Annotated in this window: 56 protein-coding genes and 1 tRNA gene (1 of these 57 running past the window's edge); 50 read left to right on the top strand and 7 right to left on the bottom strand. The window is 45.3% G+C overall.

Annotated elements, in window-relative coordinates; all coding sequences use genetic code 11:
• The 16 genes from GPK60_RS14995 to GPK60_RS14920 form a co-directional block, all read left to right on the top strand.
• A protein-coding gene (locus GPK60_RS14995; RefSeq protein WP_252191422.1) for an adenosylcobinamide-GDP ribazoletransferase crosses the window boundary here: on the top strand, positions 1 to 456 show its 3' portion. It extends 273 nt beyond the left edge of the window; only the last 456 of its 729 coding nucleotides appear in the window; its start codon lies off the left edge, out of view; the stop codon is at positions 454 to 456.
• A gap of 84 nt (positions 457 to 540) precedes the next feature.
• A complete protein-coding gene (locus GPK60_RS14990) occupies positions 541 to 921 on the top strand; it encodes a bifunctional adenosylcobinamide kinase/adenosylcobinamide-phosphate guanylyltransferase (RefSeq protein ID WP_215660967.1) in 381 nt (126 codons plus the stop codon).
• Positions 918 to 1631 carry a histidine phosphatase family protein gene (locus GPK60_RS14985; RefSeq protein WP_252191421.1) on the top strand — a complete coding sequence of 238 codons (714 nt, stop codon included), beginning with the start codon at positions 918 to 920 and terminating at the stop codon, positions 1629 to 1631. The genes GPK60_RS14990 and GPK60_RS14985 overlap by 4 nt, the downstream gene beginning before the upstream one ends.
• Entirely contained in the window at positions 1586 to 2272 is a 687-nt protein-coding gene (ruvA, locus tag GPK60_RS14980; RefSeq protein ID WP_346727804.1) for a Holliday junction branch migration protein RuvA, read from the top strand. The genes GPK60_RS14985 and ruvA overlap by 46 nt, the downstream gene beginning before the upstream one ends.
• A gap of 92 nt (positions 2273 to 2364) precedes the next feature.
• A complete protein-coding gene (gene ruvB / locus GPK60_RS14975) occupies positions 2365 to 3369 on the top strand; it encodes a Holliday junction branch migration DNA helicase RuvB (protein WP_022119209.1) in 1005 nt (334 codons plus the stop codon).
• A 100-nt stretch (positions 3370 to 3469) separates the two neighbouring features.
• The gene (gene zapA / locus GPK60_RS14970) at positions 3470 to 3868 is read left to right on the top strand and encodes a cell division protein ZapA (protein WP_022119208.1); all 399 of its coding nucleotides are present in this window, start codon (positions 3470 to 3472) and stop codon (positions 3866 to 3868) included.
• 125 nt (positions 3869 to 3993) lie between these two features.
• Positions 3994 to 6384, top strand: coding sequence for a U32 family peptidase (locus tag GPK60_RS14965; protein WP_346727803.1), 2391 nt, complete (start codon positions 3994 to 3996; stop codon positions 6382 to 6384).
• Positions 6385 to 6392: 8 nt separating this feature from the next.
• Complete coding sequence (locus tag GPK60_RS14960) at positions 6393 to 7745, top strand: FtsW/RodA/SpoVE family cell cycle protein (protein ID WP_022119206.1); 1353 nt, start codon at positions 6393 to 6395, stop codon at positions 7743 to 7745.
• The gene (locus GPK60_RS14955) at positions 7708 to 9273 is read left to right on the top strand and encodes a penicillin-binding transpeptidase domain-containing protein (protein ID WP_226911788.1); all 1566 of its coding nucleotides are present in this window, start codon (positions 7708 to 7710) and stop codon (positions 9271 to 9273) included. The genes GPK60_RS14960 and GPK60_RS14955 overlap by 38 nt, the downstream gene beginning before the upstream one ends.
• Before the next feature lie 93 nt (positions 9274 to 9366).
• Positions 9367 to 9819, top strand: coding sequence for an NUDIX domain-containing protein (locus GPK60_RS14950; protein ID WP_022119204.1), 453 nt, complete (start codon positions 9367 to 9369; stop codon positions 9817 to 9819).
• A gap of 155 nt (positions 9820 to 9974) precedes the next feature.
• On the top strand, positions 9975 to 11984 hold the full coding sequence (locus tag GPK60_RS14945) for a M28 family peptidase (protein WP_022119203.1): 2010 nt from the start codon (positions 9975 to 9977) through the stop codon (positions 11982 to 11984).
• A 30-nt stretch (positions 11985 to 12014) separates the two neighbouring features.
• Positions 12015 to 12650, top strand: a complete 636-nt coding sequence (locus tag GPK60_RS14940) for a GNAT family N-acetyltransferase (protein WP_215660963.1) — start codon at positions 12015 to 12017, stop codon at positions 12648 to 12650.
• 68 nt (positions 12651 to 12718) lie between these two features.
• Positions 12719 to 13057 (top strand): hypothetical protein, encoded by a 339-nt coding sequence (locus GPK60_RS14935; RefSeq protein WP_173897309.1) that lies wholly within the window; start codon positions 12719 to 12721, stop codon positions 13055 to 13057.
• 56 nt (positions 13058 to 13113) lie between these two features.
• Positions 13114 to 14118, top strand: coding sequence for a DUF2953 domain-containing protein (locus tag GPK60_RS14930; protein ID WP_215660961.1), 1005 nt, complete (start codon positions 13114 to 13116; stop codon positions 14116 to 14118).
• A 1-nt stretch (position 14119) separates the two neighbouring features.
• Positions 14120 to 14518 carry a GerW family sporulation protein gene (locus GPK60_RS14925; RefSeq protein ID WP_173897307.1) on the top strand — a complete coding sequence of 133 codons (399 nt, stop codon included), beginning with the start codon at positions 14120 to 14122 and terminating at the stop codon, positions 14516 to 14518.
• Positions 14519 to 14539: 21 nt separating this feature from the next.
• Positions 14540 to 14773 (top strand): hypothetical protein, encoded by a 234-nt coding sequence (locus GPK60_RS14920; RefSeq protein ID WP_022119198.1) that lies wholly within the window; start codon positions 14540 to 14542, stop codon positions 14771 to 14773.
• 12 nt (positions 14774 to 14785) lie between these two features.
• Here the strand turns inward: GPK60_RS14920 and GPK60_RS14915 are convergent, their stop codons facing one another.
• Positions 14786 to 15502: a LytTR family DNA-binding domain-containing protein gene (locus GPK60_RS14915; protein WP_173897306.1), complete on the bottom strand. Its 717-nt coding sequence runs from the start codon at positions 15500 to 15502 to the stop codon at positions 14786 to 14788.
• A gap of 272 nt (positions 15503 to 15774) precedes the next feature.
• Here GPK60_RS14915 and GPK60_RS14910 point away from each other — a divergent pair, with 272 nt between their 5' ends.
• The 8 genes from GPK60_RS14910 to GPK60_RS14875 all read left to right on the top strand — a co-directional run bounded on the left by GPK60_RS14910 (position 15775) and on the right by GPK60_RS14875 (position 25819).
• On the top strand, positions 15775 to 16650 hold the full coding sequence (locus GPK60_RS14910) for an undecaprenyl-diphosphate phosphatase (protein ID WP_022119196.1): 876 nt from the start codon (positions 15775 to 15777) through the stop codon (positions 16648 to 16650).
• 185 nt (positions 16651 to 16835) lie between these two features.
• Positions 16836 to 19526 carry a DNA translocase FtsK gene (locus tag GPK60_RS14905; RefSeq protein WP_215660958.1) on the top strand — a complete coding sequence of 897 codons (2691 nt, stop codon included), beginning with the start codon at positions 16836 to 16838 and terminating at the stop codon, positions 19524 to 19526.
• Between the two features lie 121 nt (positions 19527 to 19647).
• Positions 19648 to 20538 carry a sulfide/dihydroorotate dehydrogenase-like FAD/NAD-binding protein gene (locus GPK60_RS14900; protein WP_022119193.1) on the top strand — a complete coding sequence of 297 codons (891 nt, stop codon included), beginning with the start codon at positions 19648 to 19650 and terminating at the stop codon, positions 20536 to 20538.
• The gene (gltA, locus tag GPK60_RS14895; RefSeq protein WP_173865792.1) at positions 20538 to 21926 is read left to right on the top strand and encodes an NADPH-dependent glutamate synthase; all 1389 of its coding nucleotides are present in this window, start codon (positions 20538 to 20540) and stop codon (positions 21924 to 21926) included. The genes GPK60_RS14900 and gltA overlap by 1 nt, the downstream gene beginning before the upstream one ends.
• A gap of 269 nt (positions 21927 to 22195) precedes the next feature.
• Positions 22196 to 23464, top strand: coding sequence for a 3-isopropylmalate dehydratase large subunit (gene leuC, locus GPK60_RS14890; protein ID WP_022119191.1), 1269 nt, complete (start codon positions 22196 to 22198; stop codon positions 23462 to 23464).
• 13 nt (positions 23465 to 23477) lie between these two features.
• Positions 23478 to 23966: a 3-isopropylmalate dehydratase small subunit gene (gene leuD / locus GPK60_RS14885; RefSeq protein ID WP_173865793.1), complete on the top strand. Its 489-nt coding sequence runs from the start codon at positions 23478 to 23480 to the stop codon at positions 23964 to 23966.
• A gap of 631 nt (positions 23967 to 24597) precedes the next feature.
• Complete coding sequence (locus GPK60_RS14880; RefSeq protein ID WP_173865812.1) at positions 24598 to 25614, top strand: SPFH domain-containing protein; 1017 nt, start codon at positions 24598 to 24600, stop codon at positions 25612 to 25614.
• 1 nt (position 25615) lies between these two features.
• On the top strand, positions 25616 to 25819 hold the full coding sequence (locus GPK60_RS14875; RefSeq protein ID WP_215660956.1) for a PTS ascorbate transporter subunit IIC: 204 nt from the start codon (positions 25616 to 25618) through the stop codon (positions 25817 to 25819).
• A gap of 85 nt (positions 25820 to 25904) precedes the next feature.
• Here GPK60_RS14875 and GPK60_RS14870 read toward each other — a convergent pair whose 3' ends face one another.
• Positions 25905 to 27263 (bottom strand): citrate/2-methylcitrate synthase, encoded by a 1359-nt coding sequence (locus GPK60_RS14870; protein WP_022118710.1) that lies wholly within the window; start codon positions 27261 to 27263, stop codon positions 25905 to 25907.
• Between the two features lie 544 nt (positions 27264 to 27807).
• Between GPK60_RS14870 and GPK60_RS14865 the strand changes: the two genes are divergently transcribed.
• The 4 genes from GPK60_RS14865 to GPK60_RS14850 all read left to right on the top strand — a co-directional run bounded on the left by GPK60_RS14865 (position 27808) and on the right by GPK60_RS14850 (position 29834).
• Positions 27808 to 27880, top strand: a tRNA-Gly gene (locus GPK60_RS14865).
• A gap of 146 nt (positions 27881 to 28026) precedes the next feature.
• Positions 28027 to 28407, top strand: a complete 381-nt coding sequence (locus GPK60_RS14860; RefSeq protein ID WP_173865795.1) for a CidA/LrgA family protein — start codon at positions 28027 to 28029, stop codon at positions 28405 to 28407.
• 26 nt (positions 28408 to 28433) lie between these two features.
• Complete coding sequence (locus GPK60_RS14855; RefSeq protein WP_215660954.1) at positions 28434 to 29126, top strand: LrgB family protein; 693 nt, start codon at positions 28434 to 28436, stop codon at positions 29124 to 29126.
• Between the two features lie 327 nt (positions 29127 to 29453).
• Positions 29454 to 29834, top strand: coding sequence for a 4Fe-4S binding protein (locus GPK60_RS14850; protein WP_022118707.1), 381 nt, complete (start codon positions 29454 to 29456; stop codon positions 29832 to 29834).
• A 211-nt stretch (positions 29835 to 30045) separates the two neighbouring features.
• On the opposite strand, the gene gdhA is transcribed toward GPK60_RS14850, so the two are convergent.
• The gene (gene gdhA, locus GPK60_RS14845; protein WP_022118706.1) at positions 30046 to 31380 is read right to left on the bottom strand and encodes an NADP-specific glutamate dehydrogenase; all 1335 of its coding nucleotides are present in this window, start codon (positions 31378 to 31380) and stop codon (positions 30046 to 30048) included.
• 334 nt (positions 31381 to 31714) lie between these two features.
• Between gdhA and GPK60_RS14840 the strand changes: the two genes are divergently transcribed.
• The 5 genes from GPK60_RS14840 to rpsA are packed head-to-tail and all read left to right on the top strand — an operon-like array spanning position 31715 to position 37975.
• On the top strand, positions 31715 to 34105 hold the full coding sequence (locus tag GPK60_RS14840) for an HAD-IC family P-type ATPase (protein ID WP_215660952.1): 2391 nt from the start codon (positions 31715 to 31717) through the stop codon (positions 34103 to 34105).
• 15 nt (positions 34106 to 34120) lie between these two features.
• The gene (locus tag GPK60_RS14835; RefSeq protein WP_022118704.1) at positions 34121 to 35362 is read left to right on the top strand and encodes an NAD(P)/FAD-dependent oxidoreductase; all 1242 of its coding nucleotides are present in this window, start codon (positions 34121 to 34123) and stop codon (positions 35360 to 35362) included.
• A 20-nt stretch (positions 35363 to 35382) separates the two neighbouring features.
• Entirely contained in the window at positions 35383 to 36054 is a 672-nt protein-coding gene (gene cmk, locus GPK60_RS14830) for a (d)CMP kinase (RefSeq protein ID WP_022118703.1), read from the top strand.
• Positions 36051 to 36896, top strand: a complete 846-nt coding sequence (ispH, locus tag GPK60_RS14825; protein WP_022118702.1) for a 4-hydroxy-3-methylbut-2-enyl diphosphate reductase — start codon at positions 36051 to 36053, stop codon at positions 36894 to 36896. Before cmk ends, ispH begins: the two co-directional genes overlap by 4 nt.
• Positions 36884 to 37975, top strand: coding sequence for a 30S ribosomal protein S1 (gene rpsA, locus GPK60_RS14820; protein WP_022118701.1), 1092 nt, complete (start codon positions 36884 to 36886; stop codon positions 37973 to 37975). Before ispH ends, rpsA begins: the two co-directional genes overlap by 13 nt.
• 82 nt (positions 37976 to 38057) lie before the next feature.
• Here rpsA and GPK60_RS14815 read toward each other — a convergent pair whose 3' ends face one another.
• Complete coding sequence (locus tag GPK60_RS14815) at positions 38058 to 39143, bottom strand: ribonuclease H-like domain-containing protein (RefSeq protein WP_022118700.1); 1086 nt, start codon at positions 39141 to 39143, stop codon at positions 38058 to 38060.
• A 191-nt stretch (positions 39144 to 39334) separates the two neighbouring features.
• Between GPK60_RS14815 and GPK60_RS14810 the strand changes: the two genes are divergently transcribed.
• The 13 genes from GPK60_RS14810 to GPK60_RS14750 all read left to right on the top strand — a co-directional run bounded on the left by GPK60_RS14810 (position 39335) and on the right by GPK60_RS14750 (position 53058).
• Entirely contained in the window at positions 39335 to 40228 is an 894-nt protein-coding gene (locus GPK60_RS14810; protein WP_215660950.1) for a hypothetical protein, read from the top strand.
• Positions 40229 to 40301: 73 nt separating this feature from the next.
• Positions 40302 to 41645 (top strand): electron transport complex subunit RsxC, encoded by a 1344-nt coding sequence (rsxC, locus tag GPK60_RS14805; protein WP_215660948.1) that lies wholly within the window; start codon positions 40302 to 40304, stop codon positions 41643 to 41645.
• Complete coding sequence (locus GPK60_RS14800) at positions 41642 to 42577, top strand: RnfABCDGE type electron transport complex subunit D (protein ID WP_215660946.1); 936 nt, start codon at positions 41642 to 41644, stop codon at positions 42575 to 42577. The genes rsxC and GPK60_RS14800 overlap by 4 nt, the downstream gene beginning before the upstream one ends.
• Positions 42570 to 43190, top strand: coding sequence for an RnfABCDGE type electron transport complex subunit G (locus GPK60_RS14795; protein WP_022118696.1), 621 nt, complete (start codon positions 42570 to 42572; stop codon positions 43188 to 43190). Before GPK60_RS14800 ends, GPK60_RS14795 begins: the two co-directional genes overlap by 8 nt.
• A complete protein-coding gene (locus GPK60_RS14790; RefSeq protein WP_022118695.1) occupies positions 43187 to 43870 on the top strand; it encodes an electron transport complex subunit RsxE in 684 nt (227 codons plus the stop codon). Before GPK60_RS14795 ends, GPK60_RS14790 begins: the two co-directional genes overlap by 4 nt.
• Positions 43867 to 44442: an electron transport complex subunit RsxA gene (gene rsxA, locus GPK60_RS14785; protein WP_022118694.1), complete on the top strand. Its 576-nt coding sequence runs from the start codon at positions 43867 to 43869 to the stop codon at positions 44440 to 44442. The genes GPK60_RS14790 and rsxA overlap by 4 nt, the downstream gene beginning before the upstream one ends.
• Positions 44443 to 44458: 16 nt before the next feature.
• Positions 44459 to 45271 carry an RnfABCDGE type electron transport complex subunit B gene (locus tag GPK60_RS14780; protein ID WP_022118693.1) on the top strand — a complete coding sequence of 271 codons (813 nt, stop codon included), beginning with the start codon at positions 44459 to 44461 and terminating at the stop codon, positions 45269 to 45271.
• A gap of 33 nt (positions 45272 to 45304) precedes the next feature.
• Positions 45305 to 46288: a glucan-binding domain-containing protein gene (locus GPK60_RS14775; RefSeq protein WP_022118692.1), complete on the top strand. Its 984-nt coding sequence runs from the start codon at positions 45305 to 45307 to the stop codon at positions 46286 to 46288.
• Positions 46289 to 46450: 162 nt separating this feature from the next.
• On the top strand, positions 46451 to 47233 hold the full coding sequence (locus GPK60_RS14770) for an N-acetylmuramoyl-L-alanine amidase (protein WP_022118691.1): 783 nt from the start codon (positions 46451 to 46453) through the stop codon (positions 47231 to 47233).
• Positions 47234 to 47667: 434 nt separating this feature from the next.
• A complete protein-coding gene (locus tag GPK60_RS14765; protein WP_022118690.1) occupies positions 47668 to 49083 on the top strand; it encodes a L,D-transpeptidase family protein in 1416 nt (471 codons plus the stop codon).
• A gap of 95 nt (positions 49084 to 49178) precedes the next feature.
• Positions 49179 to 50255 (top strand): A/G-specific adenine glycosylase, encoded by a 1077-nt coding sequence (gene mutY, locus GPK60_RS14760; protein WP_173865799.1) that lies wholly within the window; start codon positions 49179 to 49181, stop codon positions 50253 to 50255.
• A 27-nt stretch (positions 50256 to 50282) separates the two neighbouring features.
• Positions 50283 to 51299, top strand: a complete 1017-nt coding sequence (locus tag GPK60_RS14755) for a glycosyltransferase family 2 protein (protein WP_022118688.1) — start codon at positions 50283 to 50285, stop codon at positions 51297 to 51299.
• 91 nt (positions 51300 to 51390) lie between these two features.
• On the top strand, positions 51391 to 53058 hold the full coding sequence (locus tag GPK60_RS14750) for a glutamine--tRNA ligase/YqeY domain fusion protein (protein ID WP_173865800.1): 1668 nt from the start codon (positions 51391 to 51393) through the stop codon (positions 53056 to 53058).
• A gap of 318 nt (positions 53059 to 53376) precedes the next feature.
• On the opposite strand, the gene GPK60_RS14745 is transcribed toward GPK60_RS14750, so the two are convergent.
• The 3 genes from GPK60_RS14745 to GPK60_RS14735 form a co-directional block, all read right to left on the bottom strand.
• Positions 53377 to 53817, bottom strand: coding sequence for a hypothetical protein (locus GPK60_RS14745; protein ID WP_173865801.1), 441 nt, complete (start codon positions 53815 to 53817; stop codon positions 53377 to 53379).
• Between the two features lie 226 nt (positions 53818 to 54043).
• Entirely contained in the window at positions 54044 to 54382 is a 339-nt protein-coding gene (locus tag GPK60_RS14740; RefSeq protein WP_173865802.1) for an AzlD domain-containing protein, read from the bottom strand.
• Positions 54375 to 55097 (bottom strand): AzlC family ABC transporter permease, encoded by a 723-nt coding sequence (locus GPK60_RS14735; RefSeq protein ID WP_320056708.1) that lies wholly within the window; start codon positions 55095 to 55097, stop codon positions 54375 to 54377. Before GPK60_RS14735 ends, GPK60_RS14740 begins: the two co-directional genes overlap by 8 nt.
• A gap of 79 nt (positions 55098 to 55176) precedes the next feature.
• On the opposite strand from GPK60_RS14735, the gene GPK60_RS14730 reads away from it, so the two are divergent.
• From GPK60_RS14730 to GPK60_RS14715, 4 genes are all read left to right on the top strand, one after another.
• Complete coding sequence (locus GPK60_RS14730; protein ID WP_178089168.1) at positions 55177 to 55776, top strand: YdcF family protein; 600 nt, start codon at positions 55177 to 55179, stop codon at positions 55774 to 55776.
• A gap of 114 nt (positions 55777 to 55890) precedes the next feature.
• Positions 55891 to 56568 carry an HAD family hydrolase gene (locus tag GPK60_RS14725; protein ID WP_022118682.1) on the top strand — a complete coding sequence of 226 codons (678 nt, stop codon included), beginning with the start codon at positions 55891 to 55893 and terminating at the stop codon, positions 56566 to 56568.
• The gene (locus GPK60_RS14720) at positions 56565 to 57365 is read left to right on the top strand and encodes an HAD family hydrolase (RefSeq protein WP_147631354.1); all 801 of its coding nucleotides are present in this window, start codon (positions 56565 to 56567) and stop codon (positions 57363 to 57365) included. Before GPK60_RS14725 ends, GPK60_RS14720 begins: the two co-directional genes overlap by 4 nt.
• Before the next feature lie 169 nt (positions 57366 to 57534).
• Positions 57535 to 57671, top strand: a 137-nt coding sequence (locus tag GPK60_RS14715; protein ID WP_215661004.1) for a helix-turn-helix domain-containing protein, incomplete at its 3' end; no start/stop codon positions are given.

The raw sequence follows: 57671 nt of genomic DNA, 5'->3' as shown, positions 1-57671 counted from the left end.
TTGAAAGATTCGCATGCCGGAGCATTTGCGATTATCATAGGGATCTGCTGGTTTGTTCTGGATTTCGGGATTTATTCCGAGGCAGATGCCCATACAATAGGACTTCTGGCAATCGGTTTTGTCATTTCCAGGGCATTGAGCGGACTTTCACTGGTATCTTTCCGTATGGCGAAAAATACAGGGCTTGCAGCGACGTTTTCAGACATGGCATTAAAGAGCAGAGTGCGGATCGTGATGATCTGTTATCTGATCGTATGTGCCGGACTTTTGCTGTATCTGGATCCACTGTGCGGAACGGCAGAGCTGATCGGGGCATTGCTGGTATTTTTCTGGTACCGCCATTTATCTTATGAAAAATTTGGCGGGATCACCGGCGATCTGGCAGGATTCTTCCTTCAGAACTGCGAACTGTTTATGGCAGTCTGCGTGATCGGACTTCGTATTGTTTTACGTTAAGAGCTTGTCATACAAGGTCGACTGTGTATCTTGCGATAAGGATGTCAAAAGATAAAAATCATATGAGAAATGGAGATATCATATATGATATTGATCGTAGGAGGAACGTTTCAGGGGAAAAAGGCGTTTGCAGAGAAACTTCTGAACGAGAAAAGAGAAGATTTTACGGATGGCACAAGCTGTGCTTTTTCGGATATTTACCATGCAAAAGTGCTGTTTCATTTCCATGAGTATATCCGAAGAATGTTGGAGCAGGAAATGAGTGTGCAGGATCTGGCAGAACAGCTGCGGATGAAGAATTCGGATCTTGTCCTGATCAGCAACGAACTCGGATACGGCGTGGTTCCGATGGATGTGTTTGACCGGAACTACCGGGAGACAACCGGGCGTGTCTGCACGGAGATTGCTTCTGAGGCAGATGCAGTGTATCGTGTAGTCTGCGGTATCGGAACAAAAATCAAATGATGCAGCATCCTGGCGGATGGCAGAGGTGCACAGAAGAACCGGGCATTGCGATGCATGGTGTGCATCACTGTGAGCAGTGGAACGCAAACAGAAAAAGGGAACGATATAATATGGATGTTTATCTGATACGACACGGAAAAACAAAAGGAAATCTGGAAGGGCGATATATCGGGACAACGGACGAACCGCTCTGCGAAGAAGGAAAGCAAAGTCTTATGCAGATGGCAGATGCGAAAAAGTATCCGGCAGTGGAGGCACTTTTTGTAAGTCCGATGCTGCGGTGCAGGGAAAGTGCGAAGATCCTGTTTCCAAAGCAGTCTATTTCTGTGGTTTCAGATCTGCGGGAATGCGATTTCGGCAGATATGAAAACAAAAATTTTCAGGAATTATCCGGTGATGCGGATTATCAAAGATGGCTTGACAGCAACGGGACACTGCCGTTTCCGGCGGGCGAAGAGCAGAGCCATTTCCGGAAACGCTGTGTGAAAGCTTTTAAAACGATTGTGGCGGAACTTTTGGAGCAAAAGAAATATTCTGCGGCGATCGTCGTCCATGGCGGAACAATTATGAGTATTCTGGAAGCACTGGCGGAAGAAAAAAAGGCATTTTATGACTGGCAGGTTGGAAATGCGATGGGATATCATCTGTATATATCAGATGAGACATGGAAAAAAAGACAGAGACTAACCGTTCTGGAAAAAATCACGTAACGGTTTGGAATATAAAACAGAACAACAGAGGGGAAAATATGATCGCGTATATCAAAGGGGAACTTGTGGAGACACTTCCGGGAAGTGTGATTTTGGATGTCCATGGAATCGGATATCGTATTTATATATCGGGAAGAGAGTCGGAGCAGCTGACGAAAATGGGCAGTCAGGTGAAGCTTCACACTTATTTTCACGTAAAAGAGGATGCGATGCAGCTCTATGGATTTCAGCACAAGGATGATCTGGAAGTTTTTTCACTGCTGCTTGGTGTCAGCGGGATCGGACCGAAGGCGGCACTTGGGATCCTGACTGCATTTTCAGCAGATGATTTGAGATTTGCCGTTTTGTCGGAAGATGCAAAAACCATCGCCAAAGCACCGGGGATCGGTGTGAAGACGGCGAAAAAAATGATCCTGGAACTGAAAGACAAGCTGGATCTGGAGGATGCATTTGAGAAGAAGCTTCTGCATGAACAGGAAGCAGAAGAGACGCTTCCGGATGCAAGAGGAGAAGCAGTGGAAGCCCTGACAGCTCTCGGCTACAGTCCGGCGGATGCTCTGCGTGCCGTGCAGAAGGTGGAGCCGGGAGATGATATGGACACCGAGGCAATACTGAAAGCAGCACTGAAAAGAATGATCTGATCTGAAATTGGAATGATGCCGGGGTTAAAAGTCTGAAATCGCAGGGCATCTTCTGACTTTAAGATCTTAGAATAAATAAAAAGAGGAAAAAAATGGCAAAGCGAATTATCACAACGGATATTCTGGAGGAAGATGTATCTTCTGAAAAAAATCTGCGACCGCAGACATTAGAACAGTATATTGGACAGGAAAAAGCAAAAGAAAATTTAAAAGTTTATATCGAAGCGGCGAAGCAGAGAGGCGATACGCTGGATCATGTCCTTTTCTATGGACCTCCGGGACTTGGAAAGACGACGCTTGCCGGTATCATTGCCAATGAGATGGGGGTAAATATCAAGATCACCTCGGGACCGGCGATCGAAAAACCGGGGGAGATGGCGGCAATCCTTAATAATCTGCAGGAGGGCGATGTGCTTTTTGTAGATGAGATCCACCGTCTGAACCGTCAGGTGGAGGAGGTACTCTATCCGGCCATGGAAGACTATGCGATCGACATTGTGATCGGAAAAGGAGCTTCCGCCAGATCGATCCGCCTGGATCTGCCGAAATTTACACTGGTCGGGGCAACGACAAGGGCAGGCCTTCTGACGGCACCTTTGCGGGATCGTTTCGGAGTGGTACATCACCTGGAATTTTATACAGAAAAAGAGCTGCAGACGATCATCATGCGGTCGGCGGATGTACTGAATGTGGAGATCGATCCGCAGGGAGCCGCCGAGCTTGCCAAACGTTCCAGGGGAACGCCAAGGCTTGCAAACCGTCTTTTGAAACGTGTCCGCGATTTTGCACAGGTGCGTTACGATGGAAAGATCACAGGAGAAGTGGCATCCTTCGCCCTGGATCTTCTGGAGGTGGATTCCTGTGGACTTGATCAGACGGACCGCCGGATCCTCTATACGATGACAGAGAAATTTATGGGCCGTCCGGTCGGGCTGGATACCCTGGCAGCGGCGATCGGTGAGGATGCCGGAACGATCGAAGAAGTTTATGAGCCGTTTCTGATCAAAAACGGGTTTATCATGCGTACACCGAGGGGAAGAGTGGTCACAGATCTTACGTATCAGCACCTTGGAATTGAAAAAGAAGAAACGAAATGAAAAAGATTTGTAATATTCTCTTGTAAATAATTGCGATATGAGGTTATAATAGGGAAAGATCATGCGTCAAGTAATTACCGAAAGAGAGGAAGTACACAGGATGTCATCCAAAAACAAAACGGAAGTACTCATTGATGGGAAGATTTATACCCTGAGTGGATATGAGAGTGAAGAGTATCTGCAGCGGGTTGCCACATATATCAATAACAAACTGGCAGAATTAAAAAAACTGGATGGTTACGCAAGACTGTCCCAGGAGTTGAAAAGCATCCTGCTGGAGTTGAATGTTGCAGATGATTATTTTAAAGCCAAGAATCAGGTGGAGATGGTCGAAGAAGAGCTGGCACAGAAAGATCAGGAACTGTACGATTTGAAACATGAACTGATCTCCACTCAGATCAAGCTGGAAGATGCAGCAAAAGAGCTGGAAGCTTTAAAAGAACAGGCAACAGAGTACCAGAAGCAGATTGTAAAACTGGAGACAGAGTTGGGCAAGTAATACAGACAGAGGTTGGAACGACACAAAGAGCCGGAGAAAAGGCAGTTCGGCATTGCGTCTGCCAACCTTTTTAAGTTTACATGAAAACAGGTGGCTTTTGCCATGACAAGTACAGGAGGGATTTTGTGGAAACAGAAGTTCTGGCACCGGCAGGTTCGATCGAAGGATTAAAAGCTGCATTGTATGCAGGTGCAGATGCAGTCTATACAGGAGGCAGAATGTTTGGTGCGAGGGCGTATGCAAACAATCTGTCTGATGAGGAGTTGTCAGAATGCATCGATTACTGTCATCTGCACAATAAAAAATTATATCTGACAACCAATACGCTAATGAAACAGTCGGAGATTTATCAACTGGCAGACTGGCTGGTGCCGTTTTATGAGCAGGGTCTGGATGCCGTGATCGTGCAGGATTTCGGGGCATTTGCTTTTTTGAAAAGAGAATTTCCCAATCTGGATCTTCATGCCAGCACACAGATGTCGGTCCATTCCGTGCAAAGTGCAGCTTTATTGGAAAAACTGGGAGCATCCAGAGTTGTTCCGGCAAGAGAGATCAGCCTGGAGGAGATCGCAGCGATCCGGCAGAATACTTCTCTGGAAATCGAATGTTTTGTGCACGGGGCACTTTGTTACTGTTATTCCGGTCAGTGTCTGATGAGCAGTATGATCGGAGGACGCAGCGGGAACCGTGGACGCTGTGCACAGCCGTGCAGACTTCCTTATGTATATGAAGGAAAAGAGCAGTTCTGGCTAAGTCCGAAAGACATCTGTACTTTGCAGATTTTGCCTGAGGTTCTGGAAGCGGGTGTGGATTCTCTGAAGATCGAAGGCAGGATGAAGCGAACGGAGTATGCGGCAGGTGTGGCAGCCATGTACCGCAAATATGTGGATCTTTACCGTAAAAACGGAAAAGAAGGATATCATGTGGAGAAAAAAGATATCCAGGATTTGATGGATCTGTATAACCGGGGCGGTTTTTCCACAGGATATTATCAGAGATACCATGGTGTGTCAATGATGTCCATGAAGCGGCAGAATCACTACGGGACAGAAGGTGCCATGCTTCTGGAACAGAGAAAAGGCGGACAGCTTACTTTTAAAGCACTGGAAAATCTGCAAAAAGGTGATATGCTGGAGTCCGCAACGGTGGCGGAAGATGTGAAAAAAGGCAGGATCTTTTCCATGAAAGTCCGCGATGCGGGCAGACTGCAGAAGGGAGGCATCTGGAATCGCACGTACAATGCAAAACTGATGGAAGGACTGAAAGAGAAGTATATCGGGAAGATCCTCTATGAAAAAATTAAGGGCAAGTTAATGATTTTTAAAGGGAAACCTGCTATACTGACGGTGACATATGACGGGCCGGAAGGCAGGATCACTGCCTCCCAGAGCGGAGCGATTGTACAGGCGGCACAGAAACAGCCGATTGCGGAGGAACGTGTAAGAAAACAGATGATGCGTACCGGAAATTCGCCGTATCTGTTTGAACATCTTCAGGTTGTGATGGATGAGGAGTGTTTTCTTCCGATGCAGAGTTTCAATGAACTTCGACGGGGGGCTCTGGAAGCATTACAGGAAAAACAGTTGCAGGATTATCAGAGAAAATCTGACAAATCCGGGAAAACAGGAGAAAACAGCCCGGAGATGGAAAAAGTGGAAGCAGAAAAATCTGCCAATGACGGGAAACAAGAAAAGAAAGCAAAGCTTTCTGTATCGATCGAACGGGCAGACCTGTTTGAAGAAATGCTGCAAATAGAAGGCGTCAAAAGGATTTATCTTGACAGCAAATGCTTTCTGGATTTTCGGATGTGTGAACAGATTCCGTCGATGGCACAGAGATGCCAGGGGCAGAAAAAGGAGCTCTGGTACATTTTTCCGTCTCTGTTCCGGACAAAAGATCAGGAACTGTGGGATCAGCAGATGAAGCAGTATATGACCTGTTTTGACGGAATGATGGTCAAAAATCTGGAGCAGATCGCATATCTGGAGCAGATCGGATATGACGGAACCTGGGCAGCAGATTACAATGTTTATGCTTATAATAAAGAAGCGAAAGCGTTTTTAAGAAATCTAGGTTGCAGTTTTTTTGTCTGCCCTGCAGAGCTTACGTTCAAAGAATTGAAAGAGCGTGACTGCGATGGCGATGAAATGCTGGTCTACGGAAGGATTCCGGTCATGACAAGCACACAGTGTCTGAAAAAAAGTGCAGGACACTGTCAGAAAACGCCGGAGCTTTTTAAGGTACGTGATCGCAAGGGAAAAGAATTTCCGGTGAAAAACTGCTGCAGTTACTGTTATAATGTGATTTACAATTCTGTTCCGGTTTCGCTGCACGGATGGAGCGAAGAGGTGCGAAAATGCAGCCCGGCATCTGTACGGCTGGCGTTTACGACAGAAAGCAACAAAGAAGCGGCGGCAGTCGCAAAGCGATTTGTGAAAGAATATCTTTGGGGAGAAGAACTGGGAGAGCCGGGATATGAATTTACAAGAGGACACTACAAACGAGGAGTGGAGTAGGTGAAACGGTGGATAAACTGATCATAGAATTTTCAAAATATGTTCTGATCACTTTGATGGTGATCTATACGCTGCAAAGTATTCTGATCTTTGCTAAGCGGAGCGAGGAAGCGAGAGAATTCCTCTTTATCAGACAGAATGTGGTGATGTTCTGTCTCCATTTTGTGGCTTTTATGGTACTGTACCTTCAGATGAACCAGTCCCAGATCCTGTTTTTTTACGGGGAACAGGCATTGTATCTGGCAGCGACACTGATCTTTTTCAGGCATCTGTATCCGAAAGCTTCCAAACTTGCGATCAATAACATGTGTATGCTGATCACGATCGGTTTTATTATGGTTACAAGACTGTCTTATGATCAGTCGGTCAAACAGTTTCAGATCTGTGTGATCGGAACGGTGATCGCTCTGATCGTGCCGTGGCTGATCAGCAAGCTGAAATTTATCACGAAATTTGCTGTGGTCTATGCTATCCTTGGCATCGGACTTCTGGTAGCGGTTGCGGTCATGGCAACGGTGACAAATGGTGCAAAGCTGTCACTGACGATTGCCGGCATTACCCTACAGCCATCGGAGTTTGTCAAGATTATTTATGTATTCTGCATTGCCGGAATGTTATCAAAATCGACCGAATTTTCGCAGATTGTCAAAACTACCATTCTGGCGGCTGTCCATGTGCTGATCCTTGTGATCTCCACAGATCTTGGAAGTGCACTGATCTATTTTATGACCTATCTGATCATGCTTTATGTGGCAACGCGTGACTGGAAATGGCTGGCTCTTGGATTCGGAGCGTTTGTGGTGGCAGCCGTGGCAGCGTATTTCCTGTTTGCCCATGTCCGTGTCCGCGTGGAGATCTGGAAAGATCCATTCAGTGTTTACGAAGGAAGCGGCTATCAGGTGGCACAGGCACTGTTTGCGATCGCGGCCGGCGGTTGGTTCGGTACCGGTCTGTATCAGGGATCACCGACCGAGATCCCTTATGTGGATCAGGACTTTATGTTTGCGGCGATCGCCGAAGAGATGGGAAGTATTTTCTGCATTTGCACGATTCTGATCTGCATGAGCTGCTTTATCATGTTTGTCAATATCGCAATGAAAATGACGAAGAATTTTTACCGTTATGTGGCACTTGGACTTGCCTGCACGTATGCGATCCAGGTATTTTTAACGATCGGCGGTTCCATGAAGATGATCCCGATGACCGGTGTCACGCTTCCGTTTGTCAGCTCCGGAGGAAGTTCCATGCTCAGTACACTGATCATGTTCTCTGTGATCCAGGGACTCTATATACTAAGAAAAGACGAGGATGATTCATTTGAAGATGAAGAATATTATGAAGAGCCGCAAAACTACCGATAGTACTAGGCGAAAAGGAAGAGATGCACAGGCTGATCCGGATGAGGATTATCTGGATCAGGATTATGATGACTATGATAACGAGGAAGAAGAACGCATCCGCCGTATCAAGAACAAGGTGCTGGTTCGTGTCAGTTATCTGATGGTGGCGTTGTTTCTCTCAATGGCAGGTTATCTGATCTATTTTAATGTGGTGCTGCGGGATGATATTAATAATAACCAGTACAATACAAAACAGTCTGCTTACCAGGAACAGATCATCCGAGGCAATATTTATTCTGCGGACGGCAACGTCCTGGCACAGACAGACATTGCAGAAGACGGGACAGAGAGCAGAAGCTATCCGTACAGCAATCTGTTTGCACATATTGTCGGTTATGCAACAAATGGTAAGTCCGGTATCGAGTCGGTCCATAATTATGATCTGCTGAGCAGTCATGCCTCCATCCTGGATCAGATCCGGGAAGAAAAGCTGGATACCAAAGTACAGGGGGACAGCCTTGTGCTGACACTGAACACACAGCTGCAGCAGGTATGTTATGATGCACTTGGTGACAACAAAGGTGCGATCGTGGTGCTGGAGCCGTCCACCGGAAAGGTACTGGCGATGGTTTCCAAACCGGATTTTGATCCGAATACGATCGAGCAGGACTGGGATGCACTGATTAATGACGACAGCAACAGTTCCCTTTTTAACCGTGCACTGCAGGGGCAGTATCCGCCGGGATCTACCTTTAAGATCCTCACAACGCTGGAATATATCCGGGAACATCCGGATGATTACCAGAATTTCAACTATACCTGTAACGGAAGCATTTCCAAAGAAGATGTGCGGATCACCTGCTACGAAGGAGAAGTCCATGGATATGAAAATCTGGAGCAGGCATTTGTCCACTCCTGCAACGGTGCCTTTGCACAGATCGGTATGGAAGTGAACAATGATTCGTACCGGAAACTCTGCGAGTCGTTCCTCTTCAACAAAGATCTGCCGATTGATCTTCCGTCCAGCCAGAGCCTTTTCCGTCTGTCATCCAATGCCTCCTACGGAGAAGAGATGATGACTGCGATTGGACAGGGAGAGACGGTCGTGTCACCGTTTGAGATGGCACTCGTGGCTGCAACCGTGGCAAACGGCGGCACTATGATGAATCCATACTACATCGATCACATCGAAACGTATGACGGAGACATTGTAAAGCAGTATGCACCGGTCAAATACAAAGAACTGATGTCAGAAGAAGAAGTCGATATCCTGTCCGGATTTATGAAGGAAGTAGTCACCGACGGAACGGCAAGAAAGATTTCCGGAGAAGAATATACGGCGGCAGGGAAGACCGGATCTGCAGAATACGGCAGTGAAGGAGGAGCAGAAGGAACTCACTCCTGGTTTGTAGGTTATCTGGATGCGGAAAATCCAAAACTGGCGATCAGTGTGATCATCGAAGACGGTGGTTCCGGAAGTTCTTCCGCAGTCCCGGCAGCCAAGATGGTATTTGACAAATGGTGGTACGAACTGCAGTATCAGCAGTAATGCAAAAGAGAATATTTTTATAGCTTGCGTTCAGCTGAAAAAAGGGGTATACTAAAAACAGTTTTAGACACAACGCATACAGGAGGAATTGCAATGATTGAGGCAACGAGCTGTGGCGGTGTGGTAATCTTTCGCGGGAAGATCCTACTGTTGTACAAAAGCTACAAAAACAAGTATGAGGGCTGGGTTTTGCCGAAAGGAACTGTAGAAGCTGGCGAAGAGTATAAAGATACCGCTGCCAGGGAAGTGTTGGAGGAAACGGGTGTCGATGCTTCCATTATCAAGTATGTCGGAAAAAGTCAGTATACATTCAATGTCCCGGAGGACATCGTTTCCAAGGATGTACACTGGTATCTGATGATGGCGGACAGTTATTACAGCAAGCCACAGAGAGAAGAATATTTCGTGGATTCCGGATATTATAAGTACCATGAAGCATATCATCTGCTGAAGTTTTCAAATGAAAAAGCGATTTTGGAAAAAGCGTATAATGAATATCTGGAATTAAAGAGGCGGAATCTCTGGGGTAACAAAAAATATTTTTGACAAATTACTGCACCAGAAGGAGTGAAAGCTGGAGTCTCGGTTCGCCGCAGACTCCATTTTCATATCATGGACTTTGCAGACATTCTTATAGAAATGGGAGTCTTCTCCGACTAAGATAAAAATGCGTGTGGGTAGATCAAATAGGAGGTCTGGATATGCATACAAGAGAACATTTATTAGAACATCTGGATATTGAATATTCTTACAAACTGGCAAGACGCATGGAGCAGTTTCGCTCCAACGAGGTACTGGGATACCGCCCGGCAGGTTCGCAGGCAGAATTTAAGACCGGTGAGATGCTGAAAAAAGAAATGGAAAGCATCGGGCTTTCACAGGTTACAAAAGATGCCGTCACCGTGGATGGCTGGGAATTTAAAAAGGCAGTCCTTGCGGTGGAGACAAAAGGCAAACGCCGGGAATTTCAGCTTGGAGCATATCAGACAGACTTTAAGACTGATGGCTTTGAACCTTTTTCCCTAACTTATGTGGGAAAAGGAACGGAAAAGGATTATGAGGGCCGGGAAGTGCAGGGGAAACTGGTACTTGTCGATATCAACCAGAGAGATGAATGGTGGATCAATTACCCGGTTTATCAGGCACATTTAAAAGGGGCAAAAGCCCTGATCGCTGTCCAGGACGGCGGATATGGTGAGATTGACAACGAAGCCTTAAATGCACAGGATATTGCAGGACCTTCCGATGCGGCAGCTTTTTCAATTTCCAGAAAAGATGCAGAAGTGCTTAAAGAGCTGTTGAAAGAAAAAGAAGAGATCCAGGTCTTTTTTGACGCGGACAGCCAGGTGATGCCGTCGTGCACCACCTACAATATCTGCGGAAGGATTCCTGGAAAGCATCCGGAGCGTATGATTCTGCTCTCCGCACATTATGATTCTTATTTCAGCGGCTTTCAGGATGACAATACTGCGGTTGCCCTGATGTTCGGCATCGCAAAGTCTTTGCTGGAGAGTGGTTATCAGCCAAACAATACAATCGTATTCTGTGCAATGGCGGCAGAGGAATGGGGCGTGATCGATTCTGATTTTGACTGGTCAGCGGGTGCTTACGAGCAGATTTTTACAGCACATCCGGAGTGGGTCGGCAAAGTGATCGCAGATCTTAATTTTGAACTTCCTGCACTGGCACATGGAACAAGGGCCAGGATCCGCAGCTGTTATGAATATGTGCGTTATCTGGAAGAATTTCTTTCTAATCTGCCGCTTCTGACACAGGCCTATCCGGAGGAGACGAAGATTACGGCACCGATCGAGACCTGGTCTGATGACTTTTCCATGGCAATCGCCGGCATTCCGTCCATGGTCAATGATTTTACCGGTGGAAGTTTTATGGAGACGCACTACCATTCACAGTTTGATAACGATGATTATTACGATGAGCAGGTATACCGCCTGCATCACGAACTGTTTCTGCTGCTGATCTGTGAACTGGATCAGACGGCGGTCGTTCCGTTGTGTTTTGCCCCGGTCATGAGCCGGGCAGGGAAGTTTCCCGGAGCGGAAGCTGCAAAAGGTGTACTTTCAAAGAAACTGGATGTTATGAAACAATATCTGAAAGAAGCAGAAAAAAAAGCAGAGCAGGATTATCAGAAGGTACAGGAACAGAACCGTGCTTACCGCCGCCTTCTTAAGGAGGAACGTTTTGAAGAAGCAGAAGAGCTGTTTGAAAGCCTGCGTCCTCTGGAACAGAAACAGCTTGCAAACTTCAAAAAAGAACAGGATACGTTTGTACGCATCGACTGGTACGGAAACGTACTTTATCCACATGAGATCCTTCTGAAAAATATCAGGCTTTTAGAAGATGCGATAGAAGATCTTGAAAAAGCAGAAGTATCAAAGGCACTTGGACGGCTTTATCAGGTTGACAACAATGCTTATGCGTTTATGTTTGATGAAGATGTATACAATCATTTCACGGACTATGTTTTCCATCAGCCAAGGGAACGGCTGAAATGGGGCTATGGAAGGATCATGGAGCATGAAAAGCTTTATACTCTGGTGAGAAGCCTGCTGGAAAAAGAAAAAACCGCGGGATCTGATTTTGAAAGTGAGATTCTCCGACTGAAAAAAGTATGTGAAAAACAGTATACATTACTGGAAAAATATACTGACAAGATAACAGAAGTTCTGAAAGAAACGTATCTGAACTGAGCATACAGAAAGGGACAAAATCAGAAATTTATGGACAGCGAAAATTTATACCGCGTGCAGAGAGAGGATCTGCCAAAACTGGAAAAACTTCTGAATCTGTGCTTTGCACATGATCCACTTTATGAGACACTGATACCAAATGCGGAAATCCGAAAAAAATTGATGCCGGAATTGTTTCACTGTGATATGGATGAATTTTATGAGACATGTGAGATTTTTTCGGACAGCGAAGAGCTGAACGGCGTTCTTGTGGTATCTGATGAAACAAAATCCTGCAATATTTTCCGTTTTCTTTATACAGAAGCAAAAGCAGTATTACATACGGATGGGTTTCTGATAAAAGAAGATCCGTCTCTGCACACATTTTACAATTTTATCAAGGGTGGAGACTATCTGAATTCGAACTGGACAGACCAGCTTCATCAGAATCGCAGGCTCCACGTGATCTATCTAGCAGTTAATCCGCAGATGCAGCATCATGGGATTGCGGCAGGACTTCTGGAGGAAACCATACGCTACGCAGATCAGCACCGGATGATGATCTCACTGGAGACACACAATCAGAATAATGTGGAGTTTTATCAGAAATTTGGATTTAAGGTATATGGTGTGCTTGAAAAAAATTTCTCCCTGAAACAGTACTGCATGATAAGAGAAGTTCGTTAGTCGTTGCATTATGTTTCTGTGTCTGGTAAAATAGAACAAGAATCCGATGGCAGGAGAAAGGAAAAAATATGAAGTGGTATCCATATCTCTATGTGGGGGAAGGTGCATCAAAAAAGAAAAACAAGATCATCCGGAAACTGAAGATCGGTGCGGGAATGATCGATGTGTGGGTGATCACCGAGGCAGCAAACGGCGAGGATCAGCTTGATATCCTTTCTTCTGCGTGGCTGAAACAAAGAGCAGTGAGAAAAAAGCTGCCGATGATCTACGGCATTGCCAAAGGCTATGAGGAAGCCGTGGATCTGGTGGTTCAGATGGCGGAAGAGACGTACAGAGAGACCGGAAACGGAGATATCCTCCGTTATCTGAAAAGCAGATGCAGTGAAAGACAGGGCAGGCTTATGTGAGGTCTGGCAGGCGTTGCAGAATCATAATCAGGAAAGAAATTAACGGGTGTTTGTATATGATACATATCATACTGGCTATACTGAAAATAGTGGGGATTCTTCTGACCGTTCTTCTGGGACTGGTCCTGCTGATCCTTCTGACCGTTTTGTTTTTGCCTCTGCGGTATCGCATATGTGCAGAAAAACACGGGGAACTGAAAAAAAGTACTGCAAACGTCAGTGTGAGCTGGCTGTTTGGCATCCTGAAGGTAAAAGCAGGCTACCGGAATGGGCAGATATCCTTTGTACCGCAGATTTTCGGAAAAAAGATCGATTTCGCTAAAAAAAATACCGGGCAGACGGAGGATTCTTCGGAAAAGGCAGAAAACAATGAAACAAAGAACTGCGAGACAGAAAAAACAGAGGACGTTTCGGAAGAGAAAAAGGCATTGCCTGTGTTAGAAGAGAAAACGAAACCGGACCCAGAACCGTCTCCGAAAACCGAAACGCAGAAAAACAAGGCTTCGAAATCAGAAACACAGGATGGTAAAATGTCAGAATTGCAGGCAGAAGATGCGGCTGAACCGGAAAAGCGACATCGTTTTTTCAATATAATCGAAAAGGTACGCATGCAGATCGAAAAGATCAGAAATCGTATCCTCACCGCAAAAGAGCAGGCAAAAAAAACGATCCGTTCTATTACAAAATCAAAAGAGACACTGAAGCGATATCTTGATTTTCTGCGTTCAGATCTTTCACGGGAAGTTTATCAGATCTTGAAGAATCATCTCTTTTATCTTCTGAGACATATCCGCCCGCATAAGATCAAAGGCTATGTACATTATGGTTTCGGAGATCCGGCACTCACCGGAGAGTTTACTGGGATTCTCTATCTGATCCTTCCGGCGAAGTGCGAGGAACTGGATCTTGAGCCTGATTTTGAAGATCAGGTCTGCGAAGGAGAAGTTTTGGCTTTGGGACATATCCGCATCTGCCATCTTGCACTGACAGGAGCGAAGATATTTTTTGATAAAAAATTAAAAATATACTGGAAACGATTCAGACGATTAAGGAGGGCTTAATATGGCATCAGAAAACAACAATTTTCAGAGTACAGTAAATTCTCTTTTCAAAGGCATGGACAGTTTTATCACGACCAAAACCGTTGTGGGAGATGCGATCACAGTGGGTGACACGATCATCCTGCCACTTGTAGATGTCACGTTTGGTGTTGCTGCGACAGCAAAAAATGAAGACAAGAAACAGAACGGCGGCGGTGGCATGGGCGGAAAAATGAGTCCGAGTGCCGTGCTTGTGATCCAGAACGGGACGACCAAACTGGTCAATGTCAAAAATCAGGACGGTCTGACCAAGATCCTGGATATGGTTCCGGATTTTGTTAATAAATTTACCGATGGAAAATTTTTCTCATCAAAAGAGGACGACGAGATCATTTCAGAGGCAAAAGAAGAAAAAGAATAAAGAAAAAGATAACAAAAGGTCATGGGGATCGGACAGTTCCGTAAAATCCATGACCTTTTGTGCTACGATGCCTTTGCAGATGCATATTCTGGTAATAAAGAGATTCGGAGAAATCCAATGAAAAGGATTATAGGCTATACCGTGTTCTGGATCGCATTTGGTATGACGATCGCATTTTTTATGCCGAATGTCTTTGTGTCGGTTCTCTTTATCTTCGGGCTGCTGCTTCTTGGCTATTTTATGTTCTGCTGCTGAGAAAAAGAGCGGCTATATTTCACCGAATTTTTCCAGGATATTTTCCCGGTAAGGATCGGCAATCGCAAGTTCTGTTCCGTTATCAAGCATAATTTTTCCGTTTTTGATCCGGAAAACATAGTCGCAGTTGACCAGCTCCAGAGGATGGATGCGGACAAAATCACAGGGCTCCAGCTCTTTTTCCAAGTCATTTATGTTATAACGGATCCGCTTGGCAGTGCCGTCGTTTTTCAAAAGCTCAATAAAACCATCTCGGATATCCCGGATGTAGAGGATCTGTCTGAGATTTAACTTGTGCAGGGCATCCGGTGTGCGGAGAATATAAAGAAACGAGTCTTCCCGTTTATGGTATTCCAGCATGAATGCTTTCAGTGTGGAACTCAAATCTTCATGAAAATGATCTTTGCGGACGAAACTGTAAGGATGTGCTTTGAAAGAATCAAAAACATATTCTTCTCTTGCAGATACAAAGATGATGACCGGATTCTTCTGATGCCTGCGGATCTGCAGAGCAAGTGTGATGCCATCGAGTTTTGGCATTTCAATATTTAAAATGTACAGGTCAAAAAATATTCCTTCCGATACACGGCACATGATATCTTCGCCGGAAGAAAAGGAAGCAACATCTGCCTGGACATTCATGTTCATAATCTGCTTGGTGATCTCACTGGTGATAAAAGTCAGGGAAGAAACATGATTATCACAAACAGCAATATGTAAAGTATCCATAAATAAAACCTCCTTCCACGTATACTATAAGCAGACGGATAAACAGAGAAAGATACAAGTTATCCCATCTGTCCGCCGACTTATGCTATGTTGGTAACAGTGTATCTCTTCTTCTGACAAATGTCTATAAAAAATAAGAAGTTTTTTCGGTTTTGAGGACAGGATTTGTCGTATTGTGGAATTTGAAAATAAGTATTTGTAAGTTTATAGAAAGTATGCTATAATTTAAAAAGTTCGATTAAGCCGTTTCAAATGCGGTATGGGAGGTTATTATGTCAATTATACAGGCGATCATATTGGGAATTGTACAGGGCATTACGGAGTTCTTGCCGGTCAGCAGTTCCGGACATCTGGCGATCATCCAGAATATATTTCATATCCAGACAGACGGGGGATTATTTTTTGATGTTATGCTGCATCTTGGTACCCTGGTGGCGATTTTCGTGGTTTACCGCAAGGACATTCTGCGTATGATCGTTGAGACGGTCAATATGTGTGGTGATATTATTTACAATCTGAAAAGTTATATTCAGAATCAGCGTTCCTACAGTGCACTGCGTTACCGCAAGATCGTAAAAAACAACTATCGCAAGTTTGTGGTACTGGTGCTGGTATCTACCATACCGACAGGTATCATTGGTTATATCGGAAAGGGAATGGTGGAAAAAGCGAGTGCGACACTGATCGTTCCGGGGATTTGCCTGATCCTGACTTCCATTTTGCTGGTGGTATCCGAGAAAACACCGAACGGCAAAAAGATACCAAAGGATATCAGTTACAGAAGCGGATTTTTGATCGGTGCAGCACAGGGCTGTGCCACACTTCCGGGACTTTCCCGCTCCGGTACGACGATCGCGGCGTGCCTGATGAGCGGATATGACAGACGTTTTGCAGTTCGCTATTCTTTCATTATGTCGATCCCGGCGATTCTGGGAGCGGCTGTTCTTGAGATCAAGGATCTGGGAAGTGAAGCGATTACCGGGGGCATCGTACTCAACGGACTGATCGGAGCGATCGTTGCAGGATGCGTTGGTTATGTATGCATTAAAACGATGCTTACAGTCGTGCGTAAGAAAAAATTTATGGGATTTGCGATTTACTGTTTTGCAGTAGGAGTGATTGCGATCATTGCAAACTTCTTGGTATAACAGAATCGATTTTACAAAGGAATGTTTTATATGCAAAAAGACTGTTACGGTATGGATTCTGTAACAGTTTTTTGTTATGGAGACCGCTGATCAGCTGATAAAATCCACAAAGCGTGTTTTATCTTTGCTATAGCGACGAAAAATGTGATATGACGAGGAAAACAGATAAAGGGGAGCAACATTTTATGGCAGAAAGAAAAAAAACGGTGCAAAGTACAAGAAGAAGCAATTCTGCACCAAAGAAGGGAAACAACAGCAGGAAAACGACAGCAATGCCGAAGAAAGAGACTGCGGTACCGAAAAAGGGAAAGGTCGGCAGATCAAGAAAAACGGATTATCAGAAACCGGAAAGAATCGAAAATCTAGGAAATGAAGGATTCTCTGTCTGGGAGGAAATCCTGGTCTGGCTGGTGCTTGCTCTGTCCGTTCTGATCCTGATCGGAAATTTCGGTGTCGGCGGTTTCATCGGCAATACGGTAAGCCATATCAGTCTCGGAGCATTTGGACTGATGGCGTATCTGTTTCCGTTTGCCCTTTTTCTGGGAGTGGCTTTTGCAGTTGTAAACAAGGAAAAAAGCATTATGTGGGTCAAACTGGGCGGATGTTGTCTGATGTGGCTTGCCATGTCCATTTTCTGCGAACTGATCAACGGATACGATAAGAGCAGAAATCTGATGGACTATTATAAGTACAGCATCGAGGAACATACAGGCGGCGGGATTATCGGAGGCATTTTCTGCAAAGTGTTCTGTCCGTCCGTCGGCATTGCGGGAGCTTATGTGATCGTGATCCTTCTGGCTGTGATTGCCCTAGTTCTGATCACGCAGCGTTCTCTGTTTCGTGGTATGCAAAAAAGCAGCAAAAAAGTCTACTGTTCTGCAAAGGAAGATGCTAGACGCAGAATGGAGCAGGCAAGGATACACCGTGAAGAGCAGGCACTTTACCGGGAACAGCAGCTGATGAATGAAAGGGAAGCTCTGGAGCGGAGAAAAGAGGCCTTTGAAGAAGAAAAGAAACGACGTCTTGATCATAAAGTGACCGGTGTGACTTATCAGACGGTAGGTGAAAATCTGGTTTCGGAGAAAAGTGAAATTCCAAGAGAGATCATTGAGGCACAGCCGATCATCGAAGAGGAACCGGGCAGGAGAGAGGAAATATATGAAGAGGAGCCAGAAGAATCCTTTGATTTTCTGAATATGCTTTCCATTGAAGGACTGGATGAAGAAGACCATTCTGATACGGAACCGTCACCGCATCCAGTGCCGGATCATGCAGAAGAATCCGGCGGTTCGACAGAAACGGAAAAAGAGAAAAACCGGAAAAATCCAAGATCTTCCGCAAAAGAGCAGAAAGTCCAGCTGGAAAGTGTCAGCGAGGAGATTGAAGCGGCAGAAAAGGTGCAGAAACCACAGTATGCCTTCCCGCCGATGGAGATCCTCGGTCTTCCAAGACGCGGAAAAAACGGAAACAGCAGTGAGGTGCTGAAAACGACGGCCCAGAAGCTGCAGAATACACTGCACAGTTTTGGCGTGGAGGCTCATGTCACCAATGTCAGCTGCGGACCTTCAGTCACCCGGTACGAACTGACACCGGAGCAGGGAGTCAAAGTCAGCCGTATCGTCAATCTGGCAGATGATATCAAGCTGAACCTTGCGGCAGAAGATATCCGGATCGAGGCACCGATCCCGGGGAAAGCAGCGGTCGGCATTGAAGTCCCGAATAAGGAAAGCAGCGAAGTTTATTTAAGAGAACTTTTGGAGTCATCGGAGTTTCAGGAAGCCAAATCCAAGCTGTCAATTGCAGTTGGCAAGGACTTGGCAGGAAAGATTGTGGTGGCGGATATTGCAAAAATGCCGCATCTTCTGATCGCCGGTGCAACAGGATCCGGTAAGTCTGTATGCGTCAATACGATCATCATGAGTCTGATCTACAAAGCTTCGCCGGAAGATGTCAAGCTGATCATGATCGATCCAAAAGTCGTGGAACTGAGTGTTTACAATGGGATCCCGCATCTGTTTATCCCGGTTGTCACCGATCCGAAAAAGGCAGCCGGTGCTCTGAACTGGGCAGTAGCGGAGATGACGAAACGTTACCAGCAGTTTGCCACCCAGGGCGTGCGTGATTTGAAAGGCTACAATCAGAAGATCGAATCGATCCCGGAAGAACAGCGGACAGAAGAAATGAAGAAAATGCCACAGATCGTGATCATCGTGGACGAACTTGCCGATCTGATGATGGTTGCTCCCGGAGAAGTGGAAGATGCAGTCTGCCGTCTGGCACAGCTTGCAAGAGCAGCCGGCATCCATCTGATCCTTGCAACACAGCGGCCTTCCGTCAATGTTATCACTGGTCTGATCAAGGCAAATATGCCGTCAAGGATTGCGTTCAAGGCTTCTTCCGGTGTGGATTCCAGGACGATCCTGGATATGAACGGGGCGGAAAAACTGCTTGGAAAAGGAGATATGTTGTTCTATCCGCAGAATTATCAGAAACCGGCAAGACTTCAGGGAGCGTTTGTCAAAGACAGTGAAGTGGAACAGGTCGTAGAATTTTTAACACAGCAGAATAACCCAGAAACATACAATGCAGAAATGCAGGTGCAGTTATCGCAGGTGACACAGGCTGCCCAGGATCTGAAAAATAGCGGAAGCGATGTAGATGAATACTTTGCAGATGCCGGAAAATTTATCATTGAAAAAGACAAAGCATCGATCGGTATGCTCCAGCGAATGTTCAAGATCGGGTTTAACCGGGCGGCACGCATCATGGATCAGCTTTCGGATGCCGGTGTTGTCGGCCCGGAAGAAGGAACCAAACCGAGGAAAGTGCTGATGAGCATGGAACAGTTCGAAAATTATCTTGAGCAGGGGCAATAAGTATTGAAATTTTTAAGGGATTGTTTTATACTTTAATGTAGTGTTTTGTAGAACCTTGCGACTGTATACAAAAAACACAGTCAGGTGTGCTTTTATAAAACGAAAAATATGGAGGTATGATATGTACAAGATTTTAAAAGCAGGAAAACTTGCAGGCAATATCTACGAGATGGTTGTAGAGGCTCCGCGTGTTGCAAAGCATTGTCTGCCTGGACAGTTTATCATCGTAAAAATGGATGAAGTCGGCGAGCGTATTCCGCTGACTATTTGTGACTATGACAGAGAAGCCGGTACAGTTACTATTGTATTCCAGCCGATCGGAGCGTCCACAGAGAAATTTACTACACTGAAGGCAGGAGATACTTTCCGTGATTTCGTAGGTCCTCTGGGACAGCCGTCTGACCTGTGCACAGAACCGCTCGAAGAAGTAAAAAAGAAAAAGATTCTTTTTGTAGCTGGTGGTGTAGGTACCGCACCAGTATATCCACAGGTGAAATGGCTGCATGAGCACGGCATTGATGCGGATGTTATTGTCGGTGCAAAGACAAAAGATCTGGTTATCCTGGAAAAGGAACTTTCCGAAGTGGCAGGCAATCTCTATGTTACAACCGATGACGGTTCTTACGGAAGAAGCGGAATGGTAACAAAAGTGATCGAAGACCTGGTAACAAAAGAAGGAAAAGTATATGATCACTGCGTAGCGATTGGTCCGATGATCATGATGAAATTCTGCTGCCTGACAACAAAGAAACTGAACATTCCGACTATTGTCAGCATGAACCCGATCATGGTGGACGGTACCGGTATGTGCGGAGCCTGTCGTGTTATGGTAGGAGATGAAGTGAAATTTGCCTGCGTAGACGGTCCGGAATTTGACGGTCATAAGATTGATTTTGATGTGGCAATGAAGAGACAGACTCTCTACAAGACAGAAGAGGGACGTGCACTTCTGAAACTGCGTGAAGGTGACACACATCATGGCGGATGTGGAAATTGCGGAGGTGACAAATAATGGCAGATGTATTAAAGAAAGTTCCTGTAAGAGAACAGGCACCAAAAGTAAGAGCAACCAACTTTGATGAGGTTTGCCTTGGATATAATGCAGACGAAGCAATGGAAGAAGCTTCCCGCTGCATCAACTGTAAAAATGCAAAATGTATGCAGGGATGTCCGGTATCCATCAATATCCCGGCATTTGTACATGAAGTAAAAGAAGGAAACTTTGAAAAAGCATATCAGATCATTTCTGAGTCCAGTGCACTTCCAGCAATCTGCGGTCGTGTATGTCCGCAGGAGAGCCAGTGTGAAGGAAAATGTATCCGCGGTATCAAAGGCGAAGCCATTTCCATCGGAAAACTGGAGCGTTTTGTAGCTGACTGGGCAAGAGAGAACGGCATCCGTCCGGCAGCTCCGGCAGAAAAGAACGGCAAGAAAGTAGCTGTTATCGGGTCCGGCCCATCCGGTCTGACCTGTGCAGGTGATCTGGCAAAATTAGGTTATGACGTAACCATCTTTGAAGCACTGCATGAGGCAGGCGGTGTACTGGTATATGGTATTCCAGAATTCCGTCTTCCGAAACTGGATGTTGTTGCAAAAGAAGTAGAAAACGTAAAAGCACTCGGTGTTAAGATCGAGACAAACGTGATCATCGGACGTTCTATCACCATTGATGAACTGATGGATGAAGAAGGTTTTGAAGCAGTCTTCATCGGTTCCGGTGCAGGTCTGCCGATGTTCATGGGAATCCCTGGAGAAACCGCAAAAGGTGTATTTTCTGCAAACGAGTACCTGACAAGAAACAACCTGATGAAAGCATTCCGTGAAGATTACGATACACCGATCGTACATGGCAAGAAAGTAGCTGTTGTCGGCGGCGGAAACGTAGCAATGGATGCTGCAAGAACCGCACTTCGTCTCGGTGCAGAAGTACATATCGTATACAGAAGAAGTGAAGCAGAACTTCCTGCACGAGCAGAAGAAGTACATCATGCAAAAGAAGAAGGTATCATCTTTGATCTGCTGACCAACCCAACGGAAATCCTGGTAGATGAGAACGATGCAGTAGCCGGCATGAAATGTATCCGTATGGAGCTTGGCGAGCCGGATGCTTCCGGAAGAAGAAGACCGGTAGAGATCCCGGGATCTGAATTTGTCCTGGATGTAGATACCGTTATCATGTCCCTTGGAACTTCACCGAACCCGCTGATTTCTTCAACGACCATCGGTCTGGATGTCAATAAGAGAAAATGTATTATTGCAGACGAAGAAACCGGAAAGACATCAAAAGATGGTGTATACGCAGGTGGAGATGCCGTTACCGGAGCAGCTACCGTTATCCTGGCTATGGGTGCAGGTAAAGCAGCAGCAAAAGGTATCCATGAATTCCTGAGCAATAAATAAGATGTTTGTGGTGTCTTTTTAGACAGAGCATTTGCAGATGTTTTGAGATAAGTATAGAAGAGAGGTGTCACCTGTAATAACGGGTGGCATCTTTTTTACAGATAAAAGTTTTGCCCATAAAATACACGGCAGTTTTGTTGTAATTTACCAATATTTATGCTATGATAAAAAACAGGTTTAAAATCCGCAAAAGGCGGTATTTCAATGCCAGAGTATGCAGAAAGAAAAGAGTTTCTGCATGAAACACGAGAATGAGGAGGAAACAAGACATGGGAATGACGATGACACAGAAAATTCTTGCAGCTCATGCAGGATTACCAAGTGTAGAAGCCGGTCAGCTGATCGAGGCAGATCTGGATCTGGTCCTGGGAAATGATATTACTTCCCCGGTTGCCATTCATGAGATGGACAAGTTTAAAAAACAGGAAGTATTTGACAAGGATAAGATCGCACTGGTAATGGATCATTTTATTCCGAATAAAGATATCAAATCAGCAGAACACTGCAAATGTGTACGTGAATTTGCCTGTAAAAATGAGATCACCAATTATTTTGACGTAGGAGAGATGGGAATCGAACACGCACTGCTTCCGGAAAAAGGACTGACTGTGGCAGGAGATGTGATCATTGGTGCAGATTCTCATACCTGTACATACGGAGCACTGGGAGCATTCTCCACCGGTGTCGGAAGTACCGACATGGCAGCCGGTATGGTAACCGGAAAAGCATGGTTTAAAGTACCGTCTGCAATTAAATTTAACCTGGTCGGCAAACCGGCAAAATGGGTAAGCGGCAAAGATGTGATCCTGCACATCATCGGACTGATCGGTGTGGACGGAGCTCTTTACAAATCCATGGAATTTGTTGGTGAAGGAATCAAATACCTGAGCATGGATGACCGTTTCACGATCGCAAACATGGCGATCGAAGCCGGTGGCAAGAACGGTATCTTCCCGGTAGATGACCTGACCGTTGCATATATGAAAGAACATTCCAAACGTCCATATAAAGTCTATGAAGCAGATGAAGATGCCGTATACGAACAGGAATATACCATTGACCTCAGCACTCTGAAATCAACCGTAGCATTCCCGCATCTTCCGGAAAACACCAGGACCATCGATGAGATCACAGAAGATGTTGTGATCGATCAGTCTGTGATCGGTTCCTGTACAAACGGACGTATCGAAGATCTGCGTTGTGCAGCAGAGATTTTAAAAGGACGCAAAGTGAAAAAAGGTGTCCGCTGTATCGTGATCCCGGCAACACAGCAGATTTATCTGCAGGCTATGAGAGAAGGACTGCTGGAAATCTTCATCGAAGCAGGAGCAGTTGTCAGCACACCGACCTGCGGACCATGCCTTGGCGGCTACATGGGTATCCTGGCAGAGGGCGAGCGTTGTATCTCCACTACCAACCGTAACTTCGTGGGCCGTATGGGACATGTAAAATCAGAAGTATATCTGGCAAGCCCGGCAGTTGCAGCAGCAAGTGCAGTGACCGGAAAGATTTCCGCACCGGCAGAGCTTGGATTATAGGAGGATAGATAAGATGAAAGCACATGGTAAAGTATTTAAATATGGAGACAATGTAGATACCGATGTTATCATTCCGGCAAGATATCTGAATTCTTCCGATCCGGCAGAACTGGCAACACACTGCATGGAAGATATTGATAAAGAGTTTGTAAACAAAGTTCATAAGGGAGATATCATTGTAGCTGAGAAAAATTTCGGCTGCGGATCTTCCAGAGAACATGCACCGATCGCCATCAAGGCAGCAGGTGTAAGCTGTGTCATCGCAGAGACCTTTGCACGTATTTTCTACCGTAATGCGATCAACATCGGACTGCCGATCATCGAGTGTCCGGAAGCATCCAAAGGCATCGAGGACGGCGATGACGTAGAAGTAGATTTTGACAGCGGTATGATCTATAATCGCACAAAAGGAACCGAGTTTAAAGGACAGGCGTTCCCGGAGTTTATGCAGAAGATCATCAAAGCAGAAGGCCTTATTTCCTATATTAATGGAAAGAACTAAAGCGTTGTAGGCAAAGTGCTCAATTGAGTCAAGTGGATATTCGCAATCCGCTTCGCTACTTGCTCATGAACGCAGTCGCTTCGCGACCTGTCAGTGTGAGCTTTCAATTCTCACTGACATAAGCATCCCCCTCACCCACCGCTTAGTGCTCTGCACACTTGAAGCGGGGGAATGCTTCTCTGCGTTCAAATCAAATATATGCGAGACTGAAATACCATTTGGCTTAATGCTTCTGGTATTTTGAAAAGAAATCGTCACCTGAGAGCAGGTGGCGATTTTTTTGTCGGATCAATGGTCAGTCAGGCTGATCAAGATCGAGTGCAGATCTTGCGTGCGTTTGACTTTAAACATTACCATAAGAAAATATTGACAAACTGATATTAAAATGATATCATTTTAATAAACCGAAAAGATGTTTTAAAACTAAATGATGCCTGCGAATTGCTCAGTTATAAAATAACTCCCGCAATTCTATAAACATTCGGAATCCGCAGATTTACTGCGTAAATAGCTACTTCCTCATGTTTAGCGGGTTCCAAGTTCGAATGTCTTATCTTGCAAGCAAGAACGGCATTTTGACCTTTTAACCCTGGCATCACAAAAATAATTAAAGGAGGAAAGGATTATGGATATCAAGGAAAAAGTTTTGAACAACAGGAAAAATGGCATGGCAATGATGTTGCTGTTTATCATTTTTTATGCAGCAGCTGCAGGCATCATGCTTGTCAGTGCGATTACCGAGTTGATTCCGCTTATGCTACTGGCGATCATCTGGATTTCCATCGGCTGGATCCCGTTTCTGGGACTTAAAGTTCTGAAACCGCAGGAAGCTCTGGTGCTTACTCTGTTCGGTAAGTATGTCGGCACTTTGAAAGATGCAGGATTTTACTGGGTAAATCCATTCTGCAGCAGTGTGAACCCGGCAGCAAAGACCAAACTGAACCAGAGCGGGGATGTGGATGGCGGAAACAGTGCGAAATCCGTGCTGGTTGCGGCAACAGGTGCAAATGCTTCTGCAAATGCATCGGTTCCAAACAAAAAGATTTCCCTGAAGATCATGACACTCAACAATAACCGTCAGAAGATCAATGATTGCCTCGGTAATCCGGTGGAAATTGGGATCGCTGTGATGTGGCGTGTGACCGATACGGCAAAAGCTGTTTTCCATGTTGACAACTACAAGGAATATCTTTCCCTGCAGTGTGACAGTGCCCTGCGAAATATCGTGCGTATTTATCCTTACGATGTGGCACCGAATGTCGATACGACCGGTGACGGCATTGCCGATGAAGGCAGCCTGCGTGGTTCCAGCGAAATTGTTGCAGGACGCATCCGCGATGAGATCCAGAAGAAAGTAGCAGAAGCCGGTCTGGAGATCATAGAGGCACGTATCACCTATCTTGCCTATGCACCGGAAATCGCAGCCGTTATGCTTCAGAGACAGCAGGCATCAGCGATCATTGATGCGAGAAAGATGATCGTTGACGGAGCAGTCGGTATGGTTGAGATGGCACTGGAGCGTCTGAATGAGAATCAGGTAGTCGAATTAGATGAGGAGCGAAAAGCTGCCATGGTCTCCAATCTTCTTGTCGTGCTCTGTGGAAATCACGATGCACAGCCGGTTGTAAATTCAGGAAGTCTGTACTGATATGGCAGAGGGCAGACCGAAGAAACAGATCCCGCTCAGGCTCTCGGCAAAACTGTATGATCAGATCGCAGCCTGGGCAGAAGATGATTTTCGCTCCGTAAACGGGCAGATTGAATATCTGCTCACAGAATGTGTAAGGCAACGTAAAAAAAACGGCAAGTATGTATCCGAAACAATGGATGAACCGCCGGAATTAGACATCTGAGATGTAAAAAGAAAAAGTGTCGGAAGAATGAAGGGTTCTTCCGGCACTTTTGTGTCGCTTTGTATTTAAAAATGTTTTTGTAATCTTAACGTTTTTCAATCGGAACATAATCTTTAATCTCAGAAATGCCTTTGTATGCAGGACGAATAATTTTTCCGCTATTGGCAAGCTCTTCGAGGCGGTGGGCACTCCAGCCAACCACACGGGCGATCGCAAAGATCGGTGTGAAGAGCTGCGTAGGCAGATCCAGCATACTGTATACAAATCCGCTGTAGAAGTCCACGTTGGCACTGACACCTTTGTAGATCTTGCGTTCTTCGGCAATGATCTGTGGTGCAAGGCGTTCCACCATAGAATAAAGCTGGAACTCTTCTTCTCTGCCTTTTTCTTTGGAAAGTTTCTCTACGAAACCCTTGAAAATATTGGCACGCGGATCAGAAAGAGAGTAAACAGCATGTCCCATACCATAGATCAGACCGGCGTGATCGAAAGCGTCTTTGTTCAGCAGGGCACGCAGATAATCACCAACTTCTTTTTCGTTGTTCCAGTCTTTGACGGTTTTCTTCATATCTTCAAACATACGGACAACTTTGATGTTGGCACCGCCGTGTTTCGGACCTTTTAAAGAGCCAAGGGAAGATGCTATAGTAGAGTAGGTGTCTGTACCAGAAGAAGATACCACATGAGTGGTGAACGTAGAGTTGTTACCACCGCCGTGTTCCATATGCAGCACCAGTGCAATGTCAAGGATGCGGGCCTCGAGGTTGGTGTATTTACTGTCCGGACGGAGAATATGGAGCAGATTTTCCGCAGTGGAAAGTGATGGATCAGGCATATGGATATAAAGACTCTTTCCATCGTGATAATGGCTGTATGCCTGATAGCCATATACGGAAAGCATCGGAAACAGTGCAATCAGCTGCAAGCACTGACGCAGTACATTCGGAAGTGAGATGTCGTCTGCACGGTCATCGTAAGTATAGAGTGTCAGAACACTGCGGGCAAGCGTATTCATCATGTCCTGGCTCGGTGCTTTCAAAATAATATCTCTGACAAAGCTGGTAGGAAGAGAACGATATGCTGCCAGCATATCGGAAAATTCTTTCAGGTCCTCTTTTGATGGGAGCTTTCCGAACAGAAGCAGGTAAGTAACTTCTTCAAAGCCAAAACGTTGATCTCTGATAAAACCGTTTACAAGATCTTCGATATTATATCCGCGGTAGTAAAGCTTTCCTTCGCATGGAACCTGTTTTCCGTCTACCATATCATAAGCATGGACATTGCCGATATCAGTAAGACCTGCCAGCACACCCTTACCATTGATATCACGCAGTCCGCGTTTTACATCATATTTGGTGTAAAGGGCAGGGTCAATCTTGCTGGTACTTTCTGCAAGTTTTGTCAGAGACAATATTTCAGGTGTAATTTCTGAATAAATATTCATTGGCAGTTCCTCCGTTTCAATATTTCTTTTATATGATGTTGGGGTCAAAAGATGCCATACGAATTGTTCCGTACTTCGTACTCCCACAATTCTTTCTACGCTCCGCTTCGGTCGGTGCTAAACATGTGCCACTGGCACATAGCACCCCAATATTCGCATATCGTAAAGCTTACGCTCCACTTTTATGCTCATATCGGGGCGGGTCATTAAGCCATAAAACCACTCTTGTGCAAGCACATCGTGGTTTCAGGCTTTTGACCCTGGCATCTCTATATAGTATTCGAAATGATGCCAATGAATCGCTTTGTTACAGGAAAAGTAATTCTTTTCGCCTTGGCATCACCAAAATATACTTACTATTTTACCATAAAATAGTGAATTTTGCTAATAAAAAAACAATAAACAATGGCTATGGGATGTATAAAAAAAGTATAGCAGGAAAATAAAAAAAATATGGCAAAAAAGCAAAAAAAAACAGTTGACAAATTCAGAAACCTGTTGTATCATATAAAACGTGCCTGAGAGACAGGCAGAAATAAAAAATGCGCGAGTGGCTCAGTTGGTGGAGCGCGACCTTGCCAAGGTCGAGGCCGCGGGTTCGAGTCCCGTCTCGCGCTTAATACTTTGGGGTGGGTCGATTGGATATATAGTGTATTCAATCGACCCTTTTTGCCTTGAGACGGAAATAGCTGTCTGGGGCAGGCAAAAATGTTTTACGGGGGAAATCAAAAAAGTTTGCCAGATGGCACAGGAGGTAATAAAAGTGAAACTATTGTATCAGTTTGGGATTATCATGTTTGTAACCTTTCTCGGAGAATTTCTGCACTGTCTGATTCCGTTGCCGATCCCGGCAAGTATCTATGGTCTGCTTCTGATGCTGGCGGGTCTGATGACAAAAGTGATCAAACTGGAGCAGGTCAAGATCGCAGCGGACTTTCTGATCGAGATCATGCCGCCGATGTTTATCCCGGCCGCCGTTGGTCTGATCGTGACCTGGAGTGATTTAAAGGTAATTCTGGTACCGGTTCTTGTGATCACTTGTATCACGACCGTCTTTGTTATGGTTGTGACCGGAAGAACGGCACAGGCAGTAATGCATCTGAAAGAAAACATGGCAGCACAGAAGATGGAGAAGCAGGATTAATAGGGTGATCTCAGGAGGGTAAAGACATGAAAGAGATATTGTGTAACTCGGCATATTTTGGCGTGACGGTCAGTCTGATCGGATATGGAGCTGGCATTATGCTGAAGAAAAAGTTCAAGTATGCATTTTTAAATCCGCTGCTGATCTCAATCATTTTTGTGATCGGCGTGGTGATGTTGTGCGGGGTGGATTATGAAAGTTATGAAAATTCTGCCCAATATTTAGGTTATCTTCTGACTCCGGCGACGGTATGTCTGGCGGTGCCGCTTTATCAGCAGATGACACTTTTAAAGAAAAATCTGGCAGCCGTTGCCTGCGGCATCCTCGCAGGTGTGCTGGCAAGTCTTGGAAGCGTCCTGCTTCTGGCATTTTTGTTCGGACTTGAGCATGATGTCTATGTTACGCTGCTTCCAAAGTCTATCACAACAGCAATCGGAATGGGCGTTTCCGAAGAACTGGGCGGTTTGGTGACCATCACGGTGGCTGTGATCATTGTTACCGGCGTGATCGGAAATGTGATCGGAGAGGCAGTCTGCAAGCTGTTTCGTATTTATGAGCCGATCGCAAAAGGACTGGCACTTGGCACATCCTCCCATGCGATCGGGACGGCCAAAGCACTGGAAATGGGCGAAGTGGAAGGTGCGATGAGCAGCCTGGCGATCGCGGTAGCAGGTCTTCTGACTGTGATCGGAGCCTCTGTATTTGCTGGATTTTACTGAAAATATGATGCCAGGGTCAAAGGTCTAAATCCACATGAGCTTGCTCATAGGTGGATGAAAGACCTTGGGACCCGCCCCGATATGGAGCAGAACATCCAGTGGATGTTCGTTTTGCTCCGACCGAAGCGGAGCGTAGACATAAAAGTGGGATGATAATCCCACGATATGCGAATACTGGAGAGGATTGTGGGAGTGCAACGCACGGAACAATCCGTAGGCATCATAGTTGGGGAGTTTTGACACCCACATCAAAATATAAAATCTCTATTGAGAAATTTTGTTGAAAATGGTAGAATAAAAAGAAAAACATAAATGCGGAGGATTAACATGAAAAAACTGAAAGTAAAAAAAGGAAGTACCTGTATGGCTTGTCTTGCATGCGTAGAAGCATGTTCTGAGGCTTTTTATAAGGAGTTTCATCCGGACAAGTCCTGTATCCAGATCGTAGAGAAGAAGAGTGTACGCCCGATGGCCTGTCCACAGTGTGGCAAATGTGCAGAAGCCTGTCCGGAAGGTGCGATCACTCAGAATGCAAAAGGCGTTTACATGATCAACAAAAAGAAATGTACCGGTTGCGGAGCCTGTGCAAAAGCCTGTCCGTTTGGACTGATCGTCAAGACAGAGGGCAATCCGGCATCCAAATGTATCGCATGCGGTATCTGTGCAAAAGCCTGTCCGATGGATGTACTGGAAGTAGTAGAAGAGTAAAGAGCAATCAAAAATAATACATAAAAATAAAAAAGTCATTGCTGAACATGTGAAATGTCTGCGATGGCTTTTTTTATTGTGCCGCTGTCTTTAATTCAAGAATGCCTTTGACATTCTTCTGTATACATCTGATGTATCATAAAAAACAGACCTTGTCGATAGTGACCGGCAAGATCTGTTTTTGACTGATAGATATTTTGTTATCTTTAGATTAAACAATACCCTGAGCGTTCATAGCATCTACAACTTTTTCGAAGCCTGCGATGTTTGCACCGGCTACATAGTTGCCTTTCATGCCGTAACGTTCAGCAGCATCAACCATGTTGTGGCAGATATTAACCATGATACCCTGCAGTTTTGCGTCTACTTCTTCAAATGTCCAGCTCAGACGTTCGCTGTTCTGGGTCATTTCCAGAGCAGATGTAGCAACACCGCCGGCGTTTGCAGCTTTACCAGGAGCAAAGATTACGCCGTTTTTCTGCAGATATTCTGTTGCATCCATAGTAGTAGGCATATTAGCACCTTCGCATACAGCCAGGCATCCGTTTGCTGCCAGCTGTTTTGCATCGTCGATCAGCAGTTCATTCTGAGTTGCACATGGAAGAGCAACATCACATTTTACGCTCCATACGCCGCGTCCTTCATGGTATTCAGCGTTTGGTCTGTAGTTTTTGTATTCGGTCAGTCTTGCACGTTTTACTTCTTTGATCTCTTTAAGTGCTGCTACATCGATTCCGTCCGGATCGTATACCCAGCCGGTAGAATCACTTGCAGTAACCACTTTTGCACCCAGCTGCTGAGCTTTTTCGATCGCATAGATAGCAACGTTGCCGGCACCGGATACACAAACAGTCTTGCCAGCCAGTTCGATACCGTTCAGTTTCAGCAGTTCCTGTGTCAGGTAGAGCAGACCATAACCGGTAGCTTCTGTTCTTGCAAGGGATCCACCGTAGCTTAAGCCTTTACCTGTCAGAACACCTTCATACAGGCCACGGATTCTCTTGTACTGACCGAACATATAGCCGATCTCTCTTGCACCTGTTCCGATATCACCTGCCGGTACATCTGTATCAGCACCGATGTATTTGCACAGCTCTGTCATAAAGCTCTGGCAGAATGCCATAACTTCGCGGTCTGATTTGCCCTTAGGATCGAAGTCAGAACCACCTTTGCCGCCACCGATCGGCAGACCAGTCAGAGAGTTTTTGAAAACCTGTTCAAAACCAAGGAATTTGATGATACCAATGTTTACAGACGGATGCAGACGGATACCGCCCTTGTAAGGTCCGATCGCACTGTTGAACTGTACACGGTAACCGGTATTTACCTGAACCTGACCTTTATCGTCAACCCATGGTACACGGAATTTGAACTGTCTTTCCGGATTTACCATTCTTTCCAGAAGAGCATCCTTTCTGTATTTTTCTTCATTTGCCTCGATAACGACTCTCAGAGACTCCAGAACCTCTTTTACTGCCTGATGAAATTCAGGTTCAGATGGATTCTGCTCTACAACTTTGGCAATAACCTCATCTACGTATGACATGATTGTGTCCTCCTTATCTTCATACATTGATTTCTGTAACCATTCAGAGCTATGCAAAAAACAGTTACGTTTTTTTTCATTGCAGATTATAGCAAATCAGCGTGGCAAAGTAAAGAAAAAAATAGTGCTTTTTTGCAAAAAAATTACGGAATTTTTGTAAAAATGTTGGAAGTGCGTAGTTTTTGCAGGAAAAGCCTCAAAAGGGAAAAGTAAAACTTCCATATAAAGCAAAAGAAAACGGAAAGAATGACCATTTACAAAAAGAAGCAGATTCGCTATACTGAGAGGAAAAGACTGGATGAAAACCGGCCTGAATACAAAGGAGGATCTGCCAATGGAAAAGCAAGTGGGACTTACCGGGCAGGAGGTGGAGGAGCGTATCCGAAGCGGTCAGGTAAACAGGATGGAAAATCATATGGTGAAAACGAATAAGGAGATCGTAAAAGCACATTTGCTTACTTATTTCAATTTTCTGAACCTTTTTCTGGCCATTCTGGTTCTGATCACCGGACAGTTCAAGAACATGACTTTTATGGGAGTCGTGATCGTCAATGCGGTAATCGGGATCGTGCAGGAACTGAAAGTTAAAAAAGTAGTAGACAAGCTGACGGTTCTGACGGCTTCAAAAGCTCATGTGGTAAGAGAAGGTGAAAAATATGAGATAGATATAGAAGAAGTGGTGAAAGATGACATTCTGATTGTGATAAACGGCGATCAGATCTGTGCAGACTGTACGGTTCTTGAATGTGACGGTTTGGAGGTTAATGAATCCATGCTGACCGGAGAATCAAAACCTGTAAAGAAAAAAGCAGGAGATGAGCTGATGTCCGGCAGTTTTGTAGTTGCGGGCGGCGGTGTCGGCCGTGTGGTTCATGTCGGTGATGAGAATTATGCCGCAGAGCTGACAAGGAAAGCCAAGACGAAAAAACGTGCCACTTCGGAAATGCAGAATACGATCAAGCGGATCATAGCGGTGATCAGTATTCTGATCATTCCGATCGGCATTCTGCTGTTCCGTTCTCAGATCAGTGCTCAGGGGATGACCAGGAACGAAGCTATCGTGGCAACCGTTGCCGGAATTATCGGTATGATTCCGGAGGGACTGGTGCTGCTGACCAGCATCTCGTTTATCCTGGGCGTCGGAAGACTTGCAAAAAAGCGGGCACTCGTGCAGGAGATGGAAGCAATCGAAGCACTGGCACGCGTCAACGTGCTCTGCCTTGACAAAACCGGAACGATCACGACCGGGGAACTGGAAGTTACAGAGGTGCTTGGCCTTGGAGAGGTGAAAAAAGAAGAAGTAAGCGAGATTATGAATGAGCTTACGTTTGCTTTTGAAGACAGCAACAACACGCAGGAAGCATTAAAACGTTATTTTCACCGGATGGACCGTTTTACGGTCGTTCAGAAAATTCCGTTTTCTTCCGAACGAAAGTACCGTGCGATCGAGTTCGAAGAAAAGGGCTGTTATGTCCTTGGTGCACCGGAGTTTTTATTGCAGGATGACGAAGAAGGGGCGGAAATCCTTCGAAAAGTCAATCAGTATTCCGAGGAGGGCTATCGTGTCCTGTTGCTTGGAAAATGCGGTTCTGTTCAGGCGGAAGATGGAAGTGTCAGTGAGGTGTCACCGATGGGACTGATCGTGATCCTGGACTGCATCCGGAAAGAAGCACCGGATGTCTTTCAGTACTTCCGTAGGCAGAAGGTAGAGATCAAGGTGATCTCCGGTGACAATCCGGTGACGGTATCGAAGATTGCCGGAAAAGCAGGACTTCTGGGGGCAGAAAAATACGTGGATGCCTCCACACTCGGAGATGATCCGCAAAGTTACCGGGAAGCCGTGCAAAAATATAATGTCTTTGGACGCGTGAAGCCGGAACAGAAGCAGAAGCTTGTCCATGCTTATCAGTCGGAAAAGAAAGTGGTCGGTATGGTTGGTGACGGTGTCAACGACGTGCTTGCACTGAAGGATGCAGACTGCGGTATTGCGATGGCAGCCGGAAGTGATGCGGCAAAACAGTCGGCACATATTGTCCTGCTGGATTCGGATTTTGCCTGCCTTCGGAATATTGTAAGCGAAGGAAGGACGATCATTGCCAACATCGAGCGGGTCAGTGCACTGTATCTGACCAAGACACTGTATTCCATCCTGCTGTGTGTCATTTTTATTCTTCTCGGACGGGCGTATCCGTTTATCCCGGTGCAGCTGTCTCTGATCAGTGCAGCCTGCATCGGTTTCCCGAGTTTTGTGCTGACACTGGAGCATACCGAAGAGGTGACAAGTACTGGATTTTTGCGTCATGTGATGCAGACGGCACTTCCGGCGGCGATTACTATGGTTGTCACCCTGCTTGTGGTTCAGGTTTTGTCACCGTTCTGGAAAGAAACAGAAGTGTTTACCTATACCTTTGATCTCCTGGTCGGAGGAGCAGTCGGGATCATGGTCGTATTTCGTGTGTGCAGGCCGTTGAACTGGCTGAGAGGCATTCTCTGTGTCTGCGTGATCGCAGTTTTTTCGGTGGGTGTGCTACTGTTCCCGGGATTTCTTGGAATCCACAGCATCTTCTGCTGGCAGATGGTACTTGCGATCCCGCTTGTGTGCATGGTCATTCTTCTGTATCATGAGCTGATACGTCTGATCCTGTGCTGTTACCGGATCCGAGATCGCATACACGAAAAACTGGAGATTTTATTTCCGAAGAGAAAAAAGAAAAGAAGCCGGTAAGGAAAGGAATTATAAATGAAAAAGAAAATAGCAGTGATAGGCGGAGGGGCGGCAGGCATGTTTGCAGCACTGAATGCGGCAGAACGCGGGTGCGAAGTCCATCTGTTTGAAAAAAATGAAAAACTGGGCAAAAAGATCTATATTACAGGAAAAGGCAGATGTAATCTGACCAACGCCTGTGATACGGAAGAACTGTTTCAGGCAGTTGTCAGCAATCCGAAATTCCTGTACAGTGCTTTCTATGGCTACACGAATCATGATGTGATCGATTTTTTTGAAAAAGCCGGTACAAAGACCAAAATTGAACGTGGGGACCGTGTTTTTCCGGTATCAGATCATTCTACAGATGTTATTGATGCACTTCGCAGGAAAATGCGGGAATATAAAGTGCAGGTGCATTTAAATACCGAAGTTTCCAAGGTGGAAGCCAAAGATGGAAAAGTAACCGGTGTTTTGTCGGATGGAGAAAAGAAACTTTTTCCGGCAGATGCCGTACTTGTGGCAACCGGAGGGATTTCTTATAAAACGACAGGTTCTACCGGAGACGGTTACCGTTTCGCAGAAGAACTCGGACATAAAGTGACGGAATTATATCCATCGCTGGTTCCGTTTAATACAAAAGAAGCGTGGGCAAAAAGCCTTCAGGGTCTTTCGCTGAAAAATGTGGATGTCAAAGTGATGGACGGTAAAAAGAAACTCTATGATGGTTTTGGCGAGATGATGTTCACCCACTTTGGCGTGACTGGTCCTCTGATCTTAAGTGCCAGCAGTTACACTGCGAAAACGGCACGAAAAAAAGAACTTTCTATGTTTATCGACCTGAAGCCGGCATTGTCAAAAGAACAACTAGATCACCGAATCCTGCGTGATTTTGAGGAAGCAAAAAACAGACAGTTTAAAAACGCACTGGGCGGACTTTTCCCGGCAAAACTGACTCCGGTCATGATCGAGTTGTCCGGCATCAATCCGGAGAAGAAGGTAAATGAGGTATCAAGAGAAGAACGCCTCGGATTTGTGGAGCTGATCAAAAATTTGCCATTGACCGTAACAGGGCTTCGCGATTATAATGAAGCTATTATCACAAAAGGTGGTGTCAGTGTAAAAGAAGTCAATCCGTCCACGATGGAGTCCAAACTGGTGCAGGGACTGTATTTTGCAGGTGAGGTACTGGATCTGGATGCTGTGACCGGAGGATTCAATCTGCAGATCGCCTGGTCCACTGCCTATGCGGCAGCACTGGCGATGAGCGAAGCATAGATACCATGCAGGAGGAAAATATGAGTTTTAATATTGCAATTGACGGACCGGCAGGAGCCGGAAAAAGCACGATCGCAAAACGTGTGTCAAAAGAGCTTGGATTTATTTATGTCGATACCGGGGCAATGTATCGTGCGATCGCAGTTTATATGATGCAGAATCAGATCGATATCCACGACGATGCGGCAGTGCAGAAAGCCTGCAGCAAGATTTCCATATCGATCGCCTACAGTGATGACGGCGAACAGCAGGTGATCTTAAACGGGGAGAACGTGACCGGACTGATCCGCACAGAAGAAGTGAGCAAGATGGCATCCGTGACTTCCGCAAACCCGGCCGTGCGAGCCACACTGCTTGACCTGCAAAGAGATCTGGCGGCAAAAGAAGATGTCCTGATGGACGGAAGAGACATCGGCACCAATATCCTGCCACATGCACAGCTGAAAATTTATCTGACCGCAAGCGTGGAAACGCGTGCAAAGAGACGTTTCCTGGAACAGCAGGAAAAGGGAGATACGCACACACTGGAAGAGATCGAAGAGGAGATCCGGGACCGCGATCAGCGTGACATGTCAAGAGAGATCGCACCGCTTCGCCAGGCAGAGGATGCCATTCTGGTAGATTCTTCGGATCTGTCGATCGATGAGGTGGTTGAGCGTATTAAAGAATGTTACAGGGAAGTGAAGCAATGAAAGTGATAAAAGCACAGACTGCGGGTTTTTGTTTTGGCGTAAAACGTGCCGTTGACCAGGTCTATGATCTGGCAGCAAAAGAAAAAGAGCCGGTTTACACTTACGGGCCGATCATCCACAACGAAGAGGTAGTGCGGGATCTGGAAGAAAAAGGCGTACGGGTGCTGAATGGAAAAGAAGATCTGCTTTCGGTAAAAAAGGGCACCGTTGTGATCCGTTCCCATGGCGTTGCGGAAGAGGTTTATGATCTGATCTGCGAAAACGGACTGAATCTTGCCGATGCGACCTGTCCATTTGTAAAGAAAATACATCGCATTGTCAGGCGGGAAGGCGAAAACGGAAGAGAGATCGTGATCATCGGAAATGCCAATCATCCGGAGGTAGAAGGCATCCGAGGATGGTGTGTTTCTAAAGTGACGGTGATCGGAACAGAAGAAGAAGCAGAAGAATTTGAACCAAATTCAGACACAGGAGTCTGTGTTGTGTCTCAGACGACATTTAATTACAAGAAATTTAATAAATTAGTTGAAATTCTTTCAAAAAAGCGTTATGATATACTTGTTTTAAATACGATTTGCAATGCGACCGAAGAGCGTCAGCAGGAGGCGAGAAAAATTGCCGCCGATGTGGATGCCATGATCGTAATTGGAGGCAGACACAGTTCCAATACGCAGAAACTATTTGAAATATGTAAAGAAGAATGCAAGAATACTTACTATATACAGACACTTGAAGATTTGGATGTACATTCGATGCAGTCCATGAGTTGCGTAGGTATTACAGCAGGGGCATCAACCCCAAATAATATTATTGAGGAGGTTCACAAGGAATGTCAGAAATGAGCTTTGAACAAATGCTGGAGGAATCATTAAAAACAATTCATAATGGAGAGGTAGTCGAAGGTACGGTCATCGATGTCAAAGAAGACGAGATCATCTTAAATATTGGATACAAAGCTGACGGTATCATCACAAAAAGTGAATATACCAACGATTCAAGCGTAAATCTCCAGGATGTTGTTCATGTTAACGACAAAATGGAAGCAAAAGTCCTGAAAGTAAACGATGGTGAAGGACAGGTTCTGCTGACTTACAAACGTCTGGCAGCAGAAAAAGGAAACAAGAGACTGGAAGAAGCTTTCGAAAATCACGAAGTACTGAAAGCACCGGTTGCACAGGTACTCGATGGTGGTCTGAGCGTTGTGATCGACGAAGCAAGAGTATTTATCCCGGCAAGCCTGGTATCTGATACTTACGAAAGAAATCTTGGCAAATATGCAGGTCAGGAAATCGAGTTTGTGATCAGCGAGTTCAATCCACGCAGAAGAAGAATCATCGGCGACCGTAAACAGCTGTTGGTTGCAAAGAAAGCAGAAATGCAGAAAGAACTCTTTGCAAGAATCCACGTTGGTGATGTAGTAGAAGGCGTTATCAAAAACGTTACAGATTTCGGTGCATTCATCGACCTGGGCGGAGCAGACGGTCTGCTGCACATCTCAGAGATGTCCTGGGGACGTGTTGAAAATCCAAAGAAAGTATTCAAAGTTGGCGAAAAACTTTCTGTTCTGATCAAAGACATTAGCGGCGATAAGATTGCACTGAGCCTGAAATTCCCGGATCAGAACCCATGGCTGACAGCTGGCGAGAAATACGCAGCAGGCAACGTGGTAGAAGGTAAAGTTGCAAGAATGACTGATTTTGGTGCATTTGTTGAACTGGAGCCGGGTGTAGACGCACTGCTTCATGTATCACAGATTTCCCAGGAGCATGTTGATAAACCATCTGACGTACTGAGCGTAGGACAGGTTATCACAGCAAAAGTAGTAGATTTCAACGGCGAAGACAAAAAAATCAGCCTGAGCATGAAAGCACTGCAGAAAGAAGAAGCTGCTGCCGACACAACAGAGGCAGAAGAAGAGTAATATTGCACATCTCAAAAAGGGAGTGCTGAGTGTTCTGTAAGGTTCAGACAAAAGAGAACCTGCAGGGCAGGAAAGCCTGATTTCAAATGGAAATCAGGCTTTTTATGTATAAACATAATAAAGAGGGCGAATTCATAAACTGTTGCGTACATTCAAACCAGAAAGAATCCGAATGATAGCTTTCCTGGAAAACAGGTTTGAACAGTGCTTTTTCCTGAGGAAGAAAAAGTCCCCGGTGACGCTGGTAACAGGTTGTGGCTTTTGCAGGGATGCGTTCACGTGGATCGAGATAAGAGGCAACGTGCTTATGAATGGCACAGTCCTGCAAAGGAATATAATAATAATTTTTATAGTCAGATATGAAATACTTTAATTCGCCTTCGAAAGCATAGATCATCAGTTTGGCAGTGCCTTCCTGGAGCGTAAGATAGCACGAGGAAAGCCGGTTGGAGATCTGCTTTGGAACAGGATATTTCAGATCCAGCTCTGCGATCAGAAGCGGCTGTCCGTTCACAGAATCTTCCCAGAAAAGATTCCGGAGCGTATAATCCTGGTCTTTCAAAAACAGCGGATAGGCAAGAAGCGGCAGCAGTTTTGTCATACCTTTCAGATCGTCCAGATTATGCAGAAGCAGAAGCGAAAGAGCATCCGCATCTTTTAACTGGCAGTAGCTCTGATAGATTTTGATCAGTTCGCCGCCGTTGTAGCGGTCTTCCCGCTCAATGCCAAGGAAAGATTCCAGACTTTTCTGGTTGATGTGCGTCAGTTTCAGATATTTTTTGTATGGCCGGGTCAGGCGGTAAAGGTCAATGCTCTGCATAGATGATAAGGTATCTGACAATGTATATTTTTCTGCTTTGAAAAGAAGATAAGGGATATCAAAACCGTCACCGTTGAAATGAACGACAGCACGAAATGACCGGCAGAATGCAAGAAATGCGTTTAAAATTTCACATTCTTCCGATGGAGTTTCGGCAAACCACTGAAGGAAAGTCCAGTGCTCATCCAGAAAGCAGACCGCACCGATCAGATACAGAGAAGTGTTTCGCGGGGAAAATCCGGTTGTTTCAATGTCAAAGAAGAGAAATTCTTCTCTGGAAAAAGGAAAAGAGTCCAGATAGCGAAGATCTGGTTCAAAGTTGGAAAAAGATTGTTGTTTATATAGCATGAAAAAATTCCTTTCTTAAACTTATGTGTTCAAGAATGCCTCCGGCATTTCTGAAGTTGATTTTGAATTCTGGCATCATTATAAAAGTGTTTCAATAAAAATGCAATACAGAGATATTTAGCGATTAAAAAGACAGAAAATTCAATGTAAAATAAAAGAAAAACAGAAATCAAAAATAAAAGGAGAAAATTATGTGGGATATTCAAATTCTTGGAGTAGATTTGTATCATGTTCTTTTCTGGCTGATCTTATACAGCTTTATGGGATGGATATGGGAAAGCTGCTATGTATCGATAAAGGAAAAGAAGCTGGTAAACCGTGGATTTGTAACAGGTCCGGTGTGTACGATCTATGGAGTGGGAGCTATGAGCGTTTATTTGGTTCTGAGGCCATTGCAGGATCATGGTTTATGGCTGTTTCTTGGCGGCATTGTTCTGGCAACCATCCTGGAGTATGTTACTTCGTGGGTAATGGAAAAGCTCTTCCACACAAGCTGGTGGGATTACAGCGAACGGCCGTTTAACCTGCATGGCAGGATCTGTCTGGGATGCTCGATCGCATGGGGATTTTTCACACTGCTGATGTTTGAGATCCTTCAGCCGTTTGCACAGTGGGTGATCGATCTGTTTGATGTAGCGACCGGACATGCGTTTATTATCTTATGCGGGATTCTGTACTGCGTGGACTTTATCGTATCGACACTTGCAGCACTGCAGCTCGGCGAAAAACTGGAAGGCCTGCAGACTGCCATGGAAGAGTTTACCGAATATCTTCAGACGACCAAAGTCTACAGTTCGACGGAAGAGGCAAGAGAACTGTTTGGAAACTATAAAAAGCATCTGCCGACGAAAAAAGAATTTCAGGAAAAGCTGGGAGAGTATCAAAGGCACATTGCAGGCAAGATTGAAGAAAAGGGTCTTTCTGAATATGCAGAAGGCATTCGCTCTCGTTCAAAGGGATTTCGGGAACAGTATCAGGAGAGGGTTTCTAGGATCACCGGCGTAAACAAACGTTTTATGAAAGCTTATCCTACGATTCATAAAGTATCCAGAAAGAAAAAGGGGAATCAGAAAGAAACAAAATAAGCAAACAGAGAAAAAGAAAGCAGCAGTTATTGTTTTTTGATGGCTGTAAATATAAAAAAAGGAGGAGAAGTGTATGCTGCGTTTTACATTTCGGGGTGGCATTCATCCAGATGACGGAAAGGCGATGTCCAAAGATAAGCCGATTCGGGAGGTTTTGCCCAAAGGAGAGCTCGTCTATTCGCTTTCTCAGCATATCGGAGCACCAGCCAAAGCCATTGTAGCAAAAGGCGATCATGTACTGGCAGGCCAGAAAATTGCAGAAGCAGGGGGGTTTGTATCTGCAAACATTTTTGCATCCGTATCAGGAACGGTCAAAGCGATCGAAGCAAGGCTTGGGGTAGCCGGAGGCATGCAGGAATCCATTGTCATTGAAAACGATGGCCTGTATGAAGAGGTAGAGTTTTCACCAGAGCGGAAACTGGCGGATATTTCCGGAAAAGAGATCATTGAGATCATCAAGGAGGCGGGTATTGTCGGTATGGGCGGAGCCGGATTCCCGACACACGTCAAATACATGCCGAAAGATCCATCTGCGATCGATCACATCATTGTCAACTGTGCGGAGTGTGAGCCTTATCTGACATCAGATTACCGCAGGATGATGGAGGAATCGGAAAAAATCGTGGGCGGTCTTCAGGCGGCAATGAAGATTTTTGACGGAAGGGCAAAAGGCGTACTGGCAGTTGAAGACAATAAAAAAGATGCGGCAGCAAAACTGCGGGAAGCAGCAAAGGGGATACCGGATATTGAAGTTGTAGAATTAAAAACCAAGTATCCGCAGGGAGCAGAGCGACAGCTTATTTTTGCGGTCACAGGAAGACAGATCAATTCTTCCATGCTTCCGGCAGATGCAGGATGTGTAGTCAACAACTGTGACACGATCCATGCAATCTATGAGGCGGTACATTTTGGCAGACCGGTCATGAAAAAAGTGATGACGATCACCGGAAATGCGATCAAAGAACCGCAGAACCTGCGTGTCCGCACCGGTACGAACTTCCGGGAACTGATCGAAGAGGCGGGAGGTTTTACTTCCGAACCGGAGAAAATCATCGCCGGAGGTCCGATGATGGGAATCCCGCTGATCTCTCTGGATGTTCCGGTAGTCAAGACGTCTTCTGCGATCCTGTGCATGACAAAAGACGAGGTCGCAGCCTGCGAAGAGACAGCGTGTATCAACTGCGGACGCTGTGTGTCCGTCTGTCCGGGCCGGATCATTCCGGCAAAACTGGCTGATTATGCGAAAAGACATGACAAAGAATCTTTTGAGAAGGCAAATGGTATGGAGTGCTGCGAATGTGGATGCTGCAGTTATATCTGCCCGGCGAAACGGCCTCTGACTCAATACATCAAATCTATGCGTAAGATGGTGCTTGCGGATCGAAAAAAAGCTGCACAGAGGGGGAATGGAAAATGAGTGAAATGTGGAACATATCATCAAATCCGCACATCCGGGACAAAATGAAAAGCAGCGATCTGATGCGTCTTGTTCTGATTGCACTGCTTCCGGCAGCCGTATTTGGTGTCGTAAATTTTGGAATCAATGCATTAAAGGTAATTATTTTATCTGTGGCAGCCAGCGTGCTCACAGAGTATGTTTATGAAAAAGGGATGCACAAGAAAGTGACAATCGGTGACTACAGTGCAGCGGTGACAGGACTTCTGCTGGCACTGAACCTTCCGGCTTCTGCACCATGGTATCTTCCGGTACTTGGATCTGTTTTTGCAATTCTGTTTGTAAAACAGCTTTTCGGAGGACTTGGACAGAACTTTATGAATCCGGCTCTTGCAGCAAGATGTTTTCTTCTGATCTCTTTTGCCGGAAAAATGACGGACTTTACATACGATGCAGTATCCGGGGCAACGCCGCTTGCAGCCATGAAAGCCGGCGAGAGCGTGAATGTTTTAAACCTGTTTCTAGGAAAAACAGCCGGAACGATCGGTGAGACTTCCACACTGGCGATCCTGATCGGTGCGGTGATCCTTCTGGTATTTAAAGTGATCGATCTGAGGATACCATTGTCCTGCCTGCTTTCTTTCTCTGTTTTTGCCATTTTATTTGGCGGACATGGATTTGATCTGCATTTTCTGGCAGCACAGCTGTGTGCGGGCGGACTGATGCTTGGTACATTTTTTATGGCAACGGATTATGTAACCTCACCGATCACCAAAAACGGTCAGATCGTGTATGGATGCATCATCGGTATTCTCACCGGGGTTTTTCGTTTCCTCGGAAGTGCATCGGAGGGCGTATCTTATGCGATCATCCTTTCAAACCTTCTGGTGCCTTTGATTGAAAAAGTAACACCTCCGACAGCATTTGGGAAAGGAGGAAAAAAGCATGAATAAGATTATAAAAGAAGCACTGGTACTGATGGCGATCACACTGGTTTCCGGTTTACTGCTCGGAGCTGTCTACAGCATTACAAAACAGCCGATCGCACAGGCAGAGGAAAAAGCACAGAAAGAAGCTTATCTTGCTGTATTTCCGGATGCACAGGATCTGACGGAGCCGGATAACAAAGAAGAACTGCTCACAGAGGCAGCCGATGTCCTGGATCAGGCCGGATTTGGCACAGCTGACACTCTGGAAGATTTTTATCTGGCAGAAAAGGACGGAGCAGTGACAGGTGTGGTTATGAACATTACTTCGCATGAAGGATACGGCGGTGACATCAATTTCTCCATGGGTGTCAGTATGGACGGAACGGTGACAGGCGTGGAGATGCTTTCCTTAAGTGAGACAGCCGGACTTGGCATGCGTGCAAAAGACGAAGAATTTAAAGGACAGTTCGCAGGAAAAATCGTAGATCAGTTCGTGGTTACAAAAAACGGTGCTTCCGCGGAAAACGAGATTGATGCGATCAGCGGAGCAACCTTTACTTCCAAAGCGGTGACAAACGGTGTCAATGCGGGACTTCGTTTTTATGAAAGCCTTAAGGAAGGAGGTATCTTACAATGAGCAAAGCAGGAGAACGTTTATATAACGGTATCATCAAAGAAAACCCGACCTTTGTGTTGATGCTTGGTATGTGTCCGACGCTGGCAGTAACCACCTCAGCGATGAACGGACTTGGCATGGGACTTACGACAACGGTGATCCTTGCCATGTCAAACTTGATGATCTCAGCACTTCGTAAAGTCATTCCGAACGGCGTGCGTATGCCGGCCTTTATCGTGGTTGTGGCATCTTTCGTAACGATCGTACAGTTTTTGCTTCAGGCGTATGTACCGTCTCTGTATCAGAGTCTTGGTATTTATATCCCTCTGATCGTAGTAAACTGTATCATCCTTGGAAGAGCGGAAGCTTATGCTTCTTTCAATCCGGTCATCCCGTCTTTCTTTGACGGCGTCGGTATGGGACTTGGATTTACCATCGGTCTTGCCAGCATCGGTATCGTGCGTGAACTGATTGGAGCCGGAACCATTTTCGGTGTGCAGGTGATGCCTTCTTTCTATCAGCCGATCACGATCTTTATCCTTGCACCGGGAGCTTTTCTGGTCCTGTCCCTTCTGACAGCAGCCCAGAACCGCGTGAAACGTAAAATGCAGGAAAAAGGTAAAGAGACAAAGATCGGCAGCGGCTGCACAGGAGAATGTGCCTCCTGTGCAAGTTCCTGTAAAGGAGGGGAGACGTTATGAGAGAATTACTTATGATCGCAGTCGGCACTGCGTTTATCAACAATGTTGTTTTGAGCCAGTTTTTGGGACTGTGTGCATTCCTTGGTGTATCCAAGAAAATGGATACCGCAGCAGGCATGGGCGGAGCCGTTATCTTTGTTATCACGATCTCATCCTTTGTCACGGCTCTGATCTATAAATTTCTGCTCCTTCCGCTGAATGTGACTTACCTTCAGACGATCGTGTTTATTCTGGTCATTGCGGCACTGGTACAGTTTGTGGAAATGTTTCTGAAAAAGAGCAGCCCATCTCTGTACAATGCACTTGGCGTTTATCTGCCGCTGATCACGACAAACTGTGCCGTACTTGGTGTGGCACTGATCAATGTACAGAAAAGCTACGGCATCGTAGAGAGCGTGGTAAATGGCCTGGCAACGGCGGTCGGATTTACGATCGCGATCGTGCTGATGGCCGGTATCCGTGAAAAAACAGAATACAATGATGTACCGGAATCTTTTAAAGGATCACCGATCGTTCTTCTTACAGCCTGTCTGATGGCGATCGCATTCTTTGGATTTTCCAGTCTGAAATAGGAAGGAGGAGTGGCGGATGAGCATGGAGATCATACTTGCGGCTGTGATCGTAGGAGGTACCGGACTGCTTCTGGGACTTTTCCTTGGATTGGCAGGGAAAAAATTTGCAGTAGAAATTGATGAAAAAGAACAGCAGGTAAGAGAACAGCTTCCGGGAAATAACTGCGGCGGCTGCGGATATGCAGGATGTGATGCGATGGCAAAGGCGATTGCAAATGGAGAGGCTCCGGTAAATGGCTGCCCGGTAGGGGGAGATGCCGTGGCAGCAAAGATTGCCAGGATCATGGGGCAGGAAGCAGGAGAGAGCATCCGCAGAGTTGCCTTTGTAAAATGTGGCGGAACCTGTGACAAAGCAAAAGAATCCTGTCATTATTATGGAGTTCACGACTGTGAGATGATGGATTTTATTCCGGGAGGCGGACCGAAAACCTGTCATTATGGATGTATCGGAGACGGAACCTGCGAAAAGGTCTGTTCATTTGATGCGATTCATGTTATAAATGGAGTAGCAGTGGTAGACAAGGAGAAATGCAGAGCGTGTGGAGCATGCGTGGAGCATTGTCCGCGTCATCTGATCGAGCTTGTGCCATATGAAAGCCGTTATCTGGTACGCTGTGCTTCAAAAGATAAAGGAAAGCTGGTTATGCAGGCATGTGAGGCAGGGTGCATCGGATGTAAGAAATGCCAGAGAGAATGTCCTTCCGGTGCCGTTACTGTGGAGAACAATATTGCACATATCGATACTTCAAAATGTACCAACTGCGGAACCTGTGCATCGCTCTGTCCGAGAAAGGTGTTTACCGGACCGGTTGCCAGGAAAGAGTCCTGAAGACATAAGAAGTAAAGAAAGGGGAAATCAGGAATGAAGAAAAAGGGGTTTGGTGTGCTCGCAGTGCTGATGCTGAGTATGTTGCTTTCCGTAACCGCTTTTGCAAAAGGAAAGTGGAAGGTTGAGGAAGGTAACCGTTACTATTATAATGAGGATGGTACAAAGCAGAAAGGTTGGCTCACACTCAAAAAAGGAACTTATTATTTTCTGCCAAAGACAGGGATCATGGCAACCGGTGTGCGGCAGATCGCAGGAAAGACCTATGTATTTTCAAAAAAAGGGATTCTGCTGAAGGCATATGAAAGAGCCGGATTCAGGACAACCGCATCCGGAAAACTCTGCTATTCTTACGGTGACGGTACCGGCCGCCTGAAACGTCAGTGGTTTACCATCAATGGAAAGACGTACTACTTTAATAAAAAAGGGCATGCCCTGACGGGATGGCAGAAGATTGACGGAAAGATTTATTATTTCAATAAAAGATATGTTTTGCAGAAAGAAAAATGGGTGAAATACAACGGTAAAAAGATGTATCTTGGATCCGACGGAACGTTTGTGAAAGATACTTGGATCGATGACAAGTATCTTGGGCCGGACGGCGTTTATATCAAAGGCTATCGTGATGACAGACGTACAAACAAAAGTAAAACAGGATGGGTTGGATACGGTCAGCAGTGGAGATATTACCGGAAGAACAAACTGGTGACCGGCTGGATCACCATTGGTGAGAAGAGGTATTTCTTTGGCTCGGACGGCTATATGCGTGCCGGATGGCTGAAAGATCAGGGGCATACGTATTATATGGATACCAGAAGTGCCACTTATGGACAGATGATGACCGGCTGGTGCAAGATCAAAGACAAGTATTATTATTTCTTCCGCACACCGGCAGAGCATAACGGAACCGTCTATCCGCAGGGTAGTATGGCGAGAAAGATTTCCATCCGTTTCTCTTTGGCAGACGGAACGCAGAAAATCTATATCTTTGGCAAAAACGGTGCCTGCACGAATTATTAAAAATCCAGAATCTCTGTCTGTGATTTCAGGCTGAGAAAAACCTCCCGGAGCGTTTCCTTTCCGGGAGGTTTTTTGTTGCGGCATTAAGGAAAATGCAGCAAAAAACGGTCAGTGGAAGATTTTTTGCATATTCTGAATAGAAAGAGGAACAGGAGGGCTGTTATGGCAACGATCGTGATAGATGCCGGACATGGAGGAGCAGACCCGGGAGCTGTTTTTGAAGGAAGACAGGAAAAAGACGATACACTGCGGCTGGCACTGGCAGTGGGAAAGATTCTGGAGGAAAACGGACAGAATGTGATCTATACCAGAACAACCGATGTTTATCAGACACCATTTCAGAAAGCAACGATCGGAAACGAAGCAAGAGCCGATTTTTTTGTTTCCATACATCGCAATTCCAGTCCGGTTGCCGGGCAGTATTCCGGTGTGGAAACACTGGTCTATGAGCGAAGCGGCATCAAAGAAGAGATGGCAGAAAACATCAACCGGGAACTGGAGGAAGCAGGTTTTGAAAATCTCGGTGTCAAAGAAAGACCGGGACTTGTCGTCCTTCGCAGGACTAAAATGCCGGCAGTACTGGTGGAAGCAGGGTTTATCAACAACGGAGAAGACAACCGGATCTTTGATGAAAATTTTGAGGAAGTCGCACAGGCGATCGCCGACGGTATTTTGCAAACCATCTATGCACAGGAAGTCGAATCTTATGAATACGAAAAAGAAGCAGAAACACCTTACCGCATCCAGCTTGGTTTTTTTAATCTGGAAGAAAATGCCAGGGCACTGCAGGCACAGCTGCTCTTTTTGGGATACGATGCTGTGATCGAACCTGGAGAGGATGGGACTTACCGGGTTTACAGTGGATCTTTTGAAAAACTGGATAATGCGGCAAAAATGGAGCAGACACTGCGAAAAGCAGGATTTTCCACCTATATCGTACAGTAAAGGAATAAGAAAAAAACAAGAAACGTAAATCTTTACACTTTTTGTTTCCTGAGGTATACTAAGGAGCAGAGAATGGGCTTGGAAGAAAGGTACCATTTTATGGTGTGCATAGGAGGGCGGTATGTCTGTCTGCCCTCTGCACATATAGCAGAGTTTTCCTGGATGTAAAACGGAGAAAGTAACTGTAAACATAGTATGATGCCAGGGTCAAAAGGTCTAAATTCACATGAGCTTGCTCATAAGTGGATGAAAGACCTTGAGACCCGCCCCGATATGAGCATAAAAGTGGGATGATAATCCCACGATATGCGAATACCGGAGAGGATTGTGGGAGTGCGATGCACGGAACAATCCGTAGGCATCAGAGTTGGGGGCTTTTGACCCCAACATCATATATACATAGGGTAAATAATAATATTACCGGAGAGTGGAGTATGGATAAAAAGAAAAAATGGTTAAAAATCACACTTGGAATTATGGCACTGGTTATCGTGGGGGTGTATATCGGCGGGATTGCCGCCTTTCATGGAAAATTCTTGAAGAACACGGACATTAATGGCATGGATGTTTCAGATATGACAGTGGAAGAGGCAGAGAAACTGATCAGAGAGCAGGCAGAAGATTATCAGATCACGTTAAAAGAACGCGGAAATAACAGTGAGACGATCACGGCAGAAGAGATCGGTTATCATTATGTTTCCAATGGGGAAATCGAAAATTTCCAAAAATCCCAGCCATACGCCCTGTGGTTTGTAAGTTATTTCCGACCGGCATCTTATGCGTTTGAGACGGCAGTGCAGTATGATGAAACATTGCTGAAAGAAAAAGCGGACAGCCTTAAATGTTTTGATAAAGCAACAGCTAAAGCACCGGAAGATGCGAAAATGGTCTTTCAGGAAAGCGAAAACAAGTATGTGATCAAAAAAGAGAAGCAGGGTGCAAAGCTCAAACAGAAAAAATTCTGGAAACTGCTTACAGAGACAATTTCAGAAAGAGACGGTCTGCTGGATCTGGAGAAAGAATCCTGTTATCAGACACCAAAAGTGACAAGTGATGATAAAGACTTAAACCAGCTGGTAGAGAATCTCAATCATTATGTGGATATCGAGATTACATACTGTTTTGGAAACCAGAAGGAGGTTCTGGACGGTAGTGTGGTAAAAGACTGGCTGACCTATGATAAAAAAGGGAAAGTGCTGGTAAAAGACGGTGCGATCAGCGACTATATCGCATCTCTGGCAGACAAGTATGATACCTATGACAAGCCACGGAAGTTCAAGACAAGTGACGGAACATATGTGACTGTGGAGGGCGGTTCATATGGATGGAAAATCGACCAGACAGCGGAGGCAGAAGAGCTGACAAAGCTGATGGAAGAAGAGCCGCACATGGAACGTACACCGATCTTTGCCCAGGAAGCAGACAGCTGGGAAAATGGTGACATGGGTGACACGTATGTGGAAGTTGATCTGACAAAACAACATCTGTGGATGTACAAAGAAGGGAAACTGATCGTAGAATCGGATTTCGTATCCGGAACAATGACACCGGCTCGTGTGACACCGCCCGGCATTTTCCGGTTATACTATAAAAAATCACCGGCTGTTCTTCGAAGCACAAAACCGGGCGATAGTTACGAGACACCGGTTTCTTTCTGGATGCCGTTTAACGGCGGGATCGGATTCCACGATGCCACCTGGAGAGGAAGCTTCGGCGGTCAGATCTTCTGGAACAGCGGTTCTCATGGCTGCATTAATCTTCCGTACAGTGCCGCACAGACGATTTACCAGAATATCGAAAAAGACTATCTGGTCATTTGCTTCTATCGGAACGGTGAGTATAAATATTAGATGTGAGATGATTCATATGTCATGCGATGCATGATGTGCACCTCGCAGCAAGAATGACAGAGGCATTCTTAAATGAAAAAAGAAAGAGGAAATGTATGCTCGAACAGATTGTAGAGCCACTGCTTGGGTGGTTCGGGGAACATGCACGGATTCTCCCGTGGAGAGAACAGCCGCAGCCATATCGCGTCTGGGTTTCTGAAATTATGCTGCAGCAGACACGTGTAGAGGCGGTAAAACCCTTTTTTGAACGTTTTACGCAAGCTCTGCCGGACGTTCGATCCCTTGCGGAATGTCCGGAAGATAAGCTTTTGAAGTTATGGGAGGGGCTTGGCTATTATAACCGCGTCCGGAATATGCAGAAAGCAGCACGGAATATGGTGGAATTTTATGACGGCGAAATGCCGGCAGACTATGAAAAACTGCTGGGTCTTCCTGGGATCGGTCCTTATACGGCAGGAGCAGTAGCTTCCATTGCCTTTGAGATCCCGGTTCCGGCTGTTGACGGAAATGTCCTGCGGGTGATCACAAGGATCACGCAGAATGACGGAGATATTTTGAAGCAGTCTGTCAAACGTCAGGTCGAGGAGGAGCTTCTGGCAGTAATGCCAAAAGGAAGATCCGGAGCCTTTAACCAGGCACTGATGGAACTTGGGGCGACTGTATGTGTGCCAAACGGGGCACCGAAGTGTGAGGAATGTCCGCTGTCAGGCGTATGCCTTGCACATCAGAACGGCAAAGAGATGGACTATCCGAAAAAAGCACAGAAAAAGCCGCGTAAAATCGAAAAAAAGACCGTTCTGGTGATAAGGGACGGCAGCAGGGCAGCAATCCGCAAACGTCCGGCAAAAGGACTTCTGGCAGGTTTATATGAGCTTCCTAATCTCTCTGGATGGTTAAGCCAGGATGAAGTTCTGGACTGGCTGAAACAGGAAGGGCTGTCACCGATCCGTATCCGGAGATTATCGGATGCGAAACATATTTTCAGTCATATTGAATGGCATATGACAGGATATGTGGTCCTGGTGGAAGAACTGGAAAACTATTTTGGAAAAGATATGCTTTTTATTGAGCCGAAAAGAACAGAAGAAGAATACCCGATCCCGGCAGCTTTTTCAGCTTACACAGCCTATCTTCAGATCAGACTCGGACAGGAAAAATATGACGAAAAATAAAACAGAAACGTGTATGGAGGAAAAAACGTGAAAATATTATCAATAGCAATTCCCTGTTATAATTCTGCAGCCTATATGAGAAGATGTATTGATTCTCTGCTTTCGGGCGGAGAAGATGTGGAGATTTTAATTGTGGATGACGGTTCCACAAAAGACAATACCGCAGAGATTGCAGATGAGTATGAAAAAAATTATCCGGGGATCGTAAAGGCGATCCATCAGGAGAACGGCGGACATGGAGAGGCAGTCAATGCCGGACTGCGTAACGCAACCGGAGTATACTATAAAGTGGTGGACAGCGATGACTGGGTAGATGTGGATGTTTATCTCGATATTATCAAAACTTTGAAAGAACTGGTGGCAGGTCCGCAGACTGTTGATATGTTCATCAGCAATTTTGTCTACGACAAGGCAGGTGCGAAGCACAAAAAAGTGATGCGGTACAAGGCATTTCCTGAAAATGAAGTATTCCAGTGGGATCATGCAAAAAAACTGCACATCGGACGTTACATTCTGATGCATTCCGTGATCTACCGTACCATGCTGCTACGGGAATGCAACCTGGAGCTTCCGAAACATACCTTTTACGTGGATAATCTGTTTGTGTTCCAGCCGCTTCCGTATGTAAAAAATCTTTATTATAAAAATGTGAATTTCTATCATTATTTTATCGGCAGGGATGATCAGTCCGTCAACGAAAAAGTCATGATCTCCCGCATCGACCAGCAGATCCGTGTCAATAAGATCATGATCGACACCATGGCTGACAATAAAATCGCAGACAAGCGAATCCGCCAGTATATGACAAGTTATCTGGATATTATTACAACGGTTACTTCCGTTATGCTGATCCGTTCCGGCACAGAAGAAAATCTGGAAAAGAAAAAAGAACTGTGGCAGTATTTAAAAGCAAAAGACGGCGGTCTATATTTCCGCCTGCGTCACGGTCTGTTTGGACGTACGATGAATTTGCCGGGCAGAGGAGGAAGAAAACTTTCGGTTGCAGCCTATAAGATCTCACAGAAATTTTATGGATTCAACTGATACAAAAGCGGCAGAGATAGGACGTTGTAATTCTGTGAGATTTATGGTAGAATTTTCACAGTTGAAAAAATGGATATTTTAGGAGGACAACATGGGAGAGGAAACGGTTTCCAAAAATTTTATTGAACAGATTATAGAAAAAGATCTGGCAGAGGGCAAATACGATACGATCTGTACTCGTTTTCCGCCGGAACCAAATGGCTATCTGCATATCGGACATGCCAAAGCCATTCTGTTAAATTATGGACTTGCACAGAAATATCACGGCAAGTTTAACATGCGTTTTGATGACACCAACCCGACCAAGGAGCGAGTTGAGTTTGTAGAGTCCATCAAGGCGGATATCAAATGGCTGGGTGCTGACTGGGAAGACAGACTGTTTTTCGCATCCAATTACTTTGACCAGATGTATGAAGCAGCAGTGAAGCTGATCAAAAAAGGCAAAGCCTATGTCTGTGACCTGACACCGGAGCAGATTCGCGAGTACAGAGGGACACTGACAGAACCTGGAAAAGAAAGCCCGTACCGTAACCGCAGCATCGAAGAAAATCTGGAGCTGTTTGAAGCAATGAAGGATGGCAAATATGCAGACGGAGAAAAGGTACTGCGTGCAAAGATTGATATGGCATCTCCGAATATCAATATGCGTGATCCGATCATTTACCGTGTGGCACATATGACACACCATAATACCGGAGATAAATGGTGCATCTATCCGATGTATGATTTTGCACATCCGATCGAAGATGCAATCGAAGGCGTGACACATTCTATCTGTACCCTGGAGTTTGAGGATCACCGTCCGCTCTATGACTGGGTCGTACGTGAACTGGAGTATCCGCATCCACCAAAACAGATCGAGTTTGCAAAACTGTATCTGACCAACGTTGTTACCGGTAAACGTTACATCAAAAAACTGGTAGAAGAAGGTATCGTGGACGGCTGGGATGATCCGCGTCTGGTATCGATCGCAGCCCTTCGAAGAAGAGGATTCACACCAGAATCCATCAAGATGTTCGTTGACCTGTGCGGTGTCAGTAAAGCTCAGAGCTCCGTTGACTATGCAATGCTGGAGTACTGCATCCGCGAAGACCTCAAACTGAAACGTCCGCGTATGATGGCAGTCCTTGATCCGGTCAAACTGATCATCGACAACTATCCGGAAGATCAGATCGAGTACCTGGAAGCAGACAATAATCTGGAGAACGAGTCTCTTGGAAAACGTCAGGTTCCGTTTGGACGTGAACTTTACATTGACCGTGAAGATTTCATGGAGAATCCGCCGAAGAAATATTTCCGTCTCTTCCCTGGAAACGAAGTGCGTCTGATGAATGCATATTTCGTGAAATGCACAGGTTTTGAAAAAGATGAAAACGGAAATGTGACAGAAATCCACTGTACTTACGATCCGGAGACAAAATGCGGAACTGGATTTACCGGACGTAAAGTCAAAGGAACCATCCACTGGGTAGCAGCGAAGACTGCCAAAAAAGTGACCGTACGTCTCTATGAGAACATTATCGATGAATCTAAAGGCGTATATAACGAGGACGGCAGCCTGAATCTGAATCCAAATTCACTGACTGTAAAAGAATGCTTCGTAGAGCCTGCACTTGCAGAAGCAAAACCATATGAAAGCTTCCAGTTTGTACGTCAGGGTTATTTCTGTGCAGATGTCAGAGATTCCAAAGAAGGGGCACCGGTATTTAACCGTATCGTGGCACTGAAAAGTTCCTTCAGACTGCCGAAACAGCAGTAAGGAAAAAGAATATAGAAATAATCATAATGTGTAAAAAGGAATATCCGATCAATGAAAAATCGGATATTCCTTTTTTGTATATCAGATGTAGGATGACGCATACCTCTGTAGATAAGAACATTCAAGTCGAACGCACGTGAGACTTGGTGCGTGATTCTGGTCAGCGAAAGCTGACATATTCTTCTCAGAATCACTGCACATTCTACACTTTTCAAAAAAATCTCTGAAAAAAAGACAGAAACAAAAAGTGTGCAAACTGCAAAAGGGATGGAATTGCAATTTGCACACTCTTGAATTTTAACAGAAGTAAATCAGAACTTAAGCTTCCGGCGTTTCTTCCTCTGATTTTTCTTCGGCAGCATCAGCAACCATTTCTTCTGCCTCTTCCGGAACAGTTTTTTCTTCGTCAGAGTCTTCTGGTTTGCTTTCTGCTTCTGCATGTTCAGTGACAGCCTCAGCTTTGACGGTCTCTTCGTCTGCTTCTTTTTCGAAAATGGCTTCGGCCGTATCAGCGGCATTTTCCGCTGCTTCCTCCGGTACGGAAGAGGATGGAATGGTAACATACTCGCGGGCATCGGCAGCATCTTCACCATCAAAATCCTCAAGGTCATCATCTAAGAAATCATCCTCGAAATCTTCAAAATCATCCTCCCAATTCTCTTTCTCTTTTTTATGTTTTTTGAAATATGCAAGTCCGGCACCTGCGGCAGCTCCCAAAAGTGCAGCACCTACCAGCCATTTGCTGTATTTTTTTGACATAAACGAACTCCTTTCTCCTGTTTTAAACTCCTGACTGATGTCTGCGAATTGCTCTGTTATAAGGTAATTTTCGCAATTCTGAGCTATGCTTCAGTCAGTACCAAGTGCCCTAGATCCCAATGTCTTAGCTTGCAGGTAAGAACGATATTTTGAAATTTTGACACTGGCATTATATAATATTTTATATATGGTATTGTAATACTTTTCTATAAAAAAGAAAAGGGGTTTATTTAAAAATTATCTGAACAAGAAACATGTAAAACAGCGTTCCTCCTCCAACGGAGAGAAGCGTATTTTTCTTCCAGCAGTGTACCAGAACGATGGCGATGCCGGCGATCAGCTCTGGCAGTCCGAACGGTGTCTGCAGCAGGGAAACATTCTTGAAGCAGTAAACCACCAGCATACCGATGATAGCGTAAGGAAGTACTTTTCCGAGGTACATGATGTAAGCAGGTGTCTTGGATTTTCCAGAAAACAAAAGGAACGGAAGTCCGCGTACAAAAAAAGTCAGTAAGGACATGATCGCGATCAAGGCGATTGCCTGAGAATCCGGGATACTACGCATGTGAATCATCTCCTTTCTGATCTTCTCTTTCCATATGCTCCTCCAGCGGCTTACGAAGCAGTGTCAAGATCGTAAGAATGGAGAGCATGGCAGGAATGATAAAACGGTCCGGCCCGAAAAGAAGCAGACAGATCACAGAGCAGATCACACCGGTGATTGCCGGGATATGATTTTTGCTGTTCAGCCACTGATCAGTAAAGATTACAATAAACAGTGCTGTCATGACAAAATCCACACCTTTTGTATTGAAGTTGACCAGGGAACCAAAGAGTGCACCGAACGTGCAGCCGATGATCCAGTAAACGTGATCCAGCATGGAGATAAACAAATAGAACCATCCCTTGTCCACACCGTCCGGAACCGGGGTTGTAGCAACCAGAGAATAGGTCTCATCGGTCAGCTCATGGATCAGCAGAAGCTTTTTCTTTCCGGTGTCTTTGTATTTGTCGATGATGGAAAGACCGTAGAAGAGATGCCGTACCTGGATCATCAGTGTCATGATCGCGGTGGAGATCAGGCTGGCACCGCTTGCGAGCAGGTCGATCGCCACATACTGCATCGAGCCGGCATAAATAAAGATGGACATAAAGAAAGCCCAGATAAAAGAATATCCGTTGCTTTCAAGCAGTATGCCAAAGCCCATACCAAGAAAAAGATAGCCTGCCATAACCGGAAGTGTGTGAGGAAAGGCAGACCTGAATGCTTTGCTTTTCATGTTCATTTCCTCCTTGAAATGTATCAGCAATTAGTATAGCATGGTGGGTGAAATATGTCAAAATACAGGAGAAAAAAGCATGAAATTTTATGATGCATTAACAGATTTTATTTTCACAGAACAGAAACCGGAAAAAGCAGATGCGATCTTTGTTCCGGGCGGATTGTATGGTGAGATCGCACAGCATGCGGCAGAGCTTTATCAGCAGGGCTTTGCATCACTTATCGTGCCTTCTGGAAAGTACAGCATTGTGGAAGGAAAATTTACTGAGGTACAGTCACCGGAGAAATATAAAGGCAGATATTTTGAGACAGAAAGTGATTTTCTGACGCAGATCCTTGTGGATGAAGGGGTAAAAAAAAGCGATATTCTGCAGGAAAAAGAAGCATCTTATACTTATCAGAATGCATTATTTACCAAGGATCTTCTCGAGAAAAAAGGGCTGCATTTAAAAAAAGTGATCCTGTCCTGTCAGGCATATCACGCCAGAAGATGTCTGATGTATTATCAGTTTGTTTTCCCGGAAATCGAATTTATCGTCTCACCGGTCATTACCAGGGGTGTTTCAAAAGAAAACTGGTATCAGAGCGAGTACGGTATCTGTCTGGTACTCAAAGAGGTGGAACACTGCGGCAGCCAGTTCGCAGATATGATGTGCGACCGTGCCTCTGTCCGATAAATGTCGGTAGAGATGACAAAGATTGCATGAAAAGTGTTACAGAAATTTGACGGAAAACCAGTTTCGTGTTATGCTGTAGCAGCAGAAAACCGTTCACAAAAGAGGAGTGATCTTATGATAAAAGCAGCAATTTTTGATCTTGACGGTACGATCGGAGATACCGTGGAATCCATCGCTTACAGTGGCAATCGTGCCCTCAGGGATATCGGATACCAGGCATTTCCGGTGGAAAATTATAAATATTATGCAGGTGATGGCGTAGATGAACTGGTCCGCCGTACCCTGCGGGATTCCGGTGATACGAACTGCAGTCAGTTTGAGCAGATGAAAAGCATTTACAAAGCGTATTTTGCAAAAGACTGCATGTACCATGTAAAGCCGTTTCCGGGTATTTGCGAGATGCTTTCAGAACTGAAAAAAAGAGGGATCCGGATCGCCGTACTTTCCAATAAACCGCATGCTCAGGCCATCGATGTGGTGGAGAGTCTGTTTGGAAAAGATTATTTTGATTACATCCAGGGACAGACAGAAACGATCCGACGCAAACCCGCACCGGACGGAGCGTTTGCCATTGCAGAAAAGTTTGCAGTAGAGACCGGAGAATGTCTTTATGTCGGAGATACAAACACGGACATGCAGACCGGCAATGCGGCACATATGCATCCGGTAGGGGTTCTGTGGGGATTCCGCGACCGAAAAGAATTAGAAGAAAATCACAGTGAATATGTGATTGAAAAACCACAGGAACTGATTGAGATCCTGGAAAAGATAAACGGAGGAGACAACAAGTGATAAAACTGGTAGCAACCGATATTGACGGCACACTGATACGGGAGAGCAGTTCTGTGCTGCCGGAAGAAATTTTTGATCTGATCCGGGAACTTCGAAAACGTGATATCTATTTTGCGGCAGCAAGCGGAAGACAGTACATGGGACTGAAACGACTGTTTGCTCCGGTGGCAGATCAGATGCTTTTTATCAGTGAAAATGGTTCCAACGTTGTATGGAAGGACGAAGAACTTTATGCTTCCGTGATCGATCCGAACCTGATAAAAGAGATGCAGGAATATGCAAAACATTTCCCGAATATGCATCTGACCTTATCGACAACAAAAGCGATGCATTCTACCGGAAGTGATGACCTGTCCTATCGGAAAATGATGGTGGATGGCTATCAGAATGACATGGTTTTTGATGATGACGAAGACGGCACCAAACTGAAAGTGATCAAAATGTCTCTGTACTGTGAAAGCGGGATTCGGCCTTATGCAAAAGAAATCGAAGATTACTGGCAGGGCAGATTAAACACCGTAGTGGCAGGTGCACCGTGGATTGATTTTATGAAGCCAGGAACCGATAAAGGGGCAGCACTTCAGTTCGTACAGCAGTATTTTCAGATAAAAAAAGAAGAGACGCTGGCATTCGGGGATAATCACAACGATCTTGGAATGATTTTGGCAGCAGGAGAGGGATGTGCAGTTTCTACCGCAAGAACCGCAGTCAAAGAGGCAGCAAAACATATCGTTGGAAGCTACGAAGAAAAAGGAGTCATAAAGGCACTTCAGGAGCTGCTAAAGAAGCAGAAATAAATAATGAGATGTTGAGATCAAAAGATATTTGGATCTTAATCAATACTTGTAATTGGCAAGTGGGCCGGAGAGAAAAAAGGAGGAATTTATAAGTAACTAAATATATTGCTTAATATAGTTAAATGTGTTTAAATATACCTATGGAGGTATTATTATGAACACGTCAAATATCACGAATTATAAACCAAAAGATTTTGCTGAATTAATAGGTGTTTCTGTGAAAACGTTACAGCGTTGGGACAGGGAAGGAATTCTAGAGGCAAATCGGACTCCAACGGATAGGCGTTATTATACTTACGACCAATA

Origin of the sequence: Ruminococcus sp. MCC718 (genome assembly GCF_018783905.1) — a bacterium.
Lineage (GTDB): Bacteria > Bacillota > Clostridia > Lachnospirales > Lachnospiraceae > Hominisplanchenecus > Hominisplanchenecus faecis.
Note: the sequence above shows the minus strand (reverse complement) of the source record. Positions and strands in the feature narration are given on the sequence as shown.

Excerpts from the sequence above, each read along its gene's own strand:
- GPK60_RS14800 (WP_215660946.1), top strand. The coding sequence starts at position 41,642 with ATGAGTGAAATGTGGAACATATCATCAAATCCGCACATCCGGGACAAA.
- GPK60_RS14840 (WP_215660952.1), top strand. The coding sequence starts at position 31,715 with ATGGAAAAGCAAGTGGGACTTACCGGGCAGGAGGTGGAGGAGCGTATC.
- GPK60_RS14985 (WP_252191421.1), top strand. The coding sequence starts at position 918 with ATGATGCAGCATCCTGGCGGATGGCAGAGGTGCACAGAAGAACCGGGC.
- ispH (WP_022118702.1), top strand. The coding sequence starts at position 36,051 with ATGAAAGTGATAAAAGCACAGACTGCGGGTTTTTGTTTTGGCGTAAAA.
- ruvA (WP_346727804.1), top strand. The coding sequence starts at position 1,586 with ATGGAAAAAAAGACAGAGACTAACCGTTCTGGAAAAAATCACGTAACG.
- GPK60_RS14910 (WP_022119196.1), top strand. The coding sequence starts at position 15,775 with ATGTCAATTATACAGGCGATCATATTGGGAATTGTACAGGGCATTACG.
- GPK60_RS14750 (WP_173865800.1), top strand. The coding sequence starts at position 51,391 with ATGGGAGAGGAAACGGTTTCCAAAAATTTTATTGAACAGATTATAGAA.
- leuD (WP_173865793.1), top strand. The coding sequence starts at position 23,478 with ATGAAAGCACATGGTAAAGTATTTAAATATGGAGACAATGTAGATACC.
- GPK60_RS14810 (WP_215660950.1), top strand. The coding sequence starts at position 39,335 with ATGTGGGATATTCAAATTCTTGGAGTAGATTTGTATCATGTTCTTTTC.
- GPK60_RS14765 (WP_022118690.1), top strand. The coding sequence starts at position 47,668 with ATGGATAAAAAGAAAAAATGGTTAAAAATCACACTTGGAATTATGGCA.
- GPK60_RS14935 (WP_173897309.1), top strand. The coding sequence starts at position 12,719 with ATGAAGTGGTATCCATATCTCTATGTGGGGGAAGGTGCATCAAAAAAG.
- GPK60_RS14835 (WP_022118704.1), top strand. The coding sequence starts at position 34,121 with ATGAAAAAGAAAATAGCAGTGATAGGCGGAGGGGCGGCAGGCATGTTT.
- GPK60_RS14770 (WP_022118691.1), top strand. The coding sequence starts at position 46,451 with ATGGCAACGATCGTGATAGATGCCGGACATGGAGGAGCAGACCCGGGA.
- leuC (WP_022119191.1), top strand. The coding sequence starts at position 22,196 with ATGGGAATGACGATGACACAGAAAATTCTTGCAGCTCATGCAGGATTA.
- GPK60_RS14905 (WP_215660958.1), top strand. The coding sequence starts at position 16,836 with ATGGCAGAAAGAAAAAAAACGGTGCAAAGTACAAGAAGAAGCAATTCT.
- zapA (WP_022119208.1), top strand. The coding sequence starts at position 3,470 with ATGTCATCCAAAAACAAAACGGAAGTACTCATTGATGGGAAGATTTAT.
- GPK60_RS14730 (WP_178089168.1), top strand. The coding sequence starts at position 55,177 with ATGAAATTTTATGATGCATTAACAGATTTTATTTTCACAGAACAGAAA.
- rsxC (WP_215660948.1), top strand. The coding sequence starts at position 40,302 with ATGCTGCGTTTTACATTTCGGGGTGGCATTCATCCAGATGACGGAAAG.
- GPK60_RS14775 (WP_022118692.1), top strand. The coding sequence starts at position 45,305 with ATGAAGAAAAAGGGGTTTGGTGTGCTCGCAGTGCTGATGCTGAGTATG.
- GPK60_RS14870 (WP_022118710.1), bottom strand. The coding sequence starts at position 27,263 with ATGAATATTTATTCAGAAATTACACCTGAAATATTGTCTCTGACAAAA.
- GPK60_RS14875 (WP_215660956.1), top strand. The coding sequence starts at position 25,616 with ATGGCAGAGGGCAGACCGAAGAAACAGATCCCGCTCAGGCTCTCGGCA.
- GPK60_RS14780 (WP_022118693.1), top strand. The coding sequence starts at position 44,459 with ATGAGCATGGAGATCATACTTGCGGCTGTGATCGTAGGAGGTACCGGA.
- rpsA (WP_022118701.1), top strand. The coding sequence starts at position 36,884 with ATGTCAGAAATGAGCTTTGAACAAATGCTGGAGGAATCATTAAAAACA.
- GPK60_RS14950 (WP_022119204.1), top strand. The coding sequence starts at position 9,367 with ATGATTGAGGCAACGAGCTGTGGCGGTGTGGTAATCTTTCGCGGGAAG.
- GPK60_RS14915 (WP_173897306.1), bottom strand. The coding sequence starts at position 15,502 with ATGGATACTTTACATATTGCTGTTTGTGATAATCATGTTTCTTCCCTG.
- GPK60_RS14725 (WP_022118682.1), top strand. The coding sequence starts at position 55,891 with ATGATAAAAGCAGCAATTTTTGATCTTGACGGTACGATCGGAGATACC.
- ruvB (WP_022119209.1), top strand. The coding sequence starts at position 2,365 with ATGGCAAAGCGAATTATCACAACGGATATTCTGGAGGAAGATGTATCT.
- GPK60_RS14740 (WP_173865802.1), bottom strand. The coding sequence starts at position 54,382 with ATGCGTAGTATCCCGGATTCTCAGGCAATCGCCTTGATCGCGATCATG.
- GPK60_RS14945 (WP_022119203.1), top strand. The coding sequence starts at position 9,975 with ATGCATACAAGAGAACATTTATTAGAACATCTGGATATTGAATATTCT.
- GPK60_RS14920 (WP_022119198.1), top strand. The coding sequence starts at position 14,540 with ATGGGGATCGGACAGTTCCGTAAAATCCATGACCTTTTGTGCTACGAT.
- GPK60_RS14925 (WP_173897307.1), top strand. The coding sequence starts at position 14,120 with ATGGCATCAGAAAACAACAATTTTCAGAGTACAGTAAATTCTCTTTTC.
- GPK60_RS14790 (WP_022118695.1), top strand. The coding sequence starts at position 43,187 with ATGAGCAAAGCAGGAGAACGTTTATATAACGGTATCATCAAAGAAAAC.
- gdhA (WP_022118706.1), bottom strand. The coding sequence starts at position 31,380 with ATGTCATACGTAGATGAGGTTATTGCCAAAGTTGTAGAGCAGAATCCA.
- GPK60_RS14930 (WP_215660961.1), top strand. The coding sequence starts at position 13,114 with ATGATACATATCATACTGGCTATACTGAAAATAGTGGGGATTCTTCTG.
- GPK60_RS14735 (WP_320056708.1), bottom strand. The coding sequence starts at position 55,097 with ATGAAAAGCAAAGCATTCAGGTCTGCCTTTCCTCACACACTTCCGGTT.
- GPK60_RS14940 (WP_215660963.1), top strand. The coding sequence starts at position 12,015 with ATGGACAGCGAAAATTTATACCGCGTGCAGAGAGAGGATCTGCCAAAA.
- GPK60_RS14815 (WP_022118700.1), bottom strand. The coding sequence starts at position 39,143 with ATGCTATATAAACAACAATCTTTTTCCAACTTTGAACCAGATCTTCGC.
- GPK60_RS14850 (WP_022118707.1), top strand. The coding sequence starts at position 29,454 with ATGAAAAAACTGAAAGTAAAAAAAGGAAGTACCTGTATGGCTTGTCTT.
- gltA (WP_173865792.1), top strand. The coding sequence starts at position 20,538 with ATGGCAGATGTATTAAAGAAAGTTCCTGTAAGAGAACAGGCACCAAAA.
- GPK60_RS14955 (WP_226911788.1), top strand. The coding sequence starts at position 7,708 with ATGAAGAATATTATGAAGAGCCGCAAAACTACCGATAGTACTAGGCGA.
- mutY (WP_173865799.1), top strand. The coding sequence starts at position 49,179 with ATGCTCGAACAGATTGTAGAGCCACTGCTTGGGTGGTTCGGGGAACAT.
- GPK60_RS14990 (WP_215660967.1), top strand. The coding sequence starts at position 541 with ATGATATTGATCGTAGGAGGAACGTTTCAGGGGAAAAAGGCGTTTGCA.
- GPK60_RS14855 (WP_215660954.1), top strand. The coding sequence starts at position 28,434 with ATGAAAGAGATATTGTGTAACTCGGCATATTTTGGCGTGACGGTCAGT.
- rsxA (WP_022118694.1), top strand. The coding sequence starts at position 43,867 with ATGAGAGAATTACTTATGATCGCAGTCGGCACTGCGTTTATCAACAAT.
- cmk (WP_022118703.1), top strand. The coding sequence starts at position 35,383 with ATGAGTTTTAATATTGCAATTGACGGACCGGCAGGAGCCGGAAAAAGC.
- GPK60_RS14900 (WP_022119193.1), top strand. The coding sequence starts at position 19,648 with ATGTACAAGATTTTAAAAGCAGGAAAACTTGCAGGCAATATCTACGAG.
- GPK60_RS14795 (WP_022118696.1), top strand. The coding sequence starts at position 42,570 with ATGAATAAGATTATAAAAGAAGCACTGGTACTGATGGCGATCACACTG.
- GPK60_RS14745 (WP_173865801.1), bottom strand. The coding sequence starts at position 53,817 with ATGTCAAAAAAATACAGCAAATGGCTGGTAGGTGCTGCACTTTTGGGA.